The 56,269-nt window shown below is 59.6% G+C and carries 54 protein-coding genes and 1 tRNA gene (2 of these 55 cut by a window edge); 20 read left to right on the top strand and 35 right to left on the bottom strand.

Features of this window, described 5'->3' with window-relative positions; genetic code table 11:
• The 8 genes from G6L97_RS10410 to G6L97_RS10375 form a co-directional block, all read right to left on the bottom strand.
• A protein-coding gene (locus G6L97_RS10410) for a P1 family peptidase (RefSeq protein WP_111783465.1) crosses the window boundary here: on the bottom strand, positions 1-761 show its 5' portion. It extends 298 nt beyond the left edge of the window; only the first 761 of its 1,059 coding nucleotides appear in the window; its start codon is at positions 759-761; its stop codon lies beyond the left edge, outside the window.
• Positions 762-904: 143 nt separating this feature from the next.
• Positions 905-1,873 (bottom strand): sugar kinase, encoded by a 969-nt coding sequence (locus tag G6L97_RS10405; RefSeq protein WP_111783466.1) that lies wholly within the window; start codon positions 1,871-1,873, stop codon positions 905-907.
• Positions 1,874-1,922: 49 nt separating this feature from the next.
• Positions 1,923-2,981 carry an ABC transporter ATP-binding protein gene (locus G6L97_RS10400; RefSeq protein ID WP_019565059.1) on the bottom strand — a complete coding sequence of 353 codons (1,059 nt, stop codon included), beginning with the start codon at positions 2,979-2,981 and terminating at the stop codon, positions 1,923-1,925.
• A gap of 31 nt (positions 2,982-3,012) precedes the next feature.
• On the bottom strand, positions 3,013-3,849 hold the full coding sequence (locus tag G6L97_RS10395; protein WP_003504003.1) for a carbohydrate ABC transporter permease: 837 nt from the start codon (positions 3,847-3,849) through the stop codon (positions 3,013-3,015).
• Positions 3,849-4,787, bottom strand: a complete 939-nt coding sequence (locus tag G6L97_RS10390; RefSeq protein ID WP_111783467.1) for a carbohydrate ABC transporter permease — start codon at positions 4,785-4,787, stop codon at positions 3,849-3,851. The genes G6L97_RS10395 and G6L97_RS10390 overlap by 1 nt, the downstream gene beginning before the upstream one ends.
• Positions 4,787-6,118, bottom strand: a complete 1,332-nt coding sequence (locus tag G6L97_RS10385; RefSeq protein WP_003514099.1) for an ABC transporter substrate-binding protein — start codon at positions 6,116-6,118, stop codon at positions 4,787-4,789. The genes G6L97_RS10390 and G6L97_RS10385 overlap by 1 nt, the downstream gene beginning before the upstream one ends.
• Before the next feature lie 104 nt (positions 6,119-6,222).
• Positions 6,223-6,879 (bottom strand): GntR family transcriptional regulator, encoded by a 657-nt coding sequence (locus G6L97_RS10380; protein ID WP_003504009.1) that lies wholly within the window; start codon positions 6,877-6,879, stop codon positions 6,223-6,225.
• Positions 6,880-6,900: 21 nt separating this feature from the next.
• Positions 6,901-7,785: a dihydrodipicolinate synthase family protein gene (locus tag G6L97_RS10375; RefSeq protein ID WP_111783468.1), complete on the bottom strand. Its 885-nt coding sequence runs from the start codon at positions 7,783-7,785 to the stop codon at positions 6,901-6,903.
• Positions 7,786-8,066: 281 nt separating this feature from the next.
• On the opposite strand from G6L97_RS10375, the gene G6L97_RS10370 reads away from it, so the two are divergent.
• The 7 genes from G6L97_RS10370 to rutF all read left to right on the top strand — a co-directional run bounded on the left by G6L97_RS10370 (position 8,067) and on the right by rutF (position 13,349).
• Positions 8,067-8,678: a biliverdin-producing heme oxygenase gene (locus G6L97_RS10370; protein WP_003514096.1), complete on the top strand. Its 612-nt coding sequence runs from the start codon at positions 8,067-8,069 to the stop codon at positions 8,676-8,678.
• A gap of 464 nt (positions 8,679-9,142) precedes the next feature.
• Positions 9,143-10,234, top strand: coding sequence for a pyrimidine utilization protein A (rutA, locus tag G6L97_RS10365; protein WP_003504013.1), 1,092 nt, complete (start codon positions 9,143-9,145; stop codon positions 10,232-10,234).
• Positions 10,231-10,971, top strand: coding sequence for a pyrimidine utilization protein B (gene rutB, locus G6L97_RS10360; protein WP_003514094.1), 741 nt, complete (start codon positions 10,231-10,233; stop codon positions 10,969-10,971). Before rutA ends, rutB begins: the two co-directional genes overlap by 4 nt.
• A 26-nt stretch (positions 10,972-10,997) precedes the next feature.
• Entirely contained in the window at positions 10,998-11,384 is a 387-nt protein-coding gene (rutC, locus tag G6L97_RS10355; RefSeq protein WP_003492069.1) for a pyrimidine utilization protein C, read from the top strand.
• Between the two features lie 14 nt (positions 11,385-11,398).
• Positions 11,399-12,190: a pyrimidine utilization protein D gene (rutD, locus tag G6L97_RS10350; RefSeq protein ID WP_162632860.1), complete on the top strand. Its 792-nt coding sequence runs from the start codon at positions 11,399-11,401 to the stop codon at positions 12,188-12,190.
• Positions 12,191-12,207: 17 nt separating this feature from the next.
• The gene (locus G6L97_RS10345) at positions 12,208-12,798 is read left to right on the top strand and encodes a malonic semialdehyde reductase (protein ID WP_013636775.1); all 591 of its coding nucleotides are present in this window, start codon (positions 12,208-12,210) and stop codon (positions 12,796-12,798) included.
• A 26-nt stretch (positions 12,799-12,824) separates the two neighbouring features.
• Complete coding sequence (gene rutF, locus G6L97_RS10340; RefSeq protein ID WP_013636774.1) at positions 12,825-13,349, top strand: NADH-dependent FMN reductase RutF; 525 nt, start codon at positions 12,825-12,827, stop codon at positions 13,347-13,349.
• A 229-nt stretch (positions 13,350-13,578) separates the two neighbouring features.
• Here rutF and G6L97_RS10335 read toward each other — a convergent pair whose 3' ends face one another.
• From G6L97_RS10335 to G6L97_RS10325, 3 genes are all read right to left on the bottom strand, one after another.
• Positions 13,579-15,012, bottom strand: coding sequence for an NAD(P)(+) transhydrogenase (Re/Si-specific) subunit beta (locus G6L97_RS10335; protein WP_174002901.1), 1,434 nt, complete (start codon positions 15,010-15,012; stop codon positions 13,579-13,581).
• A 19-nt stretch (positions 15,013-15,031) separates the two neighbouring features.
• Positions 15,032-16,606: a Re/Si-specific NAD(P)(+) transhydrogenase subunit alpha gene (locus G6L97_RS10330; RefSeq protein ID WP_111783495.1), complete on the bottom strand. Its 1,575-nt coding sequence runs from the start codon at positions 16,604-16,606 to the stop codon at positions 15,032-15,034.
• Between the two features lie 188 nt (positions 16,607-16,794).
• Positions 16,795-18,678: an MFS transporter gene (locus G6L97_RS10325; RefSeq protein ID WP_003514082.1), complete on the bottom strand. Its 1,884-nt coding sequence runs from the start codon at positions 18,676-18,678 to the stop codon at positions 16,795-16,797.
• A gap of 508 nt (positions 18,679-19,186) precedes the next feature.
• On the opposite strand from G6L97_RS10325, the gene G6L97_RS10320 reads away from it, so the two are divergent.
• Both G6L97_RS10320 and G6L97_RS10315 read left to right on the top strand, forming a co-directional pair.
• Positions 19,187-20,221 carry an aspartate-semialdehyde dehydrogenase gene (locus G6L97_RS10320; RefSeq protein WP_003514078.1) on the top strand — a complete coding sequence of 345 codons (1,035 nt, stop codon included), beginning with the start codon at positions 19,187-19,189 and terminating at the stop codon, positions 20,219-20,221.
• 215 nt (positions 20,222-20,436) lie between these two features.
• On the top strand, positions 20,437-21,252 hold the full coding sequence (locus G6L97_RS10315) for a lytic murein transglycosylase (protein ID WP_038492118.1): 816 nt from the start codon (positions 20,437-20,439) through the stop codon (positions 21,250-21,252).
• 167 nt (positions 21,253-21,419) lie between these two features.
• Here G6L97_RS10315 and G6L97_RS10310 read toward each other — a convergent pair whose 3' ends face one another.
• Together G6L97_RS10310 and pdxY are read right to left on the bottom strand one after the other, a co-directional pair.
• On the bottom strand, positions 21,420-22,061 hold the full coding sequence (locus G6L97_RS10310) for a carbonic anhydrase (RefSeq protein WP_003514071.1): 642 nt from the start codon (positions 22,059-22,061) through the stop codon (positions 21,420-21,422).
• 74 nt (positions 22,062-22,135) lie between these two features.
• On the bottom strand, positions 22,136-23,011 hold the full coding sequence (gene pdxY, locus G6L97_RS10305; protein WP_111783497.1) for a pyridoxal kinase PdxY: 876 nt from the start codon (positions 23,009-23,011) through the stop codon (positions 22,136-22,138).
• A gap of 270 nt (positions 23,012-23,281) precedes the next feature.
• Here pdxY and G6L97_RS10300 point away from each other — a divergent pair, with 270 nt between their 5' ends.
• Both G6L97_RS10300 and G6L97_RS10295 read left to right on the top strand, forming a co-directional pair.
• Positions 23,282-24,742, top strand: coding sequence for a phospholipase D-like domain-containing protein (locus G6L97_RS10300; RefSeq protein WP_111783498.1), 1,461 nt, complete (start codon positions 23,282-23,284; stop codon positions 24,740-24,742).
• 59 nt (positions 24,743-24,801) lie between these two features.
• Positions 24,802-25,647: an endonuclease/exonuclease/phosphatase family protein gene (locus tag G6L97_RS10295; protein WP_013636769.1), complete on the top strand. Its 846-nt coding sequence runs from the start codon at positions 24,802-24,804 to the stop codon at positions 25,645-25,647.
• 32 nt (positions 25,648-25,679) lie between these two features.
• Here the strand turns inward: G6L97_RS10295 and G6L97_RS10290 are convergent, their stop codons facing one another.
• The 4 genes from G6L97_RS10290 to G6L97_RS10275 form a co-directional block, all read right to left on the bottom strand.
• The gene (locus tag G6L97_RS10290) at positions 25,680-25,883 is read right to left on the bottom strand and encodes a hypothetical protein (protein ID WP_174002899.1); all 204 of its coding nucleotides are present in this window, start codon (positions 25,881-25,883) and stop codon (positions 25,680-25,682) included.
• A 288-nt stretch (positions 25,884-26,171) separates the two neighbouring features.
• Complete coding sequence (locus G6L97_RS10285) at positions 26,172-29,366, bottom strand: efflux RND transporter permease subunit (protein ID WP_111783470.1); 3,195 nt, start codon at positions 29,364-29,366, stop codon at positions 26,172-26,174.
• A gap of 114 nt (positions 29,367-29,480) precedes the next feature.
• Entirely contained in the window at positions 29,481-30,671 is a 1,191-nt protein-coding gene (locus tag G6L97_RS10280) for an efflux RND transporter periplasmic adaptor subunit (protein WP_013636766.1), read from the bottom strand.
• 116 nt (positions 30,672-30,787) lie between these two features.
• The gene (locus tag G6L97_RS10275) at positions 30,788-31,585 is read right to left on the bottom strand and encodes an alpha/beta hydrolase fold domain-containing protein (protein ID WP_013636765.1); all 798 of its coding nucleotides are present in this window, start codon (positions 31,583-31,585) and stop codon (positions 30,788-30,790) included.
• Between the two features lie 134 nt (positions 31,586-31,719).
• Between G6L97_RS10275 and G6L97_RS10270 the strand changes: the two genes are divergently transcribed.
• Positions 31,720-32,619, top strand: a complete 900-nt coding sequence (locus tag G6L97_RS10270; RefSeq protein ID WP_003514057.1) for a LysR family transcriptional regulator — start codon at positions 31,720-31,722, stop codon at positions 32,617-32,619.
• A gap of 9 nt (positions 32,620-32,628) precedes the next feature.
• Here G6L97_RS10270 and G6L97_RS10265 read toward each other — a convergent pair whose 3' ends face one another.
• Complete coding sequence (locus G6L97_RS10265; RefSeq protein ID WP_111783473.1) at positions 32,629-33,528, bottom strand: LysR family transcriptional regulator; 900 nt, start codon at positions 33,526-33,528, stop codon at positions 32,629-32,631.
• Positions 33,529-33,690: 162 nt separating this feature from the next.
• On the opposite strand from G6L97_RS10265, the gene G6L97_RS10260 reads away from it, so the two are divergent.
• Together G6L97_RS10260 and G6L97_RS10255 are read left to right on the top strand one after the other, a co-directional pair.
• Positions 33,691-34,872, top strand: coding sequence for an MFS transporter (locus G6L97_RS10260; protein WP_111783474.1), 1,182 nt, complete (start codon positions 33,691-33,693; stop codon positions 34,870-34,872).
• A gap of 66 nt (positions 34,873-34,938) precedes the next feature.
• Positions 34,939-35,772: an aldo/keto reductase gene (locus tag G6L97_RS10255; protein WP_111783475.1), complete on the top strand. Its 834-nt coding sequence runs from the start codon at positions 34,939-34,941 to the stop codon at positions 35,770-35,772.
• Between the two features lie 142 nt (positions 35,773-35,914).
• On the opposite strand, the gene G6L97_RS10250 is transcribed toward G6L97_RS10255, so the two are convergent.
• Entirely contained in the window at positions 35,915-37,876 is a 1,962-nt protein-coding gene (locus G6L97_RS10250) for a methyl-accepting chemotaxis protein (protein WP_174002897.1), read from the bottom strand.
• A gap of 403 nt (positions 37,877-38,279) precedes the next feature.
• Positions 38,280-38,354, bottom strand: a tRNA-Gly gene (locus G6L97_RS10245).
• Between the two features lie 373 nt (positions 38,355-38,727).
• Between G6L97_RS10245 and G6L97_RS10240 the strand changes: the two genes are divergently transcribed.
• The gene (locus G6L97_RS10240; RefSeq protein WP_013636760.1) at positions 38,728-38,949 is read left to right on the top strand and encodes a hypothetical protein; all 222 of its coding nucleotides are present in this window, start codon (positions 38,728-38,730) and stop codon (positions 38,947-38,949) included.
• A gap of 77 nt (positions 38,950-39,026) precedes the next feature.
• On the opposite strand, the gene dps is transcribed toward G6L97_RS10240, so the two are convergent.
• The 10 genes from dps to G6L97_RS10190 form a co-directional block, all read right to left on the bottom strand.
• Positions 39,027-39,515, bottom strand: coding sequence for a DNA starvation/stationary phase protection protein Dps (dps, locus tag G6L97_RS10235; protein ID WP_003514046.1), 489 nt, complete (start codon positions 39,513-39,515; stop codon positions 39,027-39,029).
• A 125-nt stretch (positions 39,516-39,640) separates the two neighbouring features.
• Complete coding sequence (locus tag G6L97_RS10230) at positions 39,641-40,399, bottom strand: iron ABC transporter ATP-binding protein (protein ID WP_111783478.1); 759 nt, start codon at positions 40,397-40,399, stop codon at positions 39,641-39,643.
• On the bottom strand, positions 40,396-41,364 hold the full coding sequence (locus G6L97_RS10225) for an iron chelate uptake ABC transporter family permease subunit (RefSeq protein ID WP_003514044.1): 969 nt from the start codon (positions 41,362-41,364) through the stop codon (positions 40,396-40,398). The genes G6L97_RS10230 and G6L97_RS10225 overlap by 4 nt, the downstream gene beginning before the upstream one ends.
• Complete coding sequence (locus G6L97_RS10220; protein ID WP_174002895.1) at positions 41,357-42,322, bottom strand: ABC transporter permease; 966 nt, start codon at positions 42,320-42,322, stop codon at positions 41,357-41,359. The genes G6L97_RS10225 and G6L97_RS10220 overlap by 8 nt, the downstream gene beginning before the upstream one ends.
• A 119-nt stretch (positions 42,323-42,441) precedes the next feature.
• On the bottom strand, positions 42,442-43,380 hold the full coding sequence (locus G6L97_RS10215) for a siderophore ABC transporter substrate-binding protein (protein ID WP_013636756.1): 939 nt from the start codon (positions 43,378-43,380) through the stop codon (positions 42,442-42,444).
• Positions 43,381-43,580: 200 nt separating this feature from the next.
• Positions 43,581-43,841 carry a hypothetical protein gene (locus G6L97_RS10210; protein ID WP_003514037.1) on the bottom strand — a complete coding sequence of 87 codons (261 nt, stop codon included), beginning with the start codon at positions 43,839-43,841 and terminating at the stop codon, positions 43,581-43,583.
• Between the two features lie 129 nt (positions 43,842-43,970).
• A complete protein-coding gene (locus G6L97_RS10205; protein ID WP_003514036.1) occupies positions 43,971-45,488 on the bottom strand; it encodes a tripartite tricarboxylate transporter permease in 1,518 nt (505 codons plus the stop codon).
• A gap of 107 nt (positions 45,489-45,595) precedes the next feature.
• Positions 45,596-46,090, bottom strand: coding sequence for a tripartite tricarboxylate transporter TctB family protein (locus G6L97_RS10200; protein ID WP_013636754.1), 495 nt, complete (start codon positions 46,088-46,090; stop codon positions 45,596-45,598).
• Complete coding sequence (locus G6L97_RS10195) at positions 46,087-47,031, bottom strand: Bug family tripartite tricarboxylate transporter substrate binding protein (RefSeq protein WP_174002893.1); 945 nt, start codon at positions 47,029-47,031, stop codon at positions 46,087-46,089. The genes G6L97_RS10200 and G6L97_RS10195 overlap by 4 nt, the downstream gene beginning before the upstream one ends.
• 252 nt (positions 47,032-47,283) lie before the next feature.
• On the bottom strand, positions 47,284-48,363 hold the full coding sequence (locus tag G6L97_RS10190) for an ABC transporter substrate-binding protein (protein WP_019565081.1): 1,080 nt from the start codon (positions 48,361-48,363) through the stop codon (positions 47,284-47,286).
• 69 nt (positions 48,364-48,432) lie between these two features.
• On the opposite strand from G6L97_RS10190, the gene G6L97_RS10185 reads away from it, so the two are divergent.
• Positions 48,433-49,113 carry a response regulator gene (locus G6L97_RS10185; RefSeq protein WP_174002891.1) on the top strand — a complete coding sequence of 227 codons (681 nt, stop codon included), beginning with the start codon at positions 48,433-48,435 and terminating at the stop codon, positions 49,111-49,113.
• Positions 49,110-50,486, top strand: coding sequence for a sensor histidine kinase (locus tag G6L97_RS10180; RefSeq protein ID WP_065687504.1), 1,377 nt, complete (start codon positions 49,110-49,112; stop codon positions 50,484-50,486). The genes G6L97_RS10185 and G6L97_RS10180 overlap by 4 nt, the downstream gene beginning before the upstream one ends.
• Before the next feature lie 42 nt (positions 50,487-50,528).
• Here G6L97_RS10180 and G6L97_RS10175 read toward each other — a convergent pair whose 3' ends face one another.
• The 5 genes from G6L97_RS10175 to G6L97_RS10155 form a co-directional block, all read right to left on the bottom strand.
• The gene (locus G6L97_RS10175; RefSeq protein WP_111784183.1) at positions 50,529-50,858 is read right to left on the bottom strand and encodes a hypothetical protein; all 330 of its coding nucleotides are present in this window, start codon (positions 50,856-50,858) and stop codon (positions 50,529-50,531) included.
• Between the two features lie 98 nt (positions 50,859-50,956).
• Entirely contained in the window at positions 50,957-51,841 is an 885-nt protein-coding gene (gene purU, locus G6L97_RS10170) for a formyltetrahydrofolate deformylase (RefSeq protein WP_003514019.1), read from the bottom strand.
• A 194-nt stretch (positions 51,842-52,035) separates the two neighbouring features.
• Positions 52,036-52,812 carry a YbaY family lipoprotein gene (locus tag G6L97_RS10165; RefSeq protein WP_111784145.1) on the bottom strand — a complete coding sequence of 259 codons (777 nt, stop codon included), beginning with the start codon at positions 52,810-52,812 and terminating at the stop codon, positions 52,036-52,038.
• Positions 52,813-52,967: 155 nt separating this feature from the next.
• Positions 52,968-53,489: a heme utilization cystosolic carrier protein HutX gene (hutX, locus tag G6L97_RS10160; protein WP_065702602.1), complete on the bottom strand. Its 522-nt coding sequence runs from the start codon at positions 53,487-53,489 to the stop codon at positions 52,968-52,970.
• Positions 53,490-53,498: 9 nt separating this feature from the next.
• Positions 53,499-53,846: an antibiotic biosynthesis monooxygenase family protein gene (locus G6L97_RS10155; RefSeq protein ID WP_003514016.1), complete on the bottom strand. Its 348-nt coding sequence runs from the start codon at positions 53,844-53,846 to the stop codon at positions 53,499-53,501.
• Positions 53,847-54,042: 196 nt separating this feature from the next.
• On the opposite strand from G6L97_RS10155, the gene G6L97_RS10150 reads away from it, so the two are divergent.
• The 3 genes in view from G6L97_RS10150 to G6L97_RS10140 are tightly spaced (each overlapping or abutting the next) and all read left to right on the top strand, a layout consistent with a single transcriptional unit that may run on beyond the window.
• Positions 54,043-54,936, top strand: coding sequence for a heme/hemin ABC transporter substrate-binding protein (locus G6L97_RS10150; RefSeq protein WP_111784146.1), 894 nt, complete (start codon positions 54,043-54,045; stop codon positions 54,934-54,936).
• Complete coding sequence (locus G6L97_RS10145; RefSeq protein ID WP_111784147.1) at positions 54,933-56,021, top strand: FecCD family ABC transporter permease; 1,089 nt, start codon at positions 54,933-54,935, stop codon at positions 56,019-56,021. Before G6L97_RS10150 ends, G6L97_RS10145 begins: the two co-directional genes overlap by 4 nt.
• A protein-coding gene (locus G6L97_RS10140; RefSeq protein ID WP_019565087.1) for a heme ABC transporter ATP-binding protein crosses the window boundary here: on the top strand, positions 56,018-56,269 show its 5' end (the start). The gene runs 531 nt beyond the window's last position; the window shows 252 of its 783 coding nt (coding positions 1-252); its start codon is at positions 56,018-56,020; the stop codon falls past the right edge of the window. The genes G6L97_RS10145 and G6L97_RS10140 overlap by 4 nt, the downstream gene beginning before the upstream one ends.

Raw genomic sequence — 56,269 nt, 5'->3', positions numbered from 1 at the left:
CCGCCGAAGCTCCTAGCGGCCAAGCGCTTCAAATTGCGCGACGACAGCGGCGCATCGGTTGCGACGATGATGACGATGGAACCGTCCTTGTCCCTGTGCTCCGGGCTCACATAGGGTTTGCCGCAGACGAGAAGATGGCCGCCATAATTGGACTGCACGAGAACGCCGAGCGTGAAGGTTTCTCCGGCAATCGGTACCATGCGGGATGCGGTTCCGATGCCGCCCTTCATGCCGAAAGCCACCGTGCCGGTTCCGGCTCCAACGCCGCCCTCGGCCACCGGGCCTGCGGCAGCGTTTTTCAGCGCGGTGGAGATTTCCTCGATGGTCGGGCGACCGGCGCGGATGTCGTTGAGCCGGGAATCGTTGGTCTCTCCAACGACCGCATTGATGGATACCACCTTCTCATTGCCTGGCTGCGAAAGCGTATGGCGGTTGATCGCCTCAATTGCCCGGCCGGTTGCAAGCGTATTGGTGAGGATAACAGGGGTTTCGAGTTCGCCCAGTTCCTCGATCTGTGTCGAGCCGGCAAATTTGCCAAAGCCGTTATAGACCGCAAAACCCGCAGGCACCTTGTCCTGAAAAAGATTGCCGCCATGCGGCAGGATCGCGGTTGCGCCGGTGCGGATCGTGTCGCCTTCGATGACGGTCGAATGGCCGATCGTCACGCCTTCGACATCGGTGATGGCATTGAGCGGGCCGGTCTCGAAATGGTCGGGCGGCAAGCCGATATCGCGCAGTCTCGGGCGGGTCGTCTGATGCATCGGGCGATCACTTTTGCGGAATGCAGGCTGAAGGTGGAACAAGCGCGGCTTGCGAAAAGCTTTGCTCTGACTTGACGTTAGCCTAGTTCGCCGGGAAACGGCATCGCAAAAATGGAATAGTTTTATGCGGGCAATGGATGCGCTCAGAAGGCGCGTAGCGCCGGTCCCCGTTCACGCTCCCGCTCCAGCCATTGCCGCATGGCTTCCTCGGTCTCTTCGCGTGTGGGCGCCCTGATGCGACCACCGAAGGCGGTGCATTTGAGCGCAGCGGCAACGGAGGAGAGCCGGATGGCGGCGCGGCTTTCCATGCCTTCGGCTATGGCAAGCGCAAAGGTGCCGTGGAAAATGTCGCCTGCCGCCAGCGTATCCACCGCCTTGACCTGCATCGTTTCCTGAAAATGGACAGTGGGATCGCCAGCTTCCGTCCACCAGCAGCCTGCCGGTCCGGCGGTGACGGCGATGAAGGTCTGCGGGTAGCGGACGTGCAGCACTGGCAGCATGTCCTCTACCGTCTCAAGCCCCGTCAGCCGGGCAGCGGCGGGTTCGGAAAAAACGATGTGGGTCGCGGCGGGTGCGAGCTTTTCGAGGATTTCAACCGGCGCAACGTCGCCGTCGAGAATGGCGTGTTTGCCGAGCGCGCGTGCCACATCAAGAACCTCGAGCGCCAGTTCCGGCCAGCGCACATCCACCAGCACGGCGTCGTAAGCGGCGAGGTCCGCTGGTGTGCAGGAGCGCTTTTTCTCATGCAGCCTGTGATCATAAAAAGGCACGATCAGCCTTTCACCGCGATCATCGATAATGATCGTGGAGAGTGCGGAGCGTGCGCCGGCGGCGACTGTCATGCCTGTGGTGTCGATACCGCTTTCGGCGAGATCGCGCAGGATGCGGGTTCCGGTCTCGTCGTCGCCCACCGCACCCCAAAGGCTGGCGCGCCCGCCCATGCGGTGCACCGCATAGGCTGCGCTGGATGCCATGCCCTCGGCGATCTGCAACATTTCGTAAGGCAGGACCTTGCCTTCGCCCTTTGGCATGTCATGGACGCGAAACAGGGTGTCGAGCACGGCTGCACCCACGCACAGCACATGTTTGCGGCTCTCGTGTTGGCTGTCCATGCCCGTCACCCTATGTCTTTGTCTTACGCAATTTTACTCGGCATGCGCCTTAGATGCGCTTGCCGGTTGCCTTGTCGAAAAGGTGAACCATTTCCGGGTCGATGGCGATATGGATCGTATCGCCGAACCGCACGTCCAGCCGCTCACGGAACAAGCAGGCGATCTCGTCGCCCTTGCAGTTCAGCTTGGCGTAGATTTCCGAGCCGGTGCCTTCGACCAGTTCGACCCGGCCTTCGATACCGCCGCTTGCTGCACGGATATGTTCCGGGCGCACGCCGTAGACGAGGTCGCGGCCGCCCAGTGCGGCAATGTCGCTGTTGGCGGGCAGGGGAAGGCTTAAGCCCTTCACGGTGCGGAACACGCCTTCTTCGACGCGTCCACGAATGAAATTCATCGCAGGCGAACCAATGAAACCGGCAACGAAGAGGTTGGCCGGACGGTCGTAAAGCTCGAGCGGTGCGCCGATCTGCTCGATCACGCCGTCATGCAGCACCACGATCTTGTCGGCCATGGTCATGGCTTCCACCTGGTCGTGCGTGACGTAGATGGTGGTGGTGCCGATGCGCTGGTGCATGGCCTTTATCTCGCCGCGCATCTGCACGCGCAGCTTGGCATCGAGGTTGGAAAGCGGCTCATCGAACAGGAAGACCTGCGGATCGCGCACCAGCGCGCGTCCCATGGCTACACGCTGGCGCTGGCCGCCGGAAAGCTGGCGCGGATAACGGTCGAGCAGCTTGTCCAGTCCCAGAATGGCGGCAGCCTTGTCGACCTTGGCCTTGGTTTCGTCGGCGCTCACCTTCTTCAGCTTCAGCGCGAAGCCCATATTATCCTTCACCGTCATGTGCGGATAAAGGGCGTAGTTCTGGAAGACCATGGCGATATCGCGGTCGCGGGCGGGCAGGTTGCTGACCTCGCGCGTGCCGATGTGGATTTCGCCGTCGCTGACTTCTTCCAGGCCGGCAATCATGCGCAGCAGGGTGGATTTGCCGCAGCCGGAAGGGCCGACGAGCACGACGAATTCCCCATCCTTGATATCGATATCGATGCCGTGGATGATGTTGACCGCGCCGAAGCGCTTCTGGACGTTTAGAATATTGACCGGTGCCATATGGATGTTCCCGTATTTCTAATTTGTTGATTCAGCCGCCCTTGACGGCGCCGGCGGTCAGGCCCGCCACGATCTGTTTCTGCGCGAACATGGTGAGCAGCAGCACCGGCAGCGTCACGATCAGCGCGGCTGCGGCAAGCGGTCCCCAGCTCACCTGTTCGAAGGAGAGCATGTTGTAGACCGCCACCGGCAGGGTGCGCGTTTCACGGCTGGCCAGCACGATGCCGAAGACGAAGTTGTTCCACGAGAAGATGACCGCCAGAATGAAGGAGACGACGATGCCGGGCTTGGCAATCGGCAGCGCCACCAGCCGGAACACCTGCCAGGAGGATGCGCCATCGATGCTTGCCGCTTCTTCCAGTTCCTTCGGCGTGGTTTCGAAATAACCGATCATGATCCAGACCACGATCGGAACCGTCACCACGAGATGGATGATGATCTGCGGCCAGAGCGTGCCGAGCAGGTTCAGCCATTGGAACAGCAGGAATAGCGGAATGAGGAAGGAGAGGCCGGGCGTCATACGGGCGATCATGATGACGACAGCCGACTTTTCCGCCTTCAGTCGGGCGATGCCGTAACCGGCAGGCACGCCGATCACCAGCGCCAGAATGGTGGCCGCACCGGTGACGAGCACCGAATTCCAGAAATAGAGGAAGAAATTATTCTCCTCGAACACCTTCACATAGTTCGACCATGCGAAACGCTCGGGGATGAGGATCGGCGGATAGGCGCCGTTGTCGATTTCATATTTCAGCGATAGCGAAATCATCCAGATGAAGAACAGGATGACAGGCGAAATCATCACCAGCGCCACGAAAAACAGGCCGATGCGGTCGAGGTTTTTACGTTTGAGCAATTGGCGAGCCATCAGCGATCCTCCATCTCGTTCCATTGCGCACGCTGGCGCACCATCAAAAGCACAAAGGACAGCGCCACGATGATGATGAAGAAGACGACGGCCATGGCCGAGCCGTAACCGATGTCGTAGTAGGAAAACGCCGTGTTATAGAGGTAGATGTTGATGGTTTCCGAGGCCGTGCCGGGTCCGCCCTGCGTCATCGCGTAGATGATGTCGAAGCTTTTGACGGCATCGATGGAGCGGATGATGACGGCGATCATCAGGAACGGCGCGATCATCGGCATGGTCAGGTAACGAAACTTCTGCCAGGCGTTGGCGCCATCGATTTCGGCGCTCTCATAGGGTTCGCGGGGTACTGCAGCCAGCCCGCCGAGCACGATCAGCATGACGAGCGGCGTCCATTGCCAGGTTTCCACCAGCACCAGCGAGGGGATGACGGTGGACTGGTTGTAGATCCATTCCAGCGGTCCGATATGGATGAAGGACAAGAGATAGTTCAGAACGCCGAGCTGCGGGTGGAACATCATGGTCCAGACGAGCGCGATGGCGACCGGGGTCGCCATCATCGGCATCACGAACACGCCGCGCAGAAAACCGCGCAGCGGAAACTGCGCATCGAAAACCAGCGCCGCCAATGTTCCCAGAAACAGCGGAGCGACGACCGACAGCACGGTATAGATGAGGGTGTGCCAGAGCGATTCCCAGAATCTCACGTCGCTTGCGAGCCTTATATAGTTATCGAAACCGATAAAGCTCTGCTCCTGTCCGAGCGTCCAGCGATGCACGCTCATCCACAGGGTGAAGACCCACGGAAAAACGATCACCGCCGAGATGACGACAAGTGCCGGTATAACGAAAGGCCAGTAGTTGGGAGCAAGCCTTGCGAGCCTGCTCCTTTCTTTCCGGCTGGCGCCTGTTTTGGTGTTTTCGATGCTCACGGAGGCCATTATCCCTCGCTACGCGCCAGAACGGGTGCGAACTGTTCCGTCGCTTTTTTCAGCTCAGCTGCCGGGTCGGCGCCGCCGATCATGTTGGTGAGGCCGACGCCGTAGATGTCGCGGAATTCCGTGACTGGAATGATGACCGGCAGGGCAAGCTGCGAGACCTTGCCGGAACCGACGACCGCATCCAGCCAAGCGGCCGGCATCTTCACGCCCTCACGCACCTTCTGGTCTTCGAGGATGGACTGGCGGAACGGAACGCCTGCACCCGCCTGCAACAGGCGCGCGCCCATGTCGTGCGAAATCGCCCATTGGCAGAAGAGGTAGGCCGCTTCCTTCTTGCTGCTGGCTTCGACGACACCGAGGCCATCGCCGAAGGTGCCGGCCGCCTGTACTGCCGGGCCCTTCGGCATGACACCGTAACCGACCTTGCCGACAACGCGGGATTTTTCCGGGTTTTCGATCGGCGGTGCAAAACCGACGCCATCGAACCACATGCCGATCTTGCCCTGAAGGAAGGCAGACTGCGCTTCGGCCCAGTTGAAGCCGGAAACGCCGGGAGGGGCGGCTTTGGTCATCAAGCGTTGATAGAGTTTCGCGGCCTCGACCGCTTCCTTGGATTCGGTGTCGACCTTTCCGTCCGCGCCGATCGGCTTTGCGCCGTAGCCCAGCATCAACGAAGTCCAGACCGGGGTGTTGGCATTTTTCAGGCCGCGGGCGACGAAACCGTAGGTGTTGGTTGCGGGATCGGTGATCTTTTCCGCTGCCGTCACCAGTTCCTCGAAGGTCTCAGGGTATTTCAGGCCCTTGGCTTCGAAGAGTTCCTTGTTCCAGTAGACGATCCAGTAATCCACCGAGAAGGGCAGCGAGCGCAGCACGCCGTCGCTATCCTTGGCAAACAGCATGCCGGCTTCTGCGAAATCCTTTTCGACGAGGGACGGATCGGTCAGCGACGGGTCCTTCAGGAAGCCGCTGATATCGGCCAGCCACTTGCCTTTTTCGAACTGTCTCTTCTGCACGTGGTAGCTCAGATGAACGACGTCGAAGCTCGGCTTGCCGGAGGAAAGCTCGATTACCACCTTCTGGCGCTGCTGCTGTTCAGGCGTTGCTTCGGCATTGACCTTGATGCCGGTCAGTTCCTCGAATTCGCCCAGATATTTGATCAGCGTTTCGCTGCGCGGGCTTTTGACCAGGTTGACTTCAAGCGTGGTGCCGGCGTGTTTTTTCCAGTTCACCGCCGCCGATGCGGGGCGGATGCCGAGCACCGCGCTGCCACCGATCGCTGCCGTGCCTGCCAGAAAGGCGCGACGCGTGGGGTTGAGCAATGAATGCGTCATGTCAGTTCTCCTCCAGTTAGCCGGAAATTCTCCTCACCTCCGGCTTGTTGCTTATTTTCATGCAATTCCGGCCAGGACCTTTCTTCTGCCCTACTGGAATTGCCCTATACTGCCAGCGCCCTGTCCCTTGCGTTGCGGATATGCGCGGTCAGCCGCTCCACGGCGTCTTCGACGGATCGCTTCTCAATGGCTTCGAGAATGGCAAGGTGTTCTTTCATCACCGATTTGACATGGCCTGCGATGCGAAAGCGCTCCTGATTGATGAGGCGCATCTTGATGGAATTGACCCTGTAGGCGTTCGAGATGATCGAGTTGCCGAGACTATCGATGAAGGCGTCGTGCATGCCCCAGTCCACCTGCTGCGCGTGCTGGTCCAGCTCCGGCGATTCCCCACCGTTTTCCGTCGCCTCGACGATATCGCGGTGCTGTTTCAACAGCTTGGCGATGGTCTCGTCCGAGGCCGAACGCGTAAAGAGCGCCACGGCCTCCTTCTCGAGAAAGATCCGGAACTGGAACGCCTCGCGGATGAGGTTGATGTCGATATGGGCGACCTGCAATCCCCGCTGCGGCACGGTCTTGATCAGACCTTCCGCCTCCAGCCGTGGAATTGCTTCCCGGATCGCGCCCAGCGGCAGACCCGTCAATTCCACGAGGCGGCGTTGCGAGATGAATTGTCCAGGGCGAACGTCGCGCGAGAGAAGGTGATGCGTAAAGCTTTCATACGCCCGTTCCCGCAATGTCTGTTCGCCGGTATCGTCCATGCTCAACCTTTCAAGGTCTGTTCAGGCGGCCTGTTTGCGAAACAGCGCGTCGAATGCGCCTTCGATCTGCCGCCGGCCCTCCGGTGAAATGGCAACGAGCGGCGCGCGCACGTCAGACCAGATATTTTCCCCTGTCGTGTGTGATACCAGCACCTTGACGGCGGGCGTAACCGGAAATTTCAGAAGTTCCACAACAAGATCGACGATGCGCGCATCGTCCTTGCCGTCAACGGCCATGGCGCGGACTTCCTGCGTCAGGAAATTGGCAACGCCGGAGATGGCTCCCTGACCGCCCAGGCGAACGCCCTTGGCCAGATCACGCTCATCGCCGATCAGAATTGCGAGATCGCCGTGTTCTTTCAGCAGGCGCTCTGTGTGGCTCCAGTTGCCTGAGGAGTCCTTCACGCCGGTGACGATGCCCGGAAACGCTTGTCTCAGCCGCCCCACCAGTTCGACCGACAGTGTTACCATGGTCACGGAAGGGATGTTATAGACGAGAATGTCGCGCGCGCCCTTGCCGATCTTTTCGAAAACCGCCGAGAACCAGGCAAACAGGCCGTCATCGCTGACATTCTTGAAATAGGATGGTGGGGCCAGAAGAATATTGCGGGCACCTGCGTTCAGGGCCTCGGCGGACTGGTCGGCTGCATCCTCGATGGAATCCACGAGAACGCCGGTGACCAGACGGGAAGGCGCAATGCCTGCCTCAATGAAGCGGGAGAGAATGAACTGCCGTTCGCGGCTGCCGACGGAGCATCCCTCGCCGGTGGTGCCGAAGAGTGTCACGCTGTCGCAACCATTTGCAAGGCAACGGCGGGCATGCGCGATCATGGCGTCTGTATCGACGGTTCCGTCAGTTTTGAAAGGGGTCGTCAGTGCTGCCGAAAGGCCGAATTTCTGGGTCAATTAAGATGCTCCTCCAAGATGGCTGCAGATTGATGGCACACTGACATGTTAGTTGTAAAGCGGTAATTACAGAATGATTGTTCGGGAGGCTGGAATGGGGGGAATTGGCTTCTAAAGCTGCCTCAGGATCGGTGTTGCGCCCGGTGGGGCATGGAATGTTCACACCGGTTTACGCGAATGCCATTTTTTTAGCGATGCACAGGAAAAATGCTAAAATAAATTTGACTGTTTAAGTAAAGATTTTTATCAGGCAATCTGAATATGGGATAAAGGGAAGCGTCATGACCATTGTGGAGCCATCAGCGCCTGTGGAAGAGATCGAGCAGAGCCGCGTGAAGCGCCTGAGGGCTGCCACGCGTGGCGCGCATGGTGGTCTCGATACCTTCATCATGGCAGCGAAGCCGTTCGAGAGCCGGGAGAACTTCGGCAAATTCGTGGAAACGCAATATCTTTTCCATCGCGACCTCGATGCGTTTTTCTCCAATGAAACCCTTGATGGCCTGCTGCCTGATCTTAAGGGTCGTCGCCGTCTCTCCATGATAGAGCAGGACCTTGCCGATCTGGGACACGCCATTCCTGAAACAAACGAGCCGCGCTTTACCAGCGAAACGCCGTTCGATCTACCTGAGGCCATGGGCTGGCTTTATGTAGTCGAAGGCTCGAATCTCGGCGCGGCTTTCCTTCTGAAAGACGCAGCCAAGCTTGGCCTCACCGAAGAATTCGGCGCGCGCCATCTGGCCGGCGCTCCGGAAGGGCGCGGCCTGCATTGGCGTACCTTTACGGCCGCGCTCGATGAAATTTCGCTGACCATCGAAGAAGAGGAGCGGGTCGTCGCTGGCGCCGAAGCCGCCTTCAGGGCCGTGCATGCCTACGCGCAGCAACGCCTCGGTTGAAGTTTTGGCATAGCTTGTCGCTGGTTGTCTTCACAGCGCTTGAAATGCCTCGTTGCACATTCGTACTGACCTCGTCTTAGCATCCTCACGCCGTCACCCCGGGCTTGGTCCGGGGTCTAGTGCGATCAAGTGCTTGATCGCGTGGAGCTCTATTGGCGGCGCGGACGGGCCGCGGCTGGATACAGGATCAAGTCCGGCGTGACGGAGGAGTGGTTTTCGGCTGTCGTGCAACGCTTCAGAACCATTGTGAGAGCCGCTCATTTCCCGCACATTGCGTTCGATATTTGCCGAATAAACAGGCATATTAATTTACCAAATGATAAAATTTTTATCTTTTGGTAAAAAGAAATTGGCCTCCAAAAAATTATCCAATTGATAAAATTATTTTTTTTCGTCTGGCACGGAACCTGCTACTCTTTCTTCAAATCAGGAAAACGCCTGATGCCAAAAAAGGGAACAGCAAGATGGAAGTTGGTGTTTTTATACCGATCGGGAATAATGGGTGGCTACTTTCCGAGAACGCGCCGCAATACAAGCCAAGCTTCGACCTGAACAAGGAAATCACGCTGAAGGCGGAAAAGTACGGCTTCGATTTCGCGCTGTCGATGATCAAGCTGCGCGGCTTTGGCGGCAAGACCGAGTTCTGGGACTATAATCTGGAATCCTTCACCCTGATGGCGGGCCTCGCCGCCGTGACCTCCAAGATCAAGCTGTTCGGCACCGCCGCCACGCTGGTCATGCCGCCGGCCATCGTTGCGCGCATGGCGACCACGATCGATTCCATTTCCGGCGGGCGTTTCGGCATCAACCTGATTACCGGCTGGCAGCGTCCTGAATACAGCCAGATGGGGCTTTGGCCGGGCGACGATTATTTCGGTGATCGCTATGAATATCTCGGCGAATATACCTCCGTGCTGAAGGAACTACTGACGGAAGGGCAGTCGGACTTCAAGGGCAAGTTCTTCCAGATGGATGATTGCCGCATGAAGCCGGTGCCGCAGGGGGATGTGAAGCTCATCTGCGCCGGTTCCTCCAATTCCGGCATGGCGTTCTCTGCCAAATTCGCCGATTACAGCTTCTGCTTCGGCGTCGGCGTCAATACGCCAAAGGCTTTTGCACCCACCAATGAGCGACTTCTGGCGGCAACGGAAAAGTCTGGTCGCGAGGTTAAATCCGTGGTTCTGACCATGATCCTCGCGGAAGAAAAATCCGAGGATGCCTGGGCGAAGTGGGAGCATTACAAGGCGGGCGCGGATGAGGACGCGATCAAGTGGCTCGGCCTGCAGAGTTCTGTCGACACCAAGTCCGGCTCTGATACCAATGTCCGGCACATGTCCAATCCCGTCTCGGCGGTCAACATCAACATGGGAACGCTGATTGGCTCCTATGAGGAAGTAGCGGCGATGCTGGATGAAATGAGCGAAGTGCCGGGAACGGGTGGCGTGATGCTGACCTTTGACGATTTTCTCGAAGGCGTCGAAAAATTCGGCAAATATGTACAGCCGCTGATGAAGAGCCGCCAGCATGTGCTGGCCGAACTGGAGGCAGCGGAATGAGTGAAGCCGTCGTGGCGGGTTACAAGGGGCCGGAAAGCCGTTCGGAAAGTGTCACACTTCCCGCAAGGCCGGAGCCGATTACCCTCAAGCCCAGCGAGACCGCCGTTGTCGTGGTCGACATGCAGAACGCCTATTCGACCGAGGGCGGTTACGTCGATCTTGCCGGGTTCGATATTTCCGGCGCCAAGGGCACCATCGCCAACATCAAGAAGACGCTGGATGCAGCGCGGGCGGCGGGTGTTCAGGTCATCTATTTCCAGAATGGCTGGGACAAGGATTATGTCGAGGCCGGTGGGCCGGGTTCGCCCAACTGGCACAAGTCCAACGCGCTGAAGACGATGCGCAAAAGGCCGGAATTGCAGGGCCAGCTGTTGGCCAAGGGCACATGGGACTATGCCATCGTTGACGAGTTGCAGCCCCAGCCCGGCGATATCTTGGTGCCGAAGACGCGTTACAGCGGTTTTTTTAACACCAATATGGACAGCGTCCTGCGAGCCCGCGGCATCCGCAATCTGGTGTTCGTCGGCATCGCCACCAATGTCTGCGTCGAAAGCTCGCTGCGCGACGCTTTCCATCTCGAATATTTTGGGGTGATGCTGGAGGATGCCACGCATCATCTGGGCCCGGACTACATCCAGCAGGCGACGGTCTACAATGTCGAGAAATTTTTCGGCTGGGTGGCAACTGTCAATGATTTCTGCGGCGTCATCTCGCAGGCCGCACCCGTCAGGGATTGATCCCCAAACACAAAGAGGAGAATGAAATGCCGAAGAAGATCGTCGTGCCTGCCGGTACAAGCAAACCCATCGCCCCTTTTTCGCCGGGAACCCTTGCCGATGGCGTGGTTTACGTTTCCGGAACGCTGCCATTCGACAAGGACAATAATGTCGTGCATGTGGGCGATGCCAGCGCCCAGACACGCCATGTTCTGGAAACCATCAAATCCGTTATTGAGACCGCCGGCGGCACGATGGAGGACGTGACGATGAACCACATCTTCATCACCGACTGGGCGAATTACCAGGCCGTGAACACGGTCTATGCCGAATATTTCCCCGGCGACAAGCCCGCGCGTTATTGCATCCAGTGTGGCCTCGTAAAGCCTGATGCACTGGTGGAAATCGCCACCGTCGCACATATCGGCAAGTAAGGCGAAACGGCAAAATGATGCATTTCGAGGTTCATGGCCGGGCCGAGCCTGAGGCGCCCACTATCCTGCTGTCATCGGGGCTGGGTGGATCGGGCGCCTATTGGGCGCCGCAGATCGAGGCCCTTTCCAGCCATTTCCGGATCGTTACCTATGACCATCGCGGAACTGGCCGGACCGGCGGCGAGGTGCCGGCAGATGGCGGCATATCGGCGATGGCCGATGATGTGCTTGAGATCGTCTCGGCGCTGAACCTCGAAAAATTTCACTTCATGGGCCATGCGCTTGGCGGTCTGATCGGACTCGATATCGCGCTTCGCAAGCCAGGCCTCATCGAAAGGCTTGTTCTTATCAATGCCTGGAGCAAGGCCGATCCGCATTCCGGGCGCTGCTTCGATGTGCGGATCGAGCTTCTGGAAAAATCCGGTGTCGAGGCTTTCGTGAAAGCCCAGCCGCTGTTTCTTTATCCGGCGGCCTGGATGTCAGAGCATCAGGAGCGGCTGGCACGTGACGATGCGCATGGCGTCGCGCATTTTCAGGGCAGGGCGAATGTGCTTCGGCGCATCGCGGCGCTCCGGGCCTTTGATATCGACGCGCGCCTCGGCGAGATCGGCAATCCGGTTCTGGTAGTGGCAACCAAGGACGATCTTCTGGTGCCCTATACCCGGTCGCTGCGTCTTGCGGAAGGTTTGCCGCAAAGCGAGCTTTTCCTTCTCGATTTCGGAGCGCATGCGGTCAATATCACCGAGTCTGACCTTTTCAACGCGCGGCTTTTGCAGTTTCTGCTACCGGCAACACAAACATTCTGACGGGATTTGAGAGTAAAATGACGAGAGCATTGGACGACGCTGCATTGGCAACACTTTTCACCGAGGCACGCACCCACAACGGCTGGACGGACAAGCCAATCGGGGATGATACGCTGACAGCGCTTTATGACCTGACGAAGATGGGGCCGACTTCGGCCAATTGCTCGCCGGCGCGTTTCGTGTTCGTACGCAGCCCGGAAGCCAGGGAAAAATTGAGGCCGGCGCTTTCTTCGGGCAATCTGGAAAAGACCATGGCAGCACCCGTCACGGTCATCGCTGCCATCGACAGCGAATTTTACGAGAAGCTGCCGGTGCTGTTTCCCCATGCCGATGCGCGTTCCTGGTTCACCTCCAGTGCGGCGATGGCCGAGGAAACGGCATTCCGCAATGCCACGCTGCAAGCCGGTTATCTCATTCTTGCCGCCCGCGCGCTCGGGCTTGATACCGGAGCCATGTCCGGTTTCGACAAGGGCAAGGTGGATGCCGCATTTTTTGCGGGTACGACCTGGAAATCCAATTTCCTCATCAATCTTGGTTACGGCGATCCGTCGAAGCTGTTCGGCCGCCTGCCGCGACTTGCGTTCGAAGACGCCTGTGTTCTGGCTTGAGGGCCTGTTAAGGAAGGATGGTTTAGATGCGGATGATGTCTCTTGAAAAGGAAGCGGAAATGGAGACGAAGACTGCACAGGAACGCAGCCTCGATTATAGAAATGCCATGGCGCGGCTCGGTGCGGCAGTCAACATCGTCACCACGGACGGTGCGGCAGGCCGTGCGGGATTTGCAGCGACCGCCGTTTGCAGCGTTTCCGACAATCCGCCCACGCTTCTCGTCTGCCTCAACCGCGGCTCTTCCGCTTATAATGTGGTGAAGGGCAATGGCGTCATCTGCGTCAACACGCTTGCTTCCAAGCACGAGGTGCTGAGCACCCTGTTCGGCGGCAAGACACCGGCGGAAGAACGTTTCGCTGCCGGAAGCTGGGGCGTGCTCGAAACCGGCGCGCCTGTTCTGGAAGACGCATTGGTCTCCTTCGATTGCCGCATTCGCGAGGCACATGATGGCGGCACGCACGATATCCTGATCTGCGATGTCGTCGATATGAAGATCAATGAGGGCGACGAAGCACTGATGTATTTCAACCGGCGTTACCGGGTGCTTTGAGAGCGGTCTATCGATAAAGTTTCGTGTGGCGGGGCCGTAGCATCCGCACAGCGTCACCCCGGACCTGATCCGGGGTCCAGTGCGATCAAGTCTTTGATCGCGAAAGACTCTTTTACGGCGCGGACGCGCCGTGGCTGGATGCCGGATCAAGTCCGGCATGACGGAAGAAACGTTCGCGTTCCCATCTGTAAGAAGGGCGTTTCCGGTCTCCCGGAAACGCCCTTTTTCATCACTTGATCAGCGGCAAAAGATCGTTGATCGACTTTTTCGCATCGCCGTAGAACATGCTGGTGTTGTCCTTGTAGAACAGCGGGTTCTCGATGCCGGAATAGCCCGTGCCCTGGCCGCGCTTGGAAACGATGACCAGTTTGGATTTCCATACTTCCAGAACCGGCATGCCGGCGATGGGCGAGTTGGGATCGTCCTGTGCCGCCGGGTTGACGATGTCGTTGGAGCCGATGACGATGACGACGTCGGTATTGGGGAAATCGTCGTTGATCTCGTCCATTTCCAGCACGATGTCGTAGGGCACCTTTGCTTCGGCGAGCAGCACGTTCATGTGGCCGGGAAGACGACCCGCAACCGGGTGGATGGCGAAACGCACGGTCTTGCCGTCGGCGCGCAGCTTGCGGGTCAGTTCGGAAACGGCCTGTTGCGCCTGTGCCACCGCCATGCCGTAACCGGGCACGATGATGACGCTGTCAGCGTCGTTCAGCGCTGATGCCACGCCTTCGGCATCGATTGCCACCTGCTCGCCCTCGATTTCCATCGCCGGACCCGTCGTGCCGCCGAAGCCGCCGAGGATGACCGAGATGAAGGAGCGGTTCATGGCCTTGCACATGATGTAGGACAGGATCGCACCCGAGGAGCCGACAAGCGCACCGGTAACGATCAGGAGATCGTTGCCGAGCGTGAAGCCGATGGCCGCCGCCGCCCAGCCGGAATAGCTGTTCAGCATCGAGACGACGACAGGCATGTCTGCGCCGCCGATACCCATGATCAGGTGATAGCCGATGAAGAAGGCGGCAAGCGTCATCAGCACCAGCGTCCATGCGCCAGCACCGTTGCAATACATGATGAGCAGGACGAGCGACAGGATCGCGGCACCGGCATTGAGGACGTGTCCGCCCGGAAGCTTCTTCGCCTTGCCGTCCACCTTGCCGGCAAGCTTGCCGAAGGCGACGACGGAACCGGTGAAGGTGACGGCGCCGATGAAGACGCCGAGGAAGACCTCGACCTTCATGATTGCCAGTTCTACCGGCGTCTTGTGGGCGAGGAGGGCTGAAAAGCCTGTCAACAGGGAACGCGCCGTCTCATCGAGCGAGGCGACATGCGCTTCCTCGATATGGGCGTTGAAGCCGATGAAGACGGCGGCCAGACCGACAAAGGAGTGAAGTGCTGCAACAAGCTGCGGCATCTCGGTCATCTGCACGCGGTTTGCGACGAAGTAGCCGAGAACGGCGCCACCCGCCAGCATCAGAAGTACGATGAACCAGTTGCCGACATCAGGTCCGAAGACCGTGGCGACAATGGCAAGACCCATGCCTGTTATGCCGTACCAGACGGCGCGCTTGGCGCTTTCCTGCCCGGAAAGACCACCGAGGGAGAGGATGAATAGAACGGCTGCGGCAACATAGGCCGCGGAAACGATACCAATGGTCATTATGTGTCCCCTACACGGCTCAGGACTTCTGGAACATGGCGAGCATGCGCCGTGTCACAAGGAAACCGCCGACGATGTTGATCGTCGCGATCAGGACGGAAAGTGAGGCAAGGATCACCACCAGCCAGTTGCCGGAACCGATCTGCAGCAGCGCGCCGATAATGACGATGCCGGAAATCGCGTTCGTCACCGCCATCAGCGGCGTGTGCAGCGAGTGGCTGACATTCCAGATCACGGAGAAGCCGATAAAGCAGGCGAGCACGAAGACGATGAAATGGCTCATGAAGCTTGCCGGCGCGTAAAGGCCGACGAGAAGCAGGGCCGCCGTACCGATGACGAGCAGACCGACTTGGCTTTTCGTCTGCGCCCTGAACTCGGCCCGTTCCTTGGCGTGCTTTTCCTCAGGCGTAAGCTCTTTTGCTCGTTCCTTGGGTTTCTGCGCGGCGATGGCCTGGATCTTCGGTGGCGGTGGCGGAAAGGTGATGTCGCCCTGATAGGTGACGGTCGCACCGCGGATGACGTCGTCTTCCATGTTGTGAACGACCTTGCCGTCCTTTGCGGGCGTCAGATCGGTCATCATGTGACGGATGTTGGTGGAATAGAGCGTTGAGGCCTGCGTGGCCATGCGGCTCGGGAAATCCGTATAGCCGATGACGATGACGCCATTGTCGGAGACGACGCGCTGGTCGGGCACCGTGAGATCGCAATTGCCGCCGCGCTCGGCGGCGAGGTCGATGATGACCGAACCCGGCTTCATTGCCGCTACCATGTCGGCCAGCCACAGCTTCGGGGCGTCACGGCCGGGGATCAGCGCCGTGGTGATGACGATATCGATCTGCGGTGCCAGCTCGCGGAATTTCTCAAGCTGCTTTTCGCGGAATTCCGGCGACGAGGGGGCGGCGTAACCGCCGGTCGCTGCGCCATCCTGGCTCTGGTCGGCGAAATCGAGATAGACGAATTCGGCGCCCATGGATTCGATCTGTTCGGCCACTTCCGGGCGCACGTCGAAGGCATAGGTGATGGCGCCTAGCGAGGTTGCCGTGCCGATGGCGGCAAGACCGGCAACGCCGGCACCGATGACCAGCACCTTGGCGGGCGGCACCTTGCCGGCGGCGGTTACCTGACCGGTGAAGAAGCGGCCGAAATTATTGCCGGCCTCGATGACGGCGCGATAGCCGGCGATGTTGGCCATGGAGGACAGCGCGTCCATTTTCTGGGCGCGGGAAATGCGCGGCACCATGTCCATGGCGATGACATTTGCGCCCTTTTCCTTCGCCTGCTCCAGAAGGTCCTTGTTCTGTGCGGGATAGAAGAACGAGATCAGCGTCTTGTCCGAAGACAGGCGATCAATCTCCGACGTTTCCGGCGGACGAACCTTGGCGATGATGTCGGCACCTGTATAAAGCGCATCGGCGCTATCGACGATGGTGACACCGGCTGCGCGATAGGCGTCGTCGGAAAATCCCGCCGCCTTGCCGGCGCCTGTTTCGAGGATGCAATCATATCCGAGTTTCTGCAAGCCTTGCGCGCTGTCGGGCGTCATGCCGACGCGCGCCTCGCCATCATATAATTCCTTAGGCGTCCCGATTTTCAAAATGGCTCTCCCTTTTCCGCACGATACGGCGTCATAGCCTATTTCGAGCGTTTTTGTCTTGTTTTTGGCGGTTTCTACCTGCGGCGGATTGACAGCCTGCGAAAGGCCAGTTCGGGCACTGGCGGTACTGCGGCAATAAAAAACCCGGCGCGTCAGCGCCGGGCCTCTATCGTCGGGAGCGAAACCGCTCACTCCATGGTGTGGATGTCGCGATCCTTGGTTTCCGGCAGGAACAGCAGGCCGATGACCAGTGTGATGCCTGCGAAAACGATCGGGTACCAGAGGCCGTAATAGATATCGCCCTTCGCCGCGCTCATCGCAAAAGCGGTGGCGGGCAGAAGGCCGCCGAACCAGCCGTTGCCGATATGGTAGGGCAGCGACATGCCGGAGTAGCGGATGCGGGTCGGGAACAGTTCGACCAGCAGGGCCGCAATCGGGCCGTAGACCATCGTCACGTAGATCACGAGGACGGTCAGGACCGCGATGATGACGACCCAGTTCACGGCAGCCGGATCGGCGACCATGGCGAAGGTGCCGCCACCGGCAATGCTGTAGACGGCCATTTCCGCCGCTCCGGCGGTCTCGGCCGGCGTCAGCAACTTGTCGGCCACCAGCTTGTCGGTCGCCACCATCTTCTTGTCGGCTGCGCGAACGGCTTCCGCATTGAGGTTGAGTTCCGGGTTGGCGGCAATAAAGGCATCCAGTTTAGCGTCCGGCACCTGTGCTACGCCGCGCACCAGCGGGTAGCCGCCGTCATGCAGCGCGATGTTGACCTGTTTCTGGAAGGCCCTGTCTTTTGCGGCAGCATCCGCACCGGCTGCGATGGCGTCGTAGCTCGCAATGGTGGCGTCGCCGATCTTGACGCTTGCCGGCGTTCCAGCCGCTCCAGCAACGACGTCATAGGGAACGGAGTTGCGTGTCAGGAACGAGGTGGCGATATCGCAGGACGTGGTGAATTTCGCCGTACCTGTCGGGTTGAACTGGAATTTGCAGTCGCCCGGAGCAGCGGTCACGGTGGCGCGAACGCTGGCCTGCGCTTGCGCCAGTGCCGGGTTGCCCGCCCATGTGAGCGCCTTGAACAGCGGGAAGTAGGTCAGCATCGCGAGAACGAGACCCGCCATGATGATCGGCTTGCGGCCGATCTTGTCGGAAAGCCAGCCGAAGAGCACGAAGAAGCCCGTGCCGAGGATGAGGGCCGCCGCGACCATGATGTTGGCCGACTGGCCGTCCACCTTCAGAATGCTCTGCAGGAAGAACAGTGCATAGAACTGGCCCGTATACCAGACGACGGCCTGACCGATGACGGCGCCGACGAGGGCAAGCAGGGCGATCTTTGCGTTTTTCCACTGGCCGAAGGCTTCGCTGAGCGGTGCCTTGGAGGTCTTGCCTTCTTCCTTCATCTTCTTGAAGGCAGGAGATTCGTTCATTTTCAGACGAATCCAGACCGATACGCCAAGCAGCAGAACCGAAACGAGGAAGGGAATACGCCAGCCCCAGGCGGCGAAGGCTTCCTTGCCGAGTGCGAACTGCACGCCGAGAATGACCATCAGCGACAGGAAGAGCCCGAGCGTCGCCGTCGTCTGGATCCATGAGGTGTAATAGCCTCTGCGACCGTTGGGCGCGTGTTCGGCCACATAAGTTGCAGCACCGCCATATTCGCCGCCAAGCGCCAGACCCTGAAGCATGCGCAGGATGATCAGGATGATCGGGGCTGCGATGCCGATCTGCGATGCACCGGGCAGGACGCCGACGAGGAATGTCGAAACGCCCATGATGAGAATGGTGATCAGGAAGGTGTATTTACGGCCTACAATGTCGCCGAGACGCCCGAACACCAGGGCGCCGAAGGGGCGCACGAGGAAGCCGGCGGCAAATGCCAGAAGCGCGAAGATGTTACGTGTCGTTTCCGGATATTGGCTGAAGAAGTTCGCGCCGATATAGATCGCGAGCGAGCCGTACAGATAAAAATCGTACCATTCGAAGACTGTTCCGAGAGAAGAGGCGAAAATCACCTTCTTCTCCTCACCCGTCATGGGACGGGCGGCGCCGCTCACGGCTGCTACGTTTGCCATTGTCTGTCCTCCACAGATGTCAAATGAGCGCATTGCAGAGCCCTGTCTCTCCTCCGGACTCCCCCGTAAGGGTGCAATGCGCGTAATGTTAGAGTGACAGAAAATTAACCCCAATGAGAGCGATGCTTTCGGATTATGACTTTAGTCTAATGCATAACGTGCAAAAATGTCGCGAGGTGGCATTTGCGCTTGTGCGCCGGGTCGCTCGCAACGTGCCTTTTTTCTTGACACGAACACCAAACCTTCTAATAGCTTCTCGCGAAGAAGGAGCATCACCTTGCGCAGGCATGTTGCAGACATGATTGTCATGGAAGGACCGGCACAATCCGCCGGCGATGATCCGCGTCTTTCTTATTCTATCCGAATTACGGCCAAAACGACGATTAAAACCGTCTGACGTCTCTGGCCACCGCTCTCTCCCCGGTTCGGCTGGGGATCGAGGAAGCCGCAATGCGATGCGGGTTCCCCACCTCACCCAAAAGAGGAGAGACAGAAAGAGAGCTTGATCATGGGTTTCAAAGTTGCAATTGTAGGCGCCACCGGCAATGTCGGTCGCGAAATGCTCAACATCCTGGCCGAACGTGGTTTTCCGGCAGATGAAGTCGTGCCGCTCGCTTCCTCCCGCTCGCAGGGCACGGAAGTTTCCTATGGCGACCGCACGCTGAAGGTTTCCAACCTCGAAAACTACGATTTTTCCGACACGGATATTTGCCTGATGTCGGCCGGCGGCGAGATTTCCAAGAAGTGGTCGCCGAAGATCGGCCAGCAGGGTTGCGTCGTCATCGATAACTCGTCTGCATGGCGCTACGACCAGGACGTTCCGCTGATCGTTCCGGAAGTCAATGCCGACGCGATCTCGGGCTTCACCCGCAAGAACATCATCGCCAATCCGAATTGCTCCACGGCCCAGCTCGTTGTCGCGCTGAAGCCGCTGCATGACTTTGCCAAGATCAAGCGCGTCGTTGTCTCCACCTACCAGTCCGTTTCCGGCGCTGGCAAGGAAGGCATGGACGAACTGTTCCAGCAGACACGCGCCGTCTTCGTGGCCGATCCGGTCGAAACGAAGAAGTTCACCAAGCGCATCGCCTTCAACGTCATCCCGCATATCGACGTCTTCATGGAAGACGGCTATACCAAGGAAGAATGGAAGGTTCTGGCCGAAACCAAGAAGATGCTCGATCCGAAGATCAAGGTAACCTGCACGGCCGTGCGCGTTCCTGTTTTCATCGGTCATTCGGAATCGGTCAACATCGAGTTCGAAAACGAGATCACTGCCGATCAGGCGCGTGACATCCTGCGCGAAGCGCCGGGTTGCCTCGTGATCGACAAGCATGAAGATGGCGGCTACATCACCCCGGTTGAATCCGCCGGCGAGGATGCGACCTATATTTCGCGTATCCGTGAGGATGCGACGGTTGAAAACGGCCTCAATATCTGGGTTGTTTCGGACAATCTGCGCAAGGGCGCTGCCCTCAATGCCATCCAGATCGCCGAACTCCTGGTCAATCGTGGTCTCATCAAGCCCCGCAAAGCGGCGGCTTGATACGATTTTTTAAGGTTCGTTAAGTATAACCCGTCTGTTCTGTGTGGGGCAGGCGGGTTTTCCAATTGGCTATCATCACGGCCAGTTTATTTGCAGGCCTTGCTGCCAAAAGGCAATTTAGGCGGCCAAAAAGCAATTTGGCACCCGAGCCCATACAGCAGCGACGTTTTGGTTCTCGGGATAAATTCCCCAAAGGATATCGAAGGCAGATTTTGATGCGGGCAATGAAGGCAATTCTGGCTGGTGTGGCCATGGTCTCGGTTTTGGCGGCGACGCCGGTTGTGGCTGCGCAATGCGGCAACACTTCGGCAGGGTTCGACGCCTGGGTCGGTGCCTTCAAGCAGGAAGCGGCGAGCCGCGGTGTCAGCGCCTCGGTGCTTGATCGTGCCTTCTCCGGCGTCTCCTACAATCAGGCGACCATCCGCGCGGATCGCGGCCAGCACAGCTTCAAGCTGTCCTTCGACCAGTTCATGCAGAAGCGTGGCGGCCAGACGATCATCTCGCGCGGCAAGACCATGAAGAAGAACAATGCGGCTCTCTTCGCCTCGATTGAAAAGGCCTATGGTGTGCCGGCCGGCCCGCTGCTCGCCATCTGGGGCATGGAAACCGGATTTGGCGGCTTCATGGGCAACCAGCACACGCTGTCCGCCGTGGCGACGCTTTCTTTCGACTGCCGCCGTTCGGATTATTTTACCGAGCAGCTTTATGCGGCCCTGAAGCTCGTCGGCAGCGGATCGCTGAACGTTAACGCCAAGGGTGCTGCCCATGGCGAAATCGGCCAGACGCAGTTCCTGCCGTTGAACGTTGTGCGCTACGGCGTGGATTTCGACCGCGACGGACGCATTGATCTCGTCGGTTCGCGCGCCGATGCGCTGGCCTCCACGGCCAACTTCCTTGTCGGCCACGGCTGGCAGCGCGGTGCGGGTTATCAGCAGGGGCAGACGAATTACGCGGCCATTCAGGGCTGGAACGCTGCAAGCGTTTATCAGCAGGCGATTGCGTTTATCGGCAAGGCGATTGACGGCCAATAAGGCCGCTTTATCCCAATTGGAACGTCCACTTCCGTGATGCCGGACTAGTTCTGGCATCCAGTCACGGCGCGTCTGCGCCGTGAAAAAACCCTAAGCAATCAAAGACTTGATCGCGCTTGGCCCCGGATCACGTCCGGGGTGACGAAGCTTTGAGAAGGTTTCGACAATCACAGGTCCGGGCGGCGAAAGTCGCCCGTTTTGCCGTCCATCACCCACAATTCGCCGGTCGAGATATCGAACCAGGCGCCATGCAGCTTCACCTTGCCGGCGGTTTCCTGCGCCTTGACGAAGGGGAAGCCGCGCAGGTTGGCGATGGAGTTGCGAATGGAAACGCGCTCCAGCGCCGTCTGGCGCTCGGAAGCGGTCATGACGTCGTTGCTCTGGATCTGCTCGGCGGCGGATTTCACCATGTTCATCCATTTGCCGATGAAGTCGCCGGGTGACAGAGGTTCAAGATTGGGGTCGAGTGCGGCCTGAATGCCGCCGCAGCGGCCATGGCCCATGACGACGATGTCCTTCACCTTCAGAACCTGCACGGCATATTCGATGGCGGCTGATGTGGCGTGGTACTGACCGTCAGGCTCAAAGGGCGGCACCATGTTGGCGACGTTCCGCACGACGAAAAGTTCTCCCGGTCCGCAGTCGAAAATCGTTTCCGGCGCCGAACGGGAGTCACAACAGGCAATGAACAGGGTCTGCGGTTTCTGTCCGGTATCAGCCAGAACGCGGTATCTTTCGCGCTCGTCGGCATAGCGGCCGCTCATGAAGTTCTTGTAGCCGTTGAGAAGGTTTTCCGGAAAATCTTTCATCTATCGCAGTACCGTTGTGCTTGGACCAAGATCAAGAGAAGAACTCGGTGCGTTGAAGACCAATCCTTTAGCCGCTATTTGCGCTTGCTGCGCGAAGGATGCAAGAGATGGCGCATCTGCACCATCGCCATGGGTGTGGAGAGACTTGAAGAATCCGTCTCCAGCGTCAATTCGTTCATGTCGCGTTTTTTGGTTCGCGCCAGAATTTCGAACACGCTGGCGGTGGCCAGTTGCAGCGCCTTCTCGTCGTCCATGCCTTCCAGCAGCCGGGCAAGGAACAGCGCCGCCATCAGGTCTCCGAGACCGTTCGGTGCGTCTTCTATGGCGCGGTGTTCCGCCATCAGCGCGTGCCGGCCGCTCAAATAGAGATTTCCCGTGCCGCCCGCCATCATCGACACGGCTGAGGTGACCAGCATTTTCGGCGGGCCGAGTGCGAGCGCGGCATCCATGATGGCATTGTTGGTCTCAAGCTCGGCACCGCTCATCCAGGCCAGTTCATAACGGTTTGGCGTGGCGACGGTGGCAAGCGGAATGAGGTGATCGCGGATGGCTTCGGCAGTCTCAAGGGGAATGTATAGTCCGCCCAGATCGCCCATGACCGGGTCACAGGCATAAATCAGCGACGGGTTCTTTTCCTTGAGATTGCGGATCAGCCTTGCGACGGAGCGCACCTGCGCCGCGCTGCCGAAATAACCGGTCAGGACAGCCTTGACCTCGCCGATCCATTTGGCGTTTTCGAGGTCGGTCATGGCCTTGTCGAAGTCGTCTTCCTGAAAGCGCATCCGGGTGGACGGGCCATGGCCGGGGTGCCAGGGCAAAACGATTGTGGGCACCGCCCATACCGGATAGCCAAGGGTCTCCAGCGCGAAGACCGCGGCACGGTTGCCGACCGATCCACGCATGACGTGGCTGGAAATGACGATGACGGCGCCCTGGGTATTTTCCTGCATCACGGCCTTCTTGTTTTCAAACGCCACAGAAGCCCGCAAGTGCCCCTGCTCACAGATCAAGATGCGCTCTCATGACATATCGCATCGTCACTTTCCACCGTTAATCCCGCAAGGGTCTATCCCGTAAAACGATGGGCGTCCGGTCTTCTTGGCCTTTCCGGTGCCGGTCCGGTATTGCGGTATCGGCGAACTGCCCTACCTTTTTGTTTACGCATCGGGTTTTCCCAAAACCGCGGTACACTTTTCGGCACGATGCCCTATAGTTGCATCATGCTCGATCTCGTCATCGCCTATTGGCCTCATATCCTTGCCGCTCTTTCCATTTTGATGGGAACCGTGGCGGCCGTACATGCCACGATGACGAAGGAAGAGGTCCGCTCCGCGCTTGGCTGGGTGGGCGTCATCGTTCTGTCGCCGATCGTCGGTGCAGTCATTTATGCGATTGCCGGCATCAACCGGATTCGCCGGTCCAGTATCAGGCAGCAGCGGTCTTTCATGCAGGACGAGATCATGGATCGCGTGGCGCGCCTTGATGCGAGCGGCGAGGTGATTGCCGCGCGGTTCGGACGCCGTTTCGAGGCGATGAAGACGCTCGGCGACCGGGTGACGCGCCACGCACTGACGACCGGTAACCGCATCGAGCCGCTTGTCACCGGCGACGCGGCCTATGCCGCCATGCTGGAGGCGATAGGCGAGGCGAAGCGGTCGATCATCCTCGAAACATATATTTTCGACAATGACAGGATCGGCGCCCGTTTTGTCGCCGCGCTGGAAAGGGCGAAGTTCCGGGGCGTGGAGGTGCGGGTGCTGGTGGATGCCGTGGGCGCGCGCTATTCCGTGCCGAGCATTCTGCCGACGCTCCGGGAAAAAGGCATCGTTGCCGATGTGTTCAACGGCAATGTCATCATGGGGCTGCGGCTGCCCTATGCGAATTTGCGCACCCACCGCAAGATTCTGGTGGTGGACGGGCGCATCGCCTTTAGCGGCGGCATGAATATCCGCGAAGGGTTCACCCTTGAATTCGGCGGCGAAAAACAGGCGCACGACACACATTTCAAGATCAGCGGACCGGTTGTCTCTGATTTTTTCTCCATTGCGGCGGAGGACTGGAGGTTCACGACGGGGGAGCTTCTGCACACGCCGGTCTGGGATATCGCCATTCCCGATGGTGTGCCGGGTTCACAGATCGTTGCGCGCGTTTCCTCCTCGGGGCCGGATAAGAGCATAGAGACCAATCACAAGATGCTGATGGGGGCGTTTTCCGTCGCCCGCTCCTCCATTCTCGTCATGTCGCCCTATTTTCTCCCCGATCGGGAGCTTATTTCAGCGCTCATTACCGCAGCGAGGCGGGGAGTCGTGGTGGATATCATCGTGCCGCAAAGCAACAATCTGGTGCTTGTGGACAGGGCGATGACGGCGCAATTCGACCAGATGTTGAAGAATTACTGCCGCATCTGGCGGGCGACAGGGCCCTTCAATCATTCCAAGCTTCTGGTGATCGACGAGCGCTGGAGCTACATCGGTTCTTCCAACCTGGACCCTCGTTCATTGCGGCTGAACTTCGAAGTCGATCTGGAAGTTATGGATGAGGAATTCGCCGCGACCATCGGAAACCGCATCCGGGAAGCACGGGCAACCGCTTTACCCGTGCGACTGAGCGAACTGAATGCGCGGCCATTCGTTGTCCGTTTTGTGGAGCGCGTCCTGTGGCTCGCTTCGCCGTATCTTTAGAGCGCCATGCGTCGGAAACGCTCTAAAACTTTTAATTTGCGGATCGGAGGCGTCGCAGCGTGAAGAAAAACAGTTTGCTGGAGCGTGGAAAAACGGCACTGGCGAAAAACAGCAGCCTGCCCGCCTTCGTCATGCAGTCGCTGCGCGACCGCCACCAACGGAAGAATGCCGGGCAGGTGGAGAGAGATCACTCCTTCCCGGTCATCGCGTCCTACAACGTCCATAAATGTGTCGGCCGCGACCGCAGGTTCGATCCTGATCGCACCAGCCGCGTCATTCAGGAAATCGGCGCGGATATCATCGCGCTACAGGAGGCGGACAGCCGTTTCGGCGAGCGCACGGGCCTGCTCGATCTTGCCCGGCTGGAGCGGGAAAGCGGGCTTGTCCCCGTGCCTGTTCTGGCGGGTGTGAAGGCGCATGGATGGCACGGCAATGTCCTGTTGTTCAAGGAAGGTGCGGTGCGGGATGTTCATACGCTGAAATTGCCGGGGCTGGAGCCGCGCGGCGCGCTGGTGGTGGAACTGGATTTGAAAAGCGGTGGCGCACTGCGAATAATCGCCGCGCATTTCGGTCTTTTGAGGCATTCCCGTGCCCAACAGGCGAAGGCGCTTATCGGTCTTCTGGAAGCGCGAAACGAATGCGCGACCATCCTCATGGGAGACCTGAACGAATGGCGTCTCGGCAATGGCTCGTCGCTCAATACTCTGAGAGATGCATTCGGCGCCCTGCCGCCGGCAGTGCCCAGTTTCCCATCCAACCTGCCGGTGCTTGCGCTCGACAGGATCATCGCCAACCGCGAAGGGCTGATCGAGCAGGTGGAAGCGCATGACAGTGCGCTGGCGCGCATTGCCTCGGACCACCTGCCGCTGAAAGCCGCGATAAGGACCGATCTGCTTCCAACCTGATCCTGTGGCAGCATCGGATACGGCGACAGACTTCAGAGCCGCTGCGCTACCGTCAGATGGCTGCGCGAACGGGCCTCCAGCAGAGATTTGCGGATGGCTTCCATCAGCCGTTCACGGTTGTTTCTGGTCTTGCCTCTGTCCAGATTCTGCGCGGCAAGCGCTAGATCCAGACCTTCATGCGTTACTATCGAATAGGCAATGGTTGTCGCCCAGTTCTCGTATTCCTGCTCCATCATGTCACCCCTGAACTAAATCATTTAGCCCGAATCACCCTGTTCTTGAAATTACCACAAAATGGAAAGCATAAAATAGCATTGTTCCTATACGTATCTGCTGCCTTATGCGGATATAGTTTATTCGTTCTTTCGTTATTGCGGCGCAACATGTATGTGCTTGCTGCTTAAGTCATTGAAACAGATTCTGTTTCAGGCGATGCACATGGACGTTCCAAGCAACAAAAACGCCGCGCATCGTTAGATGCGCGGCGGGCTTTCGTCGAAGTTTGCGGTGGATTGGATCAGGTCTCAGCCGGCCTTTTCGAGCTTGTAGTCCGAATTGGCAGGTTCTTCCTGTTTGTGCTGGATGAGAGGACGGTTACCCGACAGCTTGCGAACCAGCACGTAGAATACCGGTGTCATGAAGATGCCGAAGAACGTCACCCCGATCATGCCGGAGAACACTGCGACACCCATGGCCGCGCGCATTTCCGCACCCGCACCGGTGGAGATGACCAGAGGCACCACGCCCATGATGAAGGCGAGTGAGGTCATCAGGATCGGGCGGAGGCGCAGGCGACTTGCCTCGACTGCGGCCTGAAGCGGCGTTCGTCCTTCGAATTCCAGCTCGCGGGCGAATTCCACGATCAGGATCGCGTTCTTCGCCGATAGCCCGACAAGGACGACAAGGCCGATCTGCGTAAAGATGTTGTTGTCCCCTCCCGTCAGCCAGACGCCTGTCAATGCGGCGAGAACGCCGAGCGGAACGATCAGAATGATCGCGATCGGCAGGGTCAGGCTTTCATATTGCGCAGCCAATACGAGATAGACGAGCAGCAGCGCCAGCGGGAAGACCACGAGGCTGGAATTACCGGCAAGGATCTGCTGGTAAGTCAGGTCCGTCCATTCGTATTCGATCCCGGCCGGCAGGTTTTCGGCAAGGATTTTCTCGATCGCCGCCTGCGCCTGTCCAGAGGAGAAGCCCGGTGCCGGACCGCCGTTGATATCGGCTGCAAGGAAGCCGTTATATCGGTTTGTGCGCTCCGGTCCTGTTGTTGCATCTACCTTCAACAGCGTGGAAAGCGGGATCATCTGACCGGTGGACGAGCGGACCTTCAGGCGGCCGATATCTTCGGCATGGGCGCGGAATTGCGCATCTGCCTGCACACGCACGCTGTATGTCCGCCCGAAGGCGTTGAAGTCGTTGACATAAAGCGAGCCCAGATAGATCTGCAGCGTCTGGAAGACGTCGCTGACCGAAACACCCAGCTGCTCGGCCTTGGCGCGGTCGAGATCGGCGAAGAGCTGCGGCACGTTGATCTGGAAGCTGGAGAAGATGCCTGCCAGTTCCGGTGTCTGGTATGCCTTGGCAATGACCGCCTTGGCCGCTTCGTCAAGCGTCTGGTAGCCGTAACCGGCACGGTCCTCGATCTGCAGCTTGAAGCCGCCCGTCTGGCCGAGACCGTTAACCGGCGGCGGCGGGAACATGGCGATGAAGGCATCCTGAATGCCGGCAAACTTCTGGTTCAGCTGCATTGCGATGGCGCCGCCTGACAGTTCCGGCGTCTTGCGGTTTTCGAAGTCGTCGAGAACTGCAAAGACGATGCCGGAATTGGAGCCGATGGTGAAGCCGTTGATCGACAGGCCGGGGAAGGCGATGGCGTGGCTGACGCCCGGCTGTTGCATGGCGATATCGCTCATCCGCTTGATGACACTTTCCGTGCGGTCAAGCGTTGCGCCGTCCGGAAGCTGGGCGAAGCCGATGAGATATTGCTTGTCCTGCGCCGGTACGAACCCGCTTGGGACCGCGCTGAACATGCCGTAGGTGGCAGCCACCAGCGCCATATAGACGATCATGACGAGGCTTTTGCGCGTTACCAGCCCGCCTACGGTTTTGCCGTACCCATTGGAGGCGGCCCCGAAGGCGCGGTTGAATCCACGGAAGAACCAGCCGAAAATCCGGTCCATGAAGCGGGTCAGCCAGTCTTTCGGTGCGTCGTGCTCTTTCAGCAGCAGGGCCGCAAGAGCGGGTGACAGCGTCAGAGAATTGATCGCCGAAATGACGGTGGAAATCGCGATCGTCAGCGCGAACTGCCGGTAGAACTGGCCGGAAAGGCCGGAGATAAAAGCCAGTGGGACGAAAACGGCGACCAGCACAAGCGCGATTGCTATGATCGGCCCGGAGACTTCGCGCATCGCCTTGTAGGTGGCATCACGCGGAGAAAGCCCGTTTTCGATGTTTCGCTCGACGTTTTCCACCACCACGATGGCGTCATCCACCACGATGCCGATGGCCAGCACGAGGCCGAACAGGGTCAACGCGTTAATGGAGAAACCGAAGGCATACATGACGGCGAAGGTGCCGATGATCGACACCGGAACGGCGATCAGCGGAATGATCGAGGCGCGCCAGGTCTGGAGGAACAGGATGACCACCAGTACCACGAGGCCAACGGCCTCGAGGAGCGTATCAACGACCTTTTCGATGGACGAGCGAACGAACTTCGTCGTGTCGTAGACGATTTCATATTTCACGCCATCAGGCATCGCCAGTTGCAGATTGTCCATTGTCGCGCGGACATTGTCGGCGATTTCGATGGAGTTGGAGCCGGGAGCCTGCAATACGGCGATCGCCACGGCGGGTTCGCCGTCGAGCAGCGAGCGCAGCGTATAGTCGGCAGCGCCGAGTTCGATGCGGGCGACATCGCGAAGACGGGTGATCTGGCCGTTCGCGCCGCTCTTGACGATGATGTTGCCGAATTCCTCCGGCGTCGTCAGACGGCCCTGGGCATTAACGTTGAGCTGCAGGTCGACGCCGTTGGGGCTTGGCGATGCGCCGATGACGCCGGCCGCGGCCTGGACGTTCTGCTGACGGATGGCGTCGGATACGTCACTCGCGGCGAGATCGTGTTCGGCCACCTTTTGCGGATCCAGCCAGACGCGCATGGAATAGTCACCCGCGCCGAAGACCTGCACCTGACCCACGCCTTCGATACGGGCGAGGCGATCCTTGACGTTCAGCGTCGCATAGTTGCGCAGATAGGTGATGTCATAGGCATCGGTCTTCGACACGAGATTGACGACCATGATGAAGTCGGGCGAGCTTTTGACGGTGGTGATGCCGAGTGCGCGCACTTCCGCGGGCAGGCGCGGTTCGGCCTGCGACACGCGGTTCTGCACCAGCTGCTGCGCCTTGTCCGGGTCGGTGCCCAGCTTGAACGTTACGGTCAGCGTCAGCACGCCGTCCGATGTCGCCTGGCTGCCCATATAGAGCATCTCCTCGACGCCGTTGATTTGTTCTTCAAGCGGCGTGGCGACGGTTTCGGCAATAACGGCCGGGTTCGCACCGGGATAGGTGGCGCGGACGACGACGGATGGCGGCACGACTTCCGGATATTCGGAAATCGGCAGGGCGCGCATGCCGAGAAGGCCTGCGACCACGATCAGGATCGACAGCACGCCGGCGAAGACCGGCCTGTCGACAAAAAATCTGGAAATATTCATATCCAGTCCCCTCTCCGGGTAGATTTGGAAATGCAAGGACCGTTCCGGCGGCATCATGGCCGCCGGTGAGGGCCGGTTCTTTGTGAAATGCGTCTCGCCGGAGGCGGGACGGCGTTATTGCGAGGCGGCGACCTTGTCTTCCGCCTGCGGTGCGATGGTTGCACCGGGGCGAATGCGCTGCAGGCCGTTGACGACGATCGTATCGCCGGCTGCAAGGCCGCTGTCGATGATGCGCTGGCCGTCAGCCGGTGCGCCGGGCTTGATCTGGCGGTAGCTCACCTTGTTTTCGGCATCGACGACAAAGACGAACCGCTTGTCCTGATCCGTGCCGATGGCGCGGTCGCTGATGACTATCCGGTTTTCCGGCTTCGGTTCACCCATGCGCACCCGAACGAACTGGCCGGGAATGAGCCTGCCATCAGGATTTTCGAAGACCGCACGCACACCAATGGTGCCGCTGGCGGAATCGACCTGGTTGTCGATGAGGTGCAGGGTGCCCTTGATCGGCGTGCCTTCATCCGAAAGCGTGCCGATTTCCACCGGGATCTGTTCGAGCGCGGGCAGGGCGTCGGTCGTCTTCGGCAGCTCGGAAAGCGCTTTCGCTACCGTTCCTTCGCTGGCGTTGAAGCTGGCATAGATCGGGTTGACCGAAACCAGCGTCGTCAGGGCAGGCGATGTCGAGCCGGCGGCAACGAGGTTGCCGGCGGTGATTTCGATGCGGCCGACCCTGCCGGAAACCGGTGCAACGATTTCGGTGTAACCAAGATCGAGCTGAGCCGTCGTCAGCGTCGAGCGGGCGGCGCGAAGCTGGGCTTCGGCATCCGCAAACGAGCTTTGCCGCTGGTCGAGATCGCTCTGGGAGATCGTGCGATTGTCGGAAAGCCTGCGGCCACGGTCGAGTTCCGTCTTGGCAAGGCTGACCTTGGCTTCGGCGGAGGCGACCTGGGCTTCAGCACCTGCAACGGCTGCCTGATAGGGGGCCGGATCGATGGTGAAGAGGGGGTCGCCTTCCTTCACCAGCGCGCCTTCGCGGAAATGCACGGCCTTGATCTGGCCAGCGACGCGGGAGCGGATCTGCACGCGGTCGACGGCTTCGAGACGGCCGGAAAATTCTTCCCAGCGCATCACATCGCGGCTTTCCACCTTGGCGACGGTGACTGGGATAGCCGGCGTTTCAGCCGGGGTGGAAGCTGCCGTCGCATCACGGCTGGTGGGCAGGTCGAAAATGAGTGCTGCGGCTGCAACGGACATAGCAAGCCCGATACCGGCGCCCGTCAGGGCCCGGCGCTTTGTGGTCAGCGTCATGGGTCTCTCCTTGGCTCGGATCAGGAGCCGGTCAGTTTCTCTATCTGTGTGTTTTGTCGCATGGTCCGGGCGTAAAACCGCTACGCACTTTTACTGGACATGCTCAAAATGCGATTTCAGTGTTTTATCTGGTCAACGAAGGTCTTGAACTCCGAACAGACGGATGGGACCCATCCGCCGCCCTTTCCTTGATAAAGCCCCGTCCAGCCAATACCGGCGGGGAAAACATGCTGCCGAACGCTGACACCGGAGGCGATGAGCCTGTCGGCATAACCGACCGTTTCGTCGCGCAGAGGGTCGTCCTCGGCGGTAAAGATCAGCGCCGGCGCCACCCGGTTCAGCCGCGTACACTGGCAGGGCGCGGCATAGGGGTGAAAAAACCCGCAGGCCTTGGCAAGGTAATGGCTCCAACCATCCGCCCAGCGCTGGCGCATGCCGATCCTGTCCGCATCGCGGAAGGATTCCGTCGTCATCATCGGGTCGATCATGGGCGACAGAAGTATTTGACCGGCAAGCTTGCCCGGCATGCGGTCACGCGCCTTCAGCGCAAGCCCAGCCGCCACATTGCCACCAGCCTCTTCGCCGGCCACAAACAGCAGCGATTTCGCGCCGCCATAATGCTTGCGGTCCCGGCTCAGGTGATCCAGCGCTTCGAAGGCACAATCGATCACCATCGGAAACTCGTTGCCGGACGACTTGCTATAGTCGGCCTCGACGACGATCGCGCCGCTTTCAGCGAGCGCGCGTGCCACCGGAAGCTCCGGGCAATTGCCGCCCTTTTCAAGAAATGAGCCGCCGCGCAAATAAAGGACCACGGGCGGGTTGGTGCACAGGCCGGCACTTTCATATCGGCGCACGGAAAGCTGGGACGCCGAGCCCCCACAGCCTTCTATATTTTCCCAGTGCGCTTTCATTTGATCCGGTCCCGTGCGCCGCCATCAGCAGCTCACCATATTTGCAAAATCTGAAATTCATATTATTGTTCGGGAGAAAACGATCAAGTACGTCAAAATGAAAACACTATTCCAAAAAAACGGATAATAGCGACATGGATCAGCTTTCCGCCATGCGGGTATTCACTCGCGTCGTCGAAACCGGCAATTTCAGCCGCGCCGCGACCGCGCTGAACATGCCCAAAACCACCGTCACCAACATGGTCCAGGCGCTGGAGGCGCATTTACATACCACGCTTCTCAACCGCACAACGCGGCGGGTGATGCTGACGACGGACGGCGCTCTCTATTATGAGCGGGCCTCGCAGATTCTGTCGGAAATCGAAGAGCTTGATGGCAGCATGTCCAGCGCGCAGGTGCAGCCGTCTGGCCGGTTGCGGGTGGAAATGGCCGGTGTCTTCGCGGACCTCGTGGTTATTCCACATCTTTGCGAATTTTACCAGCGCTATCCGCAAATCCGGCTCGATCTCGGCGTCGGCGACCGTCTGGTCGATTATATCGCGGAGAATGTCGATTGCGCGCTGCGGGTCGGCACGTTGCGGGATCAATCCCTTATAGCGCGCAAGGTCGGCGAGCTGAAATTCGAAACCTTCGCCTCTCCCCTGTACATCGAGAGTTTCGGCATGCCGCAACAGCCGGAAGATCTCGAAAACGGACATCATTCCGTGGGATATTTCAATGCCACCACTGGCCAGATCATGCCGATCTCATTCGACAACGGGCTTCGCAGCGTCGAGATTACGCCCAACTATGTCGTGTCGGTGAATGACAGCCGCACCTATCTCAACGCCGCGCTGGCGGGCATGGGCATGGTGCAGCTGCCCGTTTTCATGGTCAAGGATGCGCTTGCGCGTGGCGAGCTTGTGCCGGTTCTGCCGGAATGGCGGCGCGAACCGATGCCGATCTATGTGGTCTACCCACAGACGAGGCACGTCACCAACAAGGTCCGTGTTTTCGTGGACTGGCTGGCGAAGATGGTTCACAGCCTCGTCTGAGGCAGCTAGTCACCGCCCGACCTTTGCCGCGACAAAATCGATAAAGGCGCGTACGCGGGCGGCCAGGTGATCATGTCCGGCATAAACGGCGTGGATCACCTCCATGTCGCCCGGATTGTAATCCTCCAGCACCGGCACGAGCAGACCGGCCTCGATATCCGGCTCGACATGAAACTCTCCGACCCTTCCCAGCCCAAGGCCCGTCAGGCACAGCCTACGCATTGCCATGCCGCTGTTGACCGAGGCGTTGCCGGTCACGGGAAGGCGGTAGACTTCCGTCATGCCGGGATCACGGAAAGGCCATTCGTTGAGGCTGCGACTGAAATTGAAGCTGATGCAATTGTGTTGGGCCAGATCCTGCGGCTTTTCCGGCATGCCATGTTTCTCGATATAGGCAGGGGAGGCGACGATGATCCGGCGGACCTCTTTCAGCTTTCTTGCCTTGAGGGACGAATCCGCCATCCCGCCGGATCGTATCGCTATGTCGGTGCGCTCCTCGATAAGGCTGATGACGCCGTCGGTCAGCGAGATATCCAGCTCGATTTCCGGATAAAGAGATAAAAACTCCGGTGCGAGCGGCAGAAGATACCTTTCGCCGAAGCCCAGCGTGGCGTTGACACGCAATAGCCCCCGCGGCACCACCTTGCCGCCGCCTGCTACGATCTGCTCCGTATCGGCGATGTCGGCCAGAATGCGCCTTGCCCGAGAAAGATAGATTTCCCCCTCCGGCGTCAGCGTCACCACGCGGGTGGAGCGAGCGAGAAGGCGGGTGCCGAGGCGGTCTTCAATGCGGGTGACAAGTTTGCTCACCGCCGAGGGTGAAAGCTTGAGCCTGCGCCCGGCTGCGGAAAAACTCCCCAGCTCGGCTGCCGCGACGAAGACTTCCATTTCTCCGGCCCTGTTGTCCATCGCTGCACCACTTGTGAAATTAATTCAAAGGCCTTTATCCAATCTTGCTGATTATCATGCAAGTCCCCTTCGCCCATATTGCAATCACAAAGTTGATCCAACCGGACAGTACCCGCTGTCCATAACGCCCGCGATCCCGCTCCGGGCGAAGAGGTACTCGTCATGCCATTGGCCATATTTGCCTTGACGATCGCGGCTTACGCGATCGGAACCACGGAGTTTGTCATCGTCGGTCTTTTGCCGACGGTCGCCGCAGATCTCCACATTACCCTGCCGCTTGCCGGCCTTATCGTCAGCGTTTACGCGCTGGGTGTCACTTTCGGTGCGCCGATCCTGACTGCGCTGACCGGCAAGATCGAAAGAAAGCCGCTGCTGCTGGGTCTGATGACGCTGTTCGTTGTCGGTAATGTCGCAGCCGCCGTGTCGCCAAGCTATGAGACGCTTCTGGTCGCGCGGGTGCTTTCCGCCTTCGCCCATGGCGTGTTCTTCTCCGTTGGCGCCACCATCGCCGCCGATCTCGTGCCGGAAAACCGCCGTGGCTCGGCGATTGCCATGATGTTCATGGGTTTGACCGTCGCCATCGTCACCGGCGTGCCGATCGGTACCTATATCGGGCAGATTTTTGGCTGGCGCGCCACCTTCTGGGCGGTTGCAGGTCTTGGTGTCATCGCCTTTGCCGGTATCGCGGCCCTGTTGCCGGGAACGCTGAAGAAAGCGCCGCCCGCCAGCCTTCTCGATCAGGTGCGGGTGCTGGGTTCTGGCCGACTGCTCATCGTTTTCGCCATGACCGCACTTGGTTACGGCGGCACCTTCGTCGCCTTCACCTTTCTGGCGCCGATCCTTCAGGATGTCACAGGCTTCTCCGAAAAGAGCGTCGGCCTGATCCTTGTGCTCTACGGCATCGCCATTGCCGCCGGTAATATCGGTGGCGGCAAAATCGCCAACCACAATCCGGTCAAGGCGTTGATCGGACTCTTTCTGGCACAAGCCATCGTGCTTCTGGTCTTTTCCTTCACCGCCGTTTCGCCGGTTCTGACCCTGATCACGCTGGTGGCGCTCGGCTTCCTGTCCTTCGCCAACGTTCCCGGCCTGCAGCTTTATGTGGTGCAGCTGGCCAAGGAACACCGCCCCGGCGCTGTCGATGTCGCCTCGGCGCTCAATATCGCCGCCTTCAATCTCGGCATCGCGATTGGTGCGTGGCTTGGCGGTCTGGTGGTGGAATCGCCGATGGGCCTTGCCGCAACCCCATGGGTCGGCGCCATCCTTGTCGCCATTGCCCTCATCCTCACCCTCTGGAGCAGTGCACTCGACCGTCGCGCCTCGCTCTCGCTGAAGACTGCCTGAGTTTTTCATATAAATCCCGGCCACTGCCTAAGGGCTGGCCGGGCGTACCCTAAAAGGAGAAAATATATGTTTGATGTCACCGCCAACGGCGCATCGATCCCGGCGCTTGGCTTCGGTACCTTCCGTATTCCCGGCCCCGATGTTCTTCGGATCGTTCCGCATGCCCTGAAGGCCGGCTTTCGCCATATCGATACCGCGCAGATTTACGGTAATGAGGCCGAAGTCGGCGAAGCCATTGCCGGTTCCGGCGTGGCACGCAGCGATATCTTCCTGACCACCAAGGTCTGGGTGGAGAACTACAGGCACGATGCCTTTCTTGCCTCCGTCGATGAGAGCCTGAAAAAACTGAAGACCGATTATGTCGATCTCCTGCTTCTGCACTGGCCGAACGAGGCGGTAACGCTGGCCGAGCAGATCGATGCGCTGAACGCTGTTCGCGACGCCGGCAAGGTTCGCCATATCGGCGTGTCCAACTTCAATACGGCGCTGATGGATGAGGCGGTCAGTTTGTCAAAGGCACCGATCGTTACCAATCAGATCGAATACCATCCCTATATCGATCAGGATATGGTGATCGCGGCGGCCAAGGCTGCCGGCATGTCGGTGACGGGTTATTACGGTATGGCCGACGGCAAGGTTTTTGCCGATCCGGTTCTAAAGGACATCGCCGCAAGCCGGGGCAAGTCGGTGGCGCAGGTGGTGCTGCGCTGGCTCGTGCAGCAGCAGGGTGTGATTGCGCTTTCGAAGACCGTGAGCGAAGCCCGTGTTGATAAAAACCTTGCGATCTTCGATTTCACGCTGTCGGTCGCTGAGACGGATGCGATCCGTGCTCTTGCTCGACCGGATGGCCGTATCGTCTCGCCGGACGGGCTTGCGCCGGTATGGGACGCGGCTGCCTGACCGTTGCCAACGGGTATGGGTGGAATTCCTCCTGGTGCCGTCACCCGGGTCTAGCCCGGCATGACGGGGGAGCGGTTTTCACTGATATAGATAACCTTAAGACACCCGGATAAGCTATCCGGGTGTCTTCTGAGAAAGTGGATCAGAATTCGCCCCATGTCTGATCTTTCGAGGCCGTGGATACGCCGAGCGCTGCGGCCACCTGGCCGATCATGCGACGCGCCGGGGATGGTCTCGGCTGTGCGTTGTCCGCAACGCGCACCGGCGCTGAAGGCATATATGCGGTTCTAGCCGTGCTGGTGCTGGCCATTGCGCCATCCAGCTTGAACTGGCCGACGATCTGGCGGAGTTTTTCGGCATCACCGGCAAGCGATGCGCTGGAGGCCGTAGCCCTTTCGACCATCGCGGCATTGTGCTGCGTGACCTGGTCCATCTGGTTCACCGCGCTGTTGACCTCGGCCAACCCGACCGACTGTTCCCTTGCGGATGTCGCGATGGCGTCGAGTTGTGTATTGATGGCGATGACGTGACTTTCAATGATCTTCAGGGCGTCGCCGGTTGCGGTCACGAGTTTCACGCCGTTCTGCACTTCGTCGGCGGAGTTGCGGATAAGCTCCTTGATTTCCTTGGCCGCTTGCGCCGAGCGCTGGGCCAGTTCACGCACTTCCTGTGCCACAACCGCAAAGCCCTTGCCTGCCTCGCCCGCACGGGCCGCCTCGACGCCGGCGTTGAGTGCCAGAAGATTGGTCTGGAAGGCAATCTCGTCGATGACGCCTATGATGTTGGAAATCTGGCTTGAAGAGCTTTCTATGCGCTTCATGGCATCGACCGCAGTTGCCACGACTTGACCGGATGTCTGGGCGGATCTGTTGGCCTCGACCGCCACGATCCGGGCCTCCTCAGTCCGTTTGGTCGAATTGCTGACGTTGCTGGTTATCTGGTCGAGCGCTGCGGCTGTTTCTTCCAGCGATGCGGCTTGGGTTTCCGTGCGTTGCGACAGGTCGCTCGCACTCGAACTCAACTCGCGAGAGCCGTTGTCGATCGTGGCCGTTACATCGGCAACGGACAGCAGTGTTTTGCTAAGCTGGTTTACGGCGATATTGAAGTCCGCACGCAGGCTTTCGAATTCTGCGGAGAAAGGCGTTTTCAGCTGGTAGGACAGGTCGCCATTGGCCATATGCTTCAGACCTTCGGCAAGGCCGCTGGTCGCTTCCGCCATTTCGGCGGCGCGCCTGCGATCAATTTCGGCGGTTCTTTGACGCTCTGCCTCGGACTGGTTACGCACCTGCGCCGCATCCGCTTCCAGCCGGCGGGCCTTCAATTCGTTATCCTTGAAGACCTCAACGGCCTTTGCCATCGTGCCGACCTCGTCGCGCCGGTCCGTTCCCTCGACCTTGACGGACAGGTTACCCTCCGCAAGCGTTTGCATCGTGCCGACAAGACCCCGGATCGGCGTGACAAGCCAGCTGCTGATCGCGAAATATCCGATGACGACGACGGTGATGAAGCCGAGGACGACCGCCGCGACGGTAATTAGTGCAGTCCGTTGGCTTATGTCGCTCAGATCATCGCTCTGCTGGGCGCTACGGTTCGAAATATCAGTGGCTATCTGTGTAAGTTTCGCGCCGATCTTGGCAAAGACTGGCTGGCACTCGGTGCCAAACGCTTTTTGCGACGCAAGTGCCTCATCCACGGTTGATGCGGTTCGGCCCAGGTGCCAGGCGTTCTTGCACGTCACGTTATAGAGCGTCGTCACGTCGTCCTTGAGTACGCGCAGGCGGTTGTCTTCGGGGATATTGGCGATGGCTCCATCCATCGATACCATGAACTTGTCGCGTGTGGCCTTCACCTCAGCTTCGGCAGCGGCATTACCCTGTTCCGTAAAGGCGATCATCATATCGGCCAAAGCCGCACGCCCGTTCAGCAGTTCTTGGTTCGCGAGTGCCAAATTCAAGGCCGCTGCGCTGTCACGCGCAATAAGGTCACTATAACTTCCATCGATCGATTTGATCTGTATGGCGGAGTAGGCCGCAATCAGGATTACACATACGCCGAATAGCGCAAATACCGTCAAAAACTTTCCGACAACGGGAATATTTCTCATCGTTATGGCTCCCACAAGAAAATCGAGCCCTTCATGGGTCATATTTCGGCATCATGCGCTTTTCCGGTGATGATTATACTTACAAATTTAAGAAACAATTATGTATTATTAGTAATTGCGTATCTTATAATAATATACTGTACTCTTATATTAAATAAGAATAATATTTAATACTAAATAATTCTAATGAGAATCCAAATCGGCTATCATGTCTTGCACGTCCGCAAACGCCTTCCTGAAGCGAATAAGTTCGGTGTCTAGGGCACGGGACTATGGTTGGGCGTCAGATCGGCCCAGAACATGCGGGTAGGCTTCGGTTGAAGAGGAGCTATCTGGGACCGGCGGCAAAATCAGGGCGGTGCCCGTAAGCGCTTTGACAAACCCAACGTTTTCCAGGGAAAACTGGAGCGGGCGAAGGGATTTGAACCCTCGACCCCAACCTTGGCAAGGTTGTGCTCTACCCCTGAGCTACACCCGCTCAAAAACCGCTGGTCCGGGGTAGTTCGCTGGACCGCGGGCCGCCAAAGCGTGGCGACGGGTGCTATATCGCTCAATCGTTTTTGGAATGCAACAGTTTCTTTTGCGGTTTCGGTGGAAATCCGTCTGGCCTGTGGGTTTATTCAAAACGACCGGCCCGATGCGTCGTAAAAAAGGGTGTTGGCGGGCGAAGGTATTGTTTCGGCTGGCCTTTATTTGGGTTGTAAAAGCACACAACCGGCCGGATGGCCAAAAAATAACCTGTTTACATTTGGTTAAAATCTGATTCGACAAGTGATTCGTTCGGGTGTACAAATTTCATGTCCACAAAAAAAGAAACGATACTTGGCATGTCATCATCGGGAGGATGAGCCTTGTCGTATGCAGCTTTTGAAAGAGTCGGCGCACAATTGTCGCCCCAGCAGATCACCGATCTGCAGAATATTTTCGACGGCGTATGTTTCGAGTGCCTTCAAGATCGCTGTAGCCACGTCGCCAACGAGTGCGCGGCGGTTTTGATCCGTAGCGCCCAGCGCGGCATTCTCGATCATGAGATGTTGCGCGACATCGGTCTTGCGGTTTTACGTCGGCACTGATTGCGCCATTTCATTAAAAAAGCGCCCGGGCATCTCGGGCGCTTTCGTGTGTGTGGTGTCGGTAGCCGCGTTACGGCTCAGCTCTTTTCCTGAACGTGCGCCTCGAGGAACCACAGCGCCTTGTCGAGATCGCGCGAGGCGGCGGTGAAGATATCCGCTGTCGTCGGGTCGCCGGCCTCGTCGGAATCATCGATAGCCTTGCGGATCATGTTGGCCACGTCGCCATAACGGGCGATCAGTTCGTCCAAATGATCGTGGATCTTGTAGATATCGGTCGGATAGGCCTTGAGCTTGGTCGTCGAAGAGACGGATTGCAGGCTACCGAGCGCCGTGCCACCAAGCTGCACCACACGTTCGGCAATGGTATCGCCGTGATTGTCGAGCTGGGCGCGGAAGGTGTCGAGAAGTTCGTGCACGGCGATGAATTGAGGGCCTTTCAGGTTCCAGTGCGCCTGCTTGGTCACCAGTGCAAGGTCGATCACCGAAGCGAGCGATTCGTTCAGAATACCCATCACCGTTGATTTGGCGTTGGAAGGCAGGTCGTTCTTCGTCTTGTGCGTCTTCATCGATGTCTCCTGACGTTGCGGACGGAATGCCGTTTGGCAAAATCTCCGCCGATTAACGCCCTGGCCGGTTGCCCTGTTCCGTCGCTCGGGCGGCAATGGCAAAAAACCTCTGCAATCGTCGTATCTCACTCATAAAACAGACAGATGCGTCGACCGTCTATGTCGTTGACACTGATGGTCATGTCGTAGATTTCCCGCAGAACCTCCGGACGGATAATCTGTTCCGCCGGTCCCTGGCGGCAGATTCGGCCATCACGCATGGCGATGATGGTGTCGGAGTACCAGGAGGCGAAGTTGATGTCGTGCAGCACCAGAACCACGGTCTTCTTCAGCTCGTCGGCGGCGCGGCGCATGATCTTCATCATGCTTGAGGCGTGTTTCATGTCGAGATTGTTGAGCGGCTCGTCCAGGAGCACATAGTCCGTGTCCTGACACAGAACCATTGCCACGAAGGCGCGCTGACGCTGGCCGCCGGAAAGCTCGTCGAGAAAGCGGCCGGAAAGGTTTTCGAGATGGAGATATTCCAGCGCCCGGTCGATATGGACCTTGTCCTCGATGGTGGGACGGCCCTTGGAATAGGGATAACGTCCAAAACCGACGAGATCGCGCACCGTCAGGCGTGACGAGATGTGGTTGTCTTGCCTGAGGATCGAGAGCCGTTTTGCCAGCGTGTCGGAAGGGGTCTTGGTCACATCCAGCCCGTCCACCGTCACGGTTCCCGCATCCATGGACATCAGCCGTGCCACGATGGAGAGCAGCGTGGATTTTCCCGCCCCGTTCGGCCCGATGATGGAGGTGACGCCGCCTGCCGGAATGGCGACGGAGACGCCATCGACAACAACCGTTTCGCCATAGGATTTGCTGATCTGACTGGCGATGATCATCGCGCACCCCGCTTGAGAATAAGACCGATAAAGACGATGCCGCCCAGAAATTCGATGATGATGGAAAGCGCCGTGTTGAAGGCGAAGATCCGCTCCAGCACCACCTGACCGCCGACCAGGCAGATGATGGCGATGAGGATTGCAGCCGGCAGCACATAGGCATGTTTGCCGTTGCCTGTGAGATAATGGGCCAGCGCCGCAACCAGCAGCCCGAAGAACATGACGGGGCCGACGAGTGCGGTGGAAACGGCAACGAGAACGGAGACCAGCACGAGGATGATCGTCACCGTTCGCTTGTAGTCCACGCCAAGGCTGATGGCCGTTGCGCGGCCGAGCGAAAGGACGTCGAGCGTGTGCAGGAGCCGCAACCCGATAATCGTCACCACGCCGACGATGATGGCTGATACCGCAAGAAGGGTGGGATCGATGGAATTGAAGCTGGCGAACAGCACATCCTGCAGCACCGCATATTCATTCGGGTCCAGCACGCGCTGCATGAAGCCCGAGAGGCTGCGAAAGAACACGCCGAAGACGATGCCGACCAGCACCAGAAGATGCAGGCTGCGTTCCGCGCCGACGAAAAGCCAGCGGTAGAGCAGGGCGGAGAAGGTGACGAGCAGCGCGGTTTCGGCAAGAAACTTCAGCTGCGGATCGATCATCACCACGGTTGCCGAGCCAAACACGAAGATCAGCGCCGTCTGCACCAGCACATAGAGCGAATCGAAACCCATCACCGAAGGGGTGAGAATGCGGTTGTTGGTGACCGTCTGGAACAATACCGTCGAAACGGCGATGGCATAGGCCACCAACAGCAGCGACAGAAGCTTGATGCCGCGAAACGGCAGGATGAAGCTCCAACTGCCCTTTGCACCGAGCGTCATGAAGGCAGCCATGGAGATGAGCGCCAGTGCGAGAAGCATCAGCAGTACGAGTTTCGCGCGCCGGTCGGGATGTCTCTCATGCATGGTGGCGTTTCCGGAGCAGGAGATAGAGGAACAACGCGCTGCCGATGACGCCGACCACGGTTCCGATCGGTATCTCATAGGGCGCGCGCACCGTTCTGCCGATGATGTCGCAGGCAAGAACGAAGACCGCGCCAAGCGTCGCCACCCAGGGCACGGAACGGCGCATATTGTCGCCGATCATCAGGCTGACCACATTCGGCACGATCAGGCCGAGAAAGGGGATCATACCCACCGTGACGACGACGACGGCACTGACCAGCGAGACGATGGTGAGGCCGAGCGCCATCACCCGGCGATAGTTCAGTCCGAGATTGGTGGTGAAGTCGCGCCCCATGCCTGCCACCGTGAAACGGTCGGCGGCGAGATAGGCAGCGATGGCGAAAACGAAGCCGATCCACAGCAATTCATAGCGGCCACGCAGCACGCCGGAAAAATCCCCGGTCATCCACGCGCCGAGCGATTGCAGCAGATCGAAACGATAGGCGAAGAAAGTGGTGACGGCAGAAATGACGCCGCCCAGCATGATGCCGATCAGCGGCACCAGCAGCACATCGCGCAGCGGCACCTGCCGTAGAATACGCAGGAAAAGTCCGGTTCCCGCCAGCGCGAAAGCGGCGGCCACCAGCATCTTGCCGAAGATCGGCGTTTCCGGGGCAAGCAGGGTGACGGTGAGCAGGCCAAGGCCGGCGGATTCGGTGGTGCCAGCCGTCGAAGGCTCCACGAAGCGGTTGCGCACCAGCATCTGCATGATGAGACCGGCAATCGCCATCGAGCTTCCGGCTAGTATGAGCGCCAGCGTGCGCGGAATGCGGCTGACGAGGAGCACCCGCAGTGCATCCGCGCTCGTATCCGGCGCAAAAAGCGTCGCCAGCGAGACGTTGCTCACGCCGACGAACAGGCTGACGATGGCGAGTGTCAGCGCCAGAAGGAGGGCGAGGATGAGGGACAGGGATTTCACGTCAGTGGTTTTTCGAAAATGGTGATGGCTCGCTTCGACCTCGCAGATTGCCCGGAGGACTGAACCTCTCCTTCGTCATCCTCGGGAGAAGCCCGGGGATGACGTCGCGAAGGCAGTTTTTACGACTTCTTCTCGGACACGGCCTCGTAGACCTGATCAAGCAAGGTGGTGAGCGCCGTATAACCGCTGCTGACGATATAGGCCGCCTGCGGGTCGAGATAGACGATCTGCTTTTTCTTCCAGGCGTTGGTCTGGTGGATCAGTTCGTTGTCCAGCACCTGGGCGGCGGCCTTGCCTGGGTCCGTTGCGCGGCCGATGCCGGCATCGCGGTCGATCACGAACAGCCATTCGGGATTGACCTCGGCCAGATATTCGAAGGACACGACATCGCCCCGGTCGAAGCGGTCATCGATATCAGGAGCGACCGGCTTGAAGCCGATTTCCGTGTGCAGCCAGCCGGTGCGCGAGCTTGGGCCGTAAACACCGACCTTGCCGGCATTGGTGACGAGGATCATCGCCGTGCCGGAATTCGGCGCGATGGCCTTCAGCTTTGCGACCTTCTCGTCGATGGAGGCGTCGAGCTTCTTTGCTTCTTCCTGCTTGCCGAAGATATCGCCGAGCTTGGTGATATTGGCTTTGACGCTCGCGATGAATTCCTTGGAATCGATCGACATGTCGATGGCGGGCGTGATCTTCGCAACATCGGGATATTTCGCACGCGAACGGCCGCCGACGATGACGAGATCGGCTTCTGCCGCATTGATCGCCTCGTAATCGGGTTCGAACAGCGTGCCGACCTTCAGATATTTGCCATCGGCATATTTCTGGAGATAGGTCGGCAGGTTGGAACCAAGGACACCAGCTGGCTCGACGCCCATCGCATCGAGATTGTCGAGCGAGGGGATATCCAGAACCAGAACCTTTTTCGGCGCGGCTTTGAGAACGGTCTCGCCCTGCGCGTGCTTGATCGTCATTTCCTCAGCGCCTGCGGTCATTGCGCCAAGGCTGAAGGCCGCTGCTGCCAGCAGCCGAACGGGGAAGGTGAAGTTGATGGCCACGGATATGTCCCTTGCAATATGGTTCTTGACCCTGCGGAAGCGGATCCCGCAGGCGTAACTTGATGTTCGCTGTCAGCTTTATTGGCAAGGTATGCGGAAATCAAAAATATGTTTTAGAATAATTCTGAATTGCCGTGAGCGGGAAATGTGTGTGGCACCGGAAGCAAACCCCGGAGCCACATCAGGGGCCGTATCTTCTTTCAATTCGGCGGCCAGTCGCCGACGATCTCGCGTCTTTCCAGTTTCAGCGACCGGTCAGGCTGGATGCGGTAGGTTTCAATCGCCAGCCGGCCATCGCCCATGACGAATTCGTGGCTGAGCGTGCTGCCGATGGGTGACTTGGTCAATTTGGTATGGGGTTGTCCGCCATAGGTGATGCTGCCCGGAATGGGTTGCACGTCGGGTGCCGCGGTGGCACAGCCGGCAAGGCCCAGAACCAGCATGATCGCGATCTTGCGCATGTTTTTCTCCTGCGTTGGACAGGAATACTATCACGGCCGTGCCTGCGCCACACATCCCGTTGCCGTGAATAAAAAGGGCCCCGCATCCGGAAGGAGACGGGGCCAGTTGCCTTGGGAGGCTGTTTGTTATCAGTCCTCGTTGGCGGCAAGCTGCGTCAGCACCTCGCCGCGGCCGCGGATGCGCATGATGAGCGGGACGATGAAGGCGGCGGCTGCGACAAGGAACAGGCCGACGGCAATCGGTGAGGTGAGCAGCACGGTCGGGTCGCCCTGGCCGATGGCGAGTGCACGGCGAAGCTGCTGTTCGGCAAGCGGCCCGAGGATGAGGCCGACCACGGCAGGCGCGATCGGATAACCGAAGATGCGCATGATGTAACCAAGGATACCGAAGGCGAGCAGCATGCCGAGTTCGAACACGGACGGGTTGGCGCCGATGGTACCGAGCGTCGCAAACAGCAGGATGCCGGCATAGAGCCAGGGTTTCGGGATGGTCAGCAGCTTCACCCACAGGCCGATGAGCGGCAGATTGAGCACCAGCAGCATCAGGTTGGCAATGAACAGGCTGGCGATAAGACCCCAGACCAGCTGCGGATTGGTGGCAAACAGCAGCGGGCCGGGCTGAAGACCGAACTGCTGGAAACCGGCAAGCATGATGGCAGCGGTTGCCGTCGTCGGCAGGCCGAGCGTCAGGAGGGGCACGAGCGTACCGGCAGCGGAGGCATTGTTGGCGGCTTCCGGACCGGCAACCCCTTCGATGGCGCCATGGCCGAATTCTTCCGGATGTTTGCTGAGCCGCTTTTCGGTGGCATAGGAAAGGAAGGTGCCGATTTCAGCACCACCGGCAGGCATGGCGCCAATCGGGAAGCCGATCAATGTGCCGCGCAACCAGGGTTTCCAGGAACGCGCCCAGTCCTGTGCACTCATCCAGACCGAACCCTTGACGGCTTCGACCTTCTCGTCGCCACTCTGGCCCTGCGCAACGATGAACAGCGTCTCGCCGATGGCGAACATGGCCACCGCAAGCGTCGTCACTTCCACGCCGTCGAGAAGGTCGGGAATGCCGAAGCTCATGCGGGTCTGGCCGGTCAACTGGTCGATACCGACGATGGCGAGCGCGAAGCCGATGAACAGCGAGGTAAGGCCGCGCAGTGCCGAGTCTCCGAAAGCCGAGGAGACGGTGACAAAAGCGAGCACCATCAGCGCGAAATACTCGCGCGGGCCGAAAACCAGCGCCAGCTTGACGATATAGGGTGCAACAAAGGCGAGAGCGACGGTGGCGATGAGACCAGCGACGAAGGAGCCGATGGCGGCGGTGGCAAGTGCCGGGCCGCCGCGGCCCGCACGGGCCATCTTGTTGCCTTCGAGCGCAGTCACGATCGATGCGCTTTCGCCCGGCGTGTTGAGCAGGATCGAGGTGGTCGATCCGCCATACATGCCGCCATAATAGATGCCGGCGAACATGATGAGCGAACCGGCGGGATCAAGCCGGTATGTAACGGGCAGAAGCAGAGCGACCGTCAGCGCCGGCCCGATGCCGGGCAGAACGCCGACGGCAGTGCCGAGTGTCACGCCGATCAGCGCATAGAGCAGGTTCATGGGTTGGGCAGCAACCTCAAGACCGTGCAGCAGGAATTCAAACGTACTCATGGACAGATGTCCCCCAAGTCGAGCAGATGGGCGGGCGGAACGGCTGGCGTTTGCGTCATCGCGCGCCGGCGGTTTCCTGTGATCTCGAATTTTGGCCGGAATGGCTGTTAGAACAACAGCCGTTCCAGAGGCCCGGCAGGCAGAGAAAGTTGCAGCAGCCGCGCAAAGATGATCCAGATGACGAAGCTCAGAGCGATGCCGATGGGGATCGAATACCAGAGCTTGCGTTTGCCGAAGGCGCGCGCCGTAAACGCAAACAGGAGACCGGTAGCGATGGAGAAACCGGCGACGTTCAGCAACAGCATCTGCGCGGCAAGGCCGGCGACGACCCATATGACCGGGGCGACTTCCTGTTTGTCCCGTTCAGGAAAATCACCGCGCCAGGCTTCGATGGCTGTCCAGAGCGCAAGGCCGACAAGACAGAAGGCGATGGCGTAGGGGACCGTTGCCGGACCGACCGGCGAGTAGCCGGTGACGCTGGCGAGACGCGCACTGTCCCAGAAGATCACGCAGGCGATGAGGACGAGGGCTACGGCGATCGCCAGCGCCGCCCAGTCAGGGCGGCGCTCTTGATGTTGTGAAGGGTTGGAACCCTGGCTCATTTTACCAGTCCGATTTCTTTGAGGATGGCGGCGGTGGCGTCGGTGTCCTTGGCAAGCTGCGCCTTGAACTCGTCACCGGAAAGATAGGTATCCATCCAGCTCTTGGTCTTCAGCGTTTCCTGCCACTTTGCGGATTTCGCCAGCTTCTCGATATCGGCGCTGACTGCCTTTTCCTGTTCCGGTGTCAGGCCGGGAGGAGCAGCGACCATGCGCCAGTTCTGCACGACGACGTCGAGGGCGCTTTCCTTGAGCGTCGGTGCGTCAACGCCTTCCAGCTTCTCTTCGCTGGAAACGGCCAGCAGGCGCAGCGTGCCCGCCTTGACCTGGCTTTCGAATTCGCCGTAGCTCGAAATGCCGGCTGTTACCTGCGAGCCGAGGATCGAGGCAAGCGCTTCGCCGCCGCCGGAATAGGCGATGTAGTTGATCTTGGTCGGATCGACGCCGGCCGCCTTGGCGATCAGGCCAACAGCGATATGATCGGTGCCGCCGGCCGAGCCGCCGCCCCAGGACACGCTGCCCGGATCTTTTTTGAGCTGGTCGACGAGGTCGCCGATGGTTTTCAGCGGCGAAGATGCCGGAACGACGATTGCTTCATATTCACCGGTCAGGCGGGCGATTGGCGTCACTTCCTTGAGGGTGACGGGCGCCTTGTTGGTGAGGATCGCGCCGACCATCACGTAACCGCCGACGATGAGGGCGTTCGGGTTGCCCTTCTGCTGGCTGGCGAACTGTGCAAGACCGATGGTGCCGCCGGCACCTGGCACGTTCTGCACCTGAACGCTCTTGGAAATGCCTTCTTCCTGCAGCACGGTCTGCAGGGAACGCGCGGTCTGGTCCCAGCCGCCGCCGGGATTGGCCGGCGCGATGATGGTGTAGTCCGCTGCGACCGCCGGAAGCGCGATCACGCCTGCCAGAAATGTGCCGATAAGAAAATGTTTCACTTAGAAAACCCTCCTCAGGATGCCCTTTTTGGGCGTCGTTTTTCGTTTATGCGGAAGGGAGTTTCAGGCCGTGCTTATACTGACGCTGCCAGGGCAGCGCGGAGCTCTACGGTCCTCAAGATTTCCTCCCGCATCTTCTTCCGCCTCCACGGAATGAAGAAGGATTGCAGAGCATCATAAAAAGCTGTCATCTAACTGACGCACCGCAAGTCCTTGCGCATTTACTCTCTATTAATTTGTGCTTGCCGTCTACTATTGCGAGCGTAGCGCCTCGTTCCAACGCTCGATCAGGCGGCTGCGCTTGACCTGATCCAGATAGACCATCAGGCCCGGGCTGACGGGCACGGGGCGCAATTGTGCGCCGTGGATCGCCTGCATGGTGTTGGCGGTGTTTTCGCCCGCCACGTCAGGGCTGACGGCGGGGATCTGCAATTGCCGGGCCATGATCGTCTGGCCCTCCTTGGACATGAAGAATTCGAGATAGCGGCGGCCGAGCGCCGGGTTGGCGGCGGCTTCCGGCACCAGCCCGATGCGCGACATGACCACGGTATAGTCCTTGGGCAGAACGATGCCGACATCGGGATGGCGCGAGGCCCAGTCGGCCGCGTAGGAACCGAGAATATTGTAGCCCAGCACGAAGCGCCCGTCGGAGACACGCTCCAGAATGGCGGATGACGTGGAATAGACCTTCACGCCGGCCGCGCCCATGGCCTTGATGACGCTCCATATATCGCCGAACTGCTCCTGATCGCGCGACATGAACAGGAAGCCGACGCCGGAGCGCTCAATGTCGTAGGTAGCGATGCGGCCATGCACTTCCTTGGCGTGGCGCTCAAGATAATCGACGAATTCGGCACGGGTGGCGGGCGGCTTTTCGGTGGTGAAGCTCGGCTTGTGATACACGAACACCGCCGGCTCGAAGGTCAGCGCATAGGCGGTGTTGCGCCAGTTGGCCCAGGTGGGCCAGCGCGCGCTCATGGCAAGGTCGGAGCGCTGGGCGTAACCGTCATTGCTCAACTTCACCTGCAAATCCATGGCGGATGAAAAGGCGAAATCGGCGGTCTTTTTGCCCGCATCGGTTTCTTTCACGATGCGATCATAGATTTCGCCGGTCAGCATGTCCTCGTAATGGACGGCGATATCGGGGTTGGCCTTCTGGAAACCCTCGATCATCGGCGTGGCCAGCGGTTCGTCCAGCGAGGAATAAACCACCAGCGTTTCCGCATCCGCCTTGCCTGATGGTGCAGGGAAAACGGCGACTTGTGCAAGCGCCGGTGAGGCCATGCAAAGACAGAGACAGAGAAAAACGGCGATACGCATGGAAAAGATCATGCCGCACGCGCTTGCCATTCACAAGCGCCAAGGGCTTGGATAAGCTCGGCAATGTTGCGGGAGGAAGAATTGCGTCTTTTGCTGGTCGAGGACAATCAGGTGCTGTCGGAAGGGCTGTGTGCGCTTCTGCGCGGCAGCGGTTATGCGGTGGATGTCGTTTCAGACGGCGCTTCCGCCGACGCGGCGATTGCGGCGGAAAATTTCGATCTCGTCATTCTCGACCTCAACCTGCCGGAAATGGACGGCATCGAGGTGCTGCGCTCCATGCGCTCGCGCCAGGACAAGGCGGCGGTGCTGATCCTGACGGCGCGTGGCACGCCGGAGGAGAAGGTCAAGGGGCTCGATCTCGGCGCCGACGACTACATGATCAAGCCCTTCGACATCACCGAATTTGAGGCGAGGGTGCGGGTGCTGCTGCGCCGCAATGCCGGACTGCGCTCGTCTACGCTCAGCTTCGGCAAAGTCCTGTTCGACCTCACATCCCGCACCTTTTCAGCCGATGGGCGCCCGCTCGATATTCCGGCGCGTGAAGTGGCGCTGCTCGAGGTGCTGTTCATGCGGGCGGGCAAGGTGGTTGCCAAGGAGGCGATCGTGCAATCGCTGACCGGTTTCGACGACGAGATATCAGGCAACGCCATCGAGCAATATGTCAGCCGGCTCCGCAAGCGGCTTGCCCCCCACGGGCTGACGGTGAAGACGGCGCGTGGCATCGGCTATTATCTGGAAAAGCTGCCGGAGATGGCTGAATGAGACAGGCCGCCTATTCGCTCAGGCGGCGTCTTTTAGGCTGGCTTCTCATCTCCACCGCCATCATCGGCTGCGTTGCGCTCACTGATACCTGGCGCGAGGCGGTCAATACGGCCAATGTCGTCTCCGACCGGGTGCTGTCAGGTTCTGCGCTTGCGATTGCCGAGCGGGTGGTGGTGGCCGAAGACGGCTCGCTGGAGGTCGATATTCCCTATGTTGCGCTGGAAATGCTGACATCGGCGGCGCAGGACCGGGTGTTTTATCGTGTCGACGGGCCAAACGGGCAATTTCTCACCGGTTACCAGAATCTGCCGACGGTGGAGAATCCGGCCGGAGAAACGCCTGCCTATCGCGATGCCGTGTTTCGTGACGAGCCGATCCGCATCGCTGCGATCCGCCGTTTTGCTTCCACCGGCATCAATTCCGTGCCCTTTTCCGTGACGGTGGCTGAAACGACGATCGCCCGCAGCCAGCTTGCGCAGGCCATCATCCTGCGCTCGGCCTTGCGCCTGCTGTTCATGATCGTGGGCGCGGCGATCATCGTCTGGATCGCCGTGACGATTTCGCTCCGGCCGCTTTACCGGCTCAGCGAAGCGATTGCCGAGCGCAGCCCCAACGACCTGCATCCAATCCGGCAATCCGTGCCGGTGGAGGTGGAAAATCTGGTGGAAACGGTCAATTCCTTCATGGTGCGGCTGCAATCGGCGCTCGATGCGCTCAGGCATTTCACCGGTAATGCCAGCCATCAATTGCGCACGCCGCTTGCCATCATCAGCACCCAGCTTGCGCTTTCCGCCCGCGCCGCAAGTCTCGAAGACGCGCAGGCGGCGGCCCGCAAGGGCGGCGCTTCGGTGGCCCATGCCGAACACATCCTCGCCCAGTTGCTACGCATGGCCAATATCGATGCTGCCGGTTCGAGCGAAAAACATGATTTTTCCGAGATCGACCTCGTGGCGGTGGCGCAAAACGTGACGGCAGATTTCGTGCCACGCGCGGCCGACGCCGGCATCGATCTCGGTTTCGAAGGCGAGGGCGAAGCGACAATTCTCGCCGAGCCGCTCCTTATCGGTGAACTGATCGGCAATCTCGTTTCCAATGCCATCAACTACGCGGGGCGTGGTGCGGAAGTCACCGTGCGCGTCGGCAGGCAAGCGGGCGCCGTCTGGCTGGAAGTGGAAGATAACGGCCCCGGCATACCCACGGAAAAACGCGCCATGGTGCGCCAGCGCTTCGCCCGCGGCGAAGCCAACGCCGCCCCCGGCGCCGGCCTCGGCCTTGCGATCATCGAGGAGATCGCCGGGCTGTTCGGCGGGCGACTGACGCTGGAGGACGGCGCGGGCGGGCGGGGCTTAAGGGCCCGGGTGGAGTTTTCCTGAGGCGGCACTGCTGCGCCGTCCCCTTGGATTAGACTCGCGGTCCTATTCGTTCATCTTATCGATAATCTGCATCATGATGTCAGCGCAGGCCTTCATTGGCTCGTCATCGGCACATTTGACGTCGATTTTGCGCTCGCCGTCTTCAATCCTGAAATGCGCTGCCTTGGAGGGCGGGGGTGGCATTCTCTTGCCATGCGGGCCGTCCCGCCAGCCTGCTTCCCTCGGACCACCAGGGCCGGGCGGAGGAGGTGGCGGCGGCGCATCCGCCCTTGAACCAGCGTCCGCTTGTCCCGGCGGTGGTGGCGGCTGCTGGGCGAAGCTGGACCCCGCCGCGATGAGAAACGCGGCGCCGGCAATGACGAGTTTTTTCATGTGAGAGACCTCGCTGTTGGGCTACAGTGAAGAAACGGTCACATGGGATGCTCGGTTGCCGGTCGGTAAAAATAATTCCACGTTGTTTTCGTGGCGTATTAGCCCATCCGTTCCGAAGCGTAGCTGCCCGGGCTTGGCGGGAAGACTACGGTGCGGTTGCCGTTGATGAAGGTGCGGTGGTGGATGTGGGCATGGATGGCGCGTGCCAGCACCTGGCTTTCCACATCACGGCCAAGAGAGACGTAGTCTTCGGCAGATTGGGCATGGGTGACGCGCACCGTGTCCTGCTCGATGATCGGGCCTTCGTCCAGATCGGCGGTGACGTAATGGGCTGTCGCGCCGATCAGCTTTACGCCGCGGTCATAGGCCTGCTTGTAGGGGTTGGCGCCCTTGAAGGATGGCAGGAAGGAGTGGTGGATGTTGATGATACGGCCCGACATCTTGCGGCACATGTTATCGGACAGCACCTGCATGTAACGCGCCAGCACCACCAGTTCGGTGCCGCTGGTCTCGATCAGGTCCATCAGCTGCGCTTCGGCCTGCGGCTTGTTTTCCTTCGTTACCTTGATGTGGTGGAAGGGAATATCGTGGTTGACCACCACTTTCTGATATTCGAAATGGTTGGAGACGACGCCGACGATATCGATCGGCAGCGCGCCGATCTTCCAGCGGTAGAGCAGATCGTTGAGGCAATGGCCGAAGCGCGACACCATCAGAAGTGTTTTCATGCGCTGGCCGTCGCTATAGATGCGGGCTTCCATGCCGAATTTTTCCGCCACCGGCTGAAAGCCCTCGGTGATGGCCTGCATCGTCGCGCCCTCTTCGGAAATGAAGGAAACGCGCATGAAGAACTTGCCGGTCTCGAGGTCGTCAAACTGCGAACTGTCGACGATGTTGCAGCCCTTTTCCGCCAGATAACCGGAAATCGCGGCGACGATGCCGCGGGTCGATTTGCAGGCTACTGTCAGAACATAGGTTGTCATTCGTTTTCCCTCAAAGACTTTGAACCGGCGCAGTTGGCGCGTTCCATAGCGCAGCTCTGTGGCGGAGCAAAGCGCCAAGACGAGTGCAGCAAAGTCATAAGACGGGAAAAGGGGCCGCGCCGTGCCGGAAGCGACATGGAATGTTCCACGGCCAGCACGGCGGCGGCAGGCGTTGCCGCCTGCCGTTACCGCTCTCAGGCGCGGCGCAGGCGCATGGCCGGGCGGCCGCGGCCGTCGATCAGCTCCAGCGAGCCGCGGCGCGGTTCGAGCCGGAAGGAGCGGGCGCCTTCAAGCGCTTCGATGAACTGCCTTTCCTGGCGCATGATGTCAGGAGCGCAGGCCATCTGGGTGGAAATCATCCGGCCGAAATCGACGCGGTTGCGGCTTATCTTCACCTCGCCGCCGATGCCGTTGCAGCCGGCATTGCCGGAAACGCGGCCCTCGCGGGAAATTTCCAGCGTTGCCTCGCGGCGGCCGCGAACCCTTTCGCCACGGATTTCCTGCGCCAGCCAGCGCCCCTCAATGCCAGCCTGCGGCTCCGGCCTGCCTGGAGCCGCCGCCACCCGTTCCAGAACGAGATCGGTGTCGTCACGCCCACCGGCCAGAACCGAGTAACGGCGCGTGGTGGTGAAGAGCAGCCGGTCGCCCTCGCGGATTTCGGCGCTGAGCGCATAGGAGCGGCGGCCACGGATGTCGCGGTCGTCATAACGCAAAACGAAGGGTACCGGCACCTGCCCACGCGGGCGTATGGTGGTTTCGGCGATCGTCTGCGAAGGCGCGTCCGCCAGCGAGACATCGATGAGGCGCACTATAACAGTCGCGCCCGGCGGCAGGGCGATCCGCTCGCGATAGGAAACGCTGCCGCGCAGGCTTGCGGGTGCGGCAGCCGCACCGCCCGCTGCAAAAAGCGGTGCAAGCGCGAGGAGCCCTGCGAAATTCCGGCGCGAAAGAAGTGGCTGGCGGTCGTTCATGGTGCTTGCTCCGTGCTGCTGATCGAATTTCAGCGGATGATAAAAAACGGCACTGAACGGGCGATGAACCGGTGAATGTCTCCTCACGAGTGGGGCTGAGCCATCGCGGATTGATGAGAAAGGAGGGAGGCCACCACCAGCAGCCTCCCATTCACTTAGGCACGGAAACTGTCCCGCAGCGCTTCGAACTTGGCCAGCTGATCGCCACGCAGTTCCTTGTTTTCGTCGCGACGGACGAAAATCTTGAACATGGCGCCGCCGGCGGCATTCATGAACCAGACGGAACAGGAGCGTCGGCCGTGAAAGCCGCGATCGACGAAGGTGATGCCAGTGCAATTGTCCTTCTTGATGTGGCCGCCGATGGGGCTGTCACCGTGGATGTTGAACCAGCCGTGGCTTTCGCTGCCCTCTGGCAGGTCGCCCGGCACTTCCAGCACGATATCGCCGGTCTGGACGATCATCAGGACTTCGCCCCAGCCGCGCATCTCGTTCCAGATCGCGTCGAACTGATCGGAACCAGCCGAAACGGCCGCACCTTGCGGCAGGATCGCCAGAACTTCGGCTGATGTCACCTCTGCCTTGGCGGCAATGGCTTCCACGATGCCGTCAGGCTTTTCGGCAAGTGCTGCGGCAGCGCGGGCCTGCCGGTCATCGGTCTTTTGGGCTGCAATGCTCATCGGCGAGCCTCAGGCGGCAATCGAACGGCGTTCGCCATTCTTGTCTTCGTGGATGATGACGTCAAAACCTTCGAAGTGCGGGCCGGAAAGATATTCGACCTTGCCACGGTTCTCACCGGCCTTGGCATGGGCGGCACGGAACTGTTCGGATTTGGTCCAGCTCAGGAAATCGTCCTTGGTGGCCCAGACGGTGTGCGAGGCATAGAGCGTGTGGTCATCCGCCTTCGGGCCTTTGAGCATGTGAAATTCGATATAGCCCGGCAGCTCGCTCAGGTGCGATTTACGCTCGCGCCAGATGGATTCGAAGGTATCCTCATAGCCCGGTACGACGCGAAAACGGTTCATTGCGATAAACATGGAAGTCTCCCTTTAAGTTTACAGTTGCAGTCAGGATATCCAGCCGAAGAGTGGATGGAAAGAGGCTGACGATAAAGCGAACAATTTTACTCCACTTATCGATTGCGCCTTCTATAAACATGTGCAAATAACTCAAGTTAAATAAGATGGGCAATCCCGTATCCGCCCGTGCCAGCTTGTGTTTCAGGATAGCGTCATGTTGAATTTAAGCCTTCGCTCGTTCGTTTTCGCCGCCCTCGTGCCCGCCGTCATCGCCGTTGCCGCGCCCGGAGCTAGAGCTTCGGACAAGGGCAATCCGGAGGCGAAACGCATCGTTGCAGTCGGCGGTACGGTAACGGAAATCCTTTATGCGCTTGGCGCGAGCGACCGCATCGTTGCGCGTGACAGCACCAGCAGCTATCCGGCGGACGTGCTGTCCAAGCCCGATATCGGCTATATGCGGGCGCTCTCGTCGGAGGGCATTCTGTCGCAGAAGCCCGATCTCATCCTGTCTGAAGACGGGTCCGGCCCGGCGGATGTCGTTGCCATCCTCAAGGCCAGTGCGGTGCCTTTCGTCACCGTCGATACTCCGCCGAGCGGCGACGCCATCCCCAGGAAGATCGAGGATGTCGGTGCGGCAGTTGGTCTTGCCGACAAGGCAAAGGCGTTGGCCGCGGAAACCAAAGCCGGGCTTGATGTGCTCGCCAAGGACGTCTCAGCCGTGCCGGATAAGAACAGGAAGCGTGTGCTCTTCGTGCTCTCCAGCGCCGGCGGTCGCATCATGGCGGCGGGCAAGGGCACCGAAGCGGCGGCGATCATCGAAATGGCCGGCGGCATCAATGCCGCGCAGGAAATCAGCGGGTACAAGCCGTTGACGGATGAGGCGGTCATCGCCTCCGCGCCCGATGTGGTGCTGACCATGGCGCGCGGCGACCATGCCGGCAAGGCGGATGAGATTTTCGCGCTGCCCGCGTTCCAGTCCACGCCGGCTGCTGCGGAGAAGGCGCTGATCAGCATGGACGGGCTTTACCTCATCGGTTTTGGCCCGCGCACGCCCGCCGCCGGTCGTGAACTGGCGCACAAGCTCTACCCTGATGTGGTGAAGCCGTGAGCCTTGCTGCCTTGAGTTCCACGGAGGGCAGGGTTGCCGGTGACAGATCCCGTCAGGGGGTCGTTACCCTTGCCGTGCTCGTTGGCATCCTGGTGTTTGCCTGTGGCGTGTCGCTCGTCAGCGGGCCCACGGGTGTGGGCATTTCCGAACTCTGGGCCTATCTGACTGGCAGCGCGGATCAACTCGATGCGCGTGATAAAGTCATTCTCGAGGCGGTGCGACTGCCGCGCACGGCGCTCGGCATGTTGATCGGTGCCGGGCTTGGCGTCTCGGGCGCCATGATGCAGGGTCTTTTCCGCAATCCGCTGGCCGATCCCGGCATTGTCGGTGTCACCTCGGGTGCAGCACTTTTTGCGGTTGCGGCCATTTCTCTTGGGGAAGGTGCGCTTGCAACGGTCGCCGTATTTTTCGGCCCGCATTTTCTGCCGCTGATGGCGTTTTTCGGCGGGCTTTTGAACACCTGGCTGCTTTACGTCATTGCCACAAGGGATGGCGCCACCTCCACGACAACGCTTATTCTGGCCGGCATTGCGGTTGCGGCGATCAGCGGTGCGCTGACCGGCCTGATGATTTTTGTTGCCGATGACCGGGCGCTTCGCGACATCACCTTCTGGTCTCTCGGTTCGCTTGGTGGGGCCACCCCTGCCAAGGTTCTCGCCACCTTGCCCTTCATCGTCGTCGTACTTGCCATCATTCCCTTTGTCGCAAGGGGGCTGGATGCGCTGATCCTTGGCGATGCGGCGGCCTTTCACATGGGCATTCCCGTGCAGCGGCTGAAGCGAGTCGTCATTCTGGCCGTTGCCGCTGCCTGCGGGGCAAGCGTGGCGGCTGCCGGCTCCATCGGTTTTGTCGGGATCGTCGTGCCGCATCTGCTGCGGCTTGCCATTGGCCCATCGCACCGCTTCCTGCTGCCGGCCTCTGCACTTGGCGGGGCCGCACTTCTGCTTCTCGCCGACAGTTTTGCCCGCACGGTTGCGGCACCGGCGGAATTGCCCATCGGTGTGGTCACCGCGCTGATCGGCGCGCCGGTCTTCCTGTTCCTGCTGCTTGGCCGCGGCGGATTTTCCATGCGGAACATGTCATGATCCAGGCCGAAAACCTCACCCTCATCCGCTCCGGCCGCCGTCTGCTCGACGAGGTCTGCGTCGATCTGAAGCCCGGCAAGGTCAATGTCATTATCGGTCCGAACGGTGCCGGCAAATCGACGCTGATGAAGGTTCTGTCCGGCGAGATGCGTGCCGAGGCCGGTTCAGTGACCTATAATGATGTTGCCCTGCCGTTGTTTACGCCGGTTCAGCTTGCGCGCATCCGCGCCGTTCTGCCACAGAATACC

It is taken from the genome of Agrobacterium tumefaciens (assembly GCF_013318015.2).
In the GTDB taxonomy this organism is placed as follows: Bacteria; Pseudomonadota; Alphaproteobacteria; order Rhizobiales; family Rhizobiaceae; genus Agrobacterium; species Agrobacterium tumefaciens.
This window is presented reverse-complemented; position numbering and strand designations above follow the sequence as displayed.

Bases quoted from the DNA above. Each gene is read 5' to 3' on its own strand.
- rutB (WP_003514094.1), top strand. From the start codon at position 10,231: ATGAGTGAAGCCGTCGTGGCGGGTTACAAGGGGCCGGAAAGCCGTTCG.
- rutD (WP_162632860.1), top strand. From the start codon at position 11,399: ATGATGCATTTCGAGGTTCATGGCCGGGCCGAGCCTGAGGCGCCCACT.
- G6L97_RS10290 (WP_174002899.1), bottom strand. From the start codon at position 25,883: ATGATGGAGCAGGAATACGAGAACTGGGCGACAACCATTGCCTATTCG.
- G6L97_RS10230 (WP_111783478.1), bottom strand. From the start codon at position 40,399: ATGATCATCGCCAGTCAGATCAGCAAATCCTATGGCGAAACGGTTGTT.
- G6L97_RS10250 (WP_174002897.1), bottom strand. From the start codon at position 37,876: ATGAGAAATATTCCCGTTGTCGGAAAGTTTTTGACGGTATTTGCGCTA.
- G6L97_RS10380 (WP_003504009.1), bottom strand. From the start codon at position 6,879: ATGGACGATACCGGCGAACAGACATTGCGGGAACGGGCGTATGAAAGC.
- G6L97_RS10370 (WP_003514096.1), top strand. From the start codon at position 8,067: ATGACCATTGTGGAGCCATCAGCGCCTGTGGAAGAGATCGAGCAGAGC.
- G6L97_RS10270 (WP_003514057.1), top strand. From the start codon at position 31,720: ATGGATCAGCTTTCCGCCATGCGGGTATTCACTCGCGTCGTCGAAACC.
- G6L97_RS10395 (WP_003504003.1), bottom strand. From the start codon at position 3,849: ATGGCTCGCCAATTGCTCAAACGTAAAAACCTCGACCGCATCGGCCTG.
- G6L97_RS10200 (WP_013636754.1), bottom strand. From the start codon at position 46,090: ATGAGCCAGGGTTCCAACCCTTCACAACATCAAGAGCGCCGCCCTGAC.
- hutX (WP_065702602.1), bottom strand. From the start codon at position 53,489: ATGAGCATTGCAGCCCAAAAGACCGATGACCGGCAGGCCCGCGCTGCC.
- G6L97_RS10180 (WP_065687504.1), top strand. From the start codon at position 49,110: ATGAGACAGGCCGCCTATTCGCTCAGGCGGCGTCTTTTAGGCTGGCTT.
- G6L97_RS10225 (WP_003514044.1), bottom strand. From the start codon at position 41,364: ATGCATGAGAGACATCCCGACCGGCGCGCGAAACTCGTACTGCTGATG.
- G6L97_RS10255 (WP_111783475.1), top strand. From the start codon at position 34,939: ATGTTTGATGTCACCGCCAACGGCGCATCGATCCCGGCGCTTGGCTTC.
- purU (WP_003514019.1), bottom strand. From the start codon at position 51,841: ATGACAACCTATGTTCTGACAGTAGCCTGCAAATCGACCCGCGGCATC.
- rutA (WP_003504013.1), top strand. From the start codon at position 9,143: ATGGAAGTTGGTGTTTTTATACCGATCGGGAATAATGGGTGGCTACTT.
- G6L97_RS10190 (WP_019565081.1), bottom strand. From the start codon at position 48,363: ATGATCTTTTCCATGCGTATCGCCGTTTTTCTCTGTCTCTGTCTTTGC.
- G6L97_RS10320 (WP_003514078.1), top strand. From the start codon at position 19,187: ATGGGTTTCAAAGTTGCAATTGTAGGCGCCACCGGCAATGTCGGTCGC.
- pdxY (WP_111783497.1), bottom strand. From the start codon at position 23,011: ATGCAGGAAAATACCCAGGGCGCCGTCATCGTCATTTCCAGCCACGTC.
- G6L97_RS10345 (WP_013636775.1), top strand. From the start codon at position 12,208: ATGACGAGAGCATTGGACGACGCTGCATTGGCAACACTTTTCACCGAG.
- G6L97_RS10405 (WP_111783466.1), bottom strand. From the start codon at position 1,873: ATGGACAGCCAACACGAGAGCCGCAAACATGTGCTGTGCGTGGGTGCA.
- G6L97_RS10280 (WP_013636766.1), bottom strand. From the start codon at position 30,671: ATGACGCTGACCACAAAGCGCCGGGCCCTGACGGGCGCCGGTATCGGG.
- G6L97_RS10400 (WP_019565059.1), bottom strand. From the start codon at position 2,981: ATGGCACCGGTCAATATTCTAAACGTCCAGAAGCGCTTCGGCGCGGTC.
- G6L97_RS10260 (WP_111783474.1), top strand. From the start codon at position 33,691: ATGCCATTGGCCATATTTGCCTTGACGATCGCGGCTTACGCGATCGGA.
- dps (WP_003514046.1), bottom strand. From the start codon at position 39,515: ATGAAGACGCACAAGACGAAGAACGACCTGCCTTCCAACGCCAAATCA.
- G6L97_RS10210 (WP_003514037.1), bottom strand. From the start codon at position 43,841: ATGCGCAAGATCGCGATCATGCTGGTTCTGGGCCTTGCCGGCTGTGCC.
- G6L97_RS10300 (WP_111783498.1), top strand. From the start codon at position 23,282: ATGCTCGATCTCGTCATCGCCTATTGGCCTCATATCCTTGCCGCTCTT.
- G6L97_RS10275 (WP_013636765.1), bottom strand. From the start codon at position 31,585: ATGAAAGCGCACTGGGAAAATATAGAAGGCTGTGGGGGCTCGGCGTCC.
- rutF (WP_013636774.1), top strand. From the start codon at position 12,825: ATGCGGATGATGTCTCTTGAAAAGGAAGCGGAAATGGAGACGAAGACT.
- G6L97_RS10155 (WP_003514016.1), bottom strand. From the start codon at position 53,846: ATGTTTATCGCAATGAACCGTTTTCGCGTCGTACCGGGCTATGAGGAT.
- G6L97_RS10390 (WP_111783467.1), bottom strand. From the start codon at position 4,787: ATGGCCTCCGTGAGCATCGAAAACACCAAAACAGGCGCCAGCCGGAAA.
- G6L97_RS10315 (WP_038492118.1), top strand. From the start codon at position 20,437: ATGCGGGCAATGAAGGCAATTCTGGCTGGTGTGGCCATGGTCTCGGTT.
- G6L97_RS10285 (WP_111783470.1), bottom strand. From the start codon at position 29,366: ATGAATATTTCCAGATTTTTTGTCGACAGGCCGGTCTTCGCCGGCGTG.
- G6L97_RS10335 (WP_174002901.1), bottom strand. From the start codon at position 15,012: ATGACCATTGGTATCGTTTCCGCGGCCTATGTTGCCGCAGCCGTTCTA.
- G6L97_RS10385 (WP_003514099.1), bottom strand. From the start codon at position 6,118: ATGACGCATTCATTGCTCAACCCCACGCGTCGCGCCTTTCTGGCAGGC.
- G6L97_RS10205 (WP_003514036.1), bottom strand. From the start codon at position 45,488: ATGAGTACGTTTGAATTCCTGCTGCACGGTCTTGAGGTTGCTGCCCAA.
- rutC (WP_003492069.1), top strand. From the start codon at position 10,998: ATGCCGAAGAAGATCGTCGTGCCTGCCGGTACAAGCAAACCCATCGCC.
- G6L97_RS10150 (WP_111784146.1), top strand. From the start codon at position 54,043: ATGTTGAATTTAAGCCTTCGCTCGTTCGTTTTCGCCGCCCTCGTGCCC.
- G6L97_RS10175 (WP_111784183.1), bottom strand. From the start codon at position 50,858: ATGAAAAAACTCGTCATTGCCGGCGCCGCGTTTCTCATCGCGGCGGGG.
- G6L97_RS10165 (WP_111784145.1), bottom strand. From the start codon at position 52,812: ATGAACGACCGCCAGCCACTTCTTTCGCGCCGGAATTTCGCAGGGCTC.
- G6L97_RS10265 (WP_111783473.1), bottom strand. From the start codon at position 33,528: ATGGACAACAGGGCCGGAGAAATGGAAGTCTTCGTCGCGGCAGCCGAG.
- G6L97_RS10310 (WP_003514071.1), bottom strand. From the start codon at position 22,061: ATGAAAGATTTTCCGGAAAACCTTCTCAACGGCTACAAGAACTTCATG.
- G6L97_RS10325 (WP_003514082.1), bottom strand. From the start codon at position 18,678: ATGGCAAACGTAGCAGCCGTGAGCGGCGCCGCCCGTCCCATGACGGGT.